At 48.9% G+C, this 53,047-nt stretch carries 37 protein-coding genes and 1 rRNA gene (1 of these 38 only partly in view); 5 read left to right on the plus strand and 33 right to left on the minus strand.

Translation table 11 applies throughout. The annotated features are described in order from the left end of the window. Positions 1–383: the start of a dihydroxyacetone kinase subunit DhaK gene (gene dhaK / locus I8U23_RS02960; protein ID WP_037996514.1), read on the minus strand. It extends 619 nt beyond the left edge of the window; 383 of the gene's 1,002 nt are visible here — the first part of the coding sequence; it begins with the start codon at positions 381–383; the stop codon falls past the left edge of the window. Positions 384–771: 388 nt separating this feature from the next. On the opposite strand from dhaK, the gene I8U23_RS02965 reads away from it, so the two are divergent. Then, positions 772–1,260, plus strand: a complete 489-nt coding sequence (locus tag I8U23_RS02965) for a PCYCGC motif-containing (lipo)protein (protein WP_049720207.1) — start codon at positions 772–774, stop codon at positions 1,258–1,260. A gap of 45 nt (positions 1,261–1,305) precedes the next feature. Here the strand turns inward: I8U23_RS02965 and I8U23_RS02970 are convergent, their stop codons facing one another. Together I8U23_RS02970 and I8U23_RS02975 are read right to left on the minus strand one after the other, a co-directional pair. Beyond that, positions 1,306–11,901, minus strand: a complete 10,596-nt coding sequence (locus tag I8U23_RS02970; RefSeq protein WP_198050714.1) for a non-ribosomal peptide synthetase — start codon at positions 11,899–11,901, stop codon at positions 1,306–1,308. 75 nt (positions 11,902–11,976) lie between these two features. Beyond that, complete coding sequence (locus tag I8U23_RS02975) at positions 11,977–23,574, minus strand: amino acid adenylation domain-containing protein (protein WP_370526889.1); 11,598 nt, start codon at positions 23,572–23,574, stop codon at positions 11,977–11,979. A gap of 372 nt (positions 23,575–23,946) precedes the next feature. On the opposite strand from I8U23_RS02975, the gene sugE reads away from it, so the two are divergent. After that, on the plus strand, positions 23,947–24,270 hold the full coding sequence (gene sugE / locus I8U23_RS02980) for a quaternary ammonium compound efflux SMR transporter SugE (protein WP_037996453.1): 324 nt from the start codon (positions 23,947–23,949) through the stop codon (positions 24,268–24,270). 83 nt (positions 24,271–24,353) lie between these two features. Here the strand turns inward: sugE and I8U23_RS02985 are convergent, their stop codons facing one another. Beyond that, complete coding sequence (locus I8U23_RS02985) at positions 24,354–24,581, minus strand: hypothetical protein (RefSeq protein WP_037996451.1); 228 nt, start codon at positions 24,579–24,581, stop codon at positions 24,354–24,356. 314 nt (positions 24,582–24,895) lie between these two features. On the opposite strand from I8U23_RS02985, the gene I8U23_RS13690 reads away from it, so the two are divergent. Next, on the plus strand, positions 24,896–25,054 hold the full coding sequence (locus tag I8U23_RS13690; protein ID WP_370526880.1) for a GH25 family lysozyme: 159 nt from the start codon (positions 24,896–24,898) through the stop codon (positions 25,052–25,054). Continuing rightward, positions 24,978–26,144, plus strand: a complete 1,167-nt coding sequence (locus I8U23_RS02990; RefSeq protein WP_370526890.1) for a GH25 family lysozyme — start codon at positions 24,978–24,980, stop codon at positions 26,142–26,144. The genes I8U23_RS13690 and I8U23_RS02990 overlap by 77 nt, the downstream gene beginning before the upstream one ends. 109 nt (positions 26,145–26,253) lie before the next feature. Here the strand turns inward: I8U23_RS02990 and I8U23_RS02995 are convergent, their stop codons facing one another. The 27 genes from I8U23_RS02995 to I8U23_RS03125 form a co-directional block, all read right to left on the minus strand. Further along, entirely contained in the window at positions 26,254–26,811 is a 558-nt protein-coding gene (locus I8U23_RS02995; protein ID WP_037996506.1) for an AAA family ATPase, read from the minus strand. Positions 26,812–26,966: 155 nt separating this feature from the next. Then, positions 26,967–28,640, minus strand: coding sequence for a ribonuclease J (locus tag I8U23_RS03000; protein ID WP_037996450.1), 1,674 nt, complete (start codon positions 28,638–28,640; stop codon positions 26,967–26,969). Between the two features lie 166 nt (positions 28,641–28,806). Beyond that, entirely contained in the window at positions 28,807–29,676 is an 870-nt protein-coding gene (gene dapA, locus I8U23_RS03005) for a 4-hydroxy-tetrahydrodipicolinate synthase (protein ID WP_049720212.1), read from the minus strand. 15 nt (positions 29,677–29,691) lie between these two features. After that, the gene (dapG, locus tag I8U23_RS03010) at positions 29,692–30,921 is read right to left on the minus strand and encodes an aspartate kinase (protein ID WP_037996446.1); all 1,230 of its coding nucleotides are present in this window, start codon (positions 30,919–30,921) and stop codon (positions 29,692–29,694) included. Between the two features lie 21 nt (positions 30,922–30,942). Beyond that, complete coding sequence (locus I8U23_RS03015; protein WP_037996505.1) at positions 30,943–31,977, minus strand: aspartate-semialdehyde dehydrogenase; 1,035 nt, start codon at positions 31,975–31,977, stop codon at positions 30,943–30,945. Positions 31,978–32,058: 81 nt separating this feature from the next. Beyond that, entirely contained in the window at positions 32,059–32,661 is a 603-nt protein-coding gene (locus I8U23_RS03020) for a dipicolinate synthase subunit B (RefSeq protein WP_037996444.1), read from the minus strand. Further along, a complete protein-coding gene (dpsA, locus tag I8U23_RS03025; protein WP_121874434.1) occupies positions 32,658–33,557 on the minus strand; it encodes a dipicolinate synthase subunit DpsA in 900 nt (299 codons plus the stop codon). The genes I8U23_RS03020 and dpsA overlap by 4 nt, the downstream gene beginning before the upstream one ends. Positions 33,558–33,645: 88 nt before the next feature. Beyond that, positions 33,646–33,906: a YlmC/YmxH family sporulation protein gene (locus tag I8U23_RS03030; RefSeq protein WP_231564622.1), complete on the minus strand. Its 261-nt coding sequence runs from the start codon at positions 33,904–33,906 to the stop codon at positions 33,646–33,648. 125 nt (positions 33,907–34,031) lie between these two features. Beyond that, positions 34,032–34,211 (minus strand): aspartyl-phosphate phosphatase Spo0E family protein, encoded by a 180-nt coding sequence (locus tag I8U23_RS03035; RefSeq protein WP_037996443.1) that lies wholly within the window; start codon positions 34,209–34,211, stop codon positions 34,032–34,034. A gap of 14 nt (positions 34,212–34,225) precedes the next feature. Then, on the minus strand, positions 34,226–34,669 hold the full coding sequence (gene dut / locus I8U23_RS03040; RefSeq protein WP_037996441.1) for a dUTP diphosphatase: 444 nt from the start codon (positions 34,667–34,669) through the stop codon (positions 34,226–34,228). Beyond that, positions 34,662–35,915, minus strand: coding sequence for a M16 family metallopeptidase (locus I8U23_RS03045; protein ID WP_037996440.1), 1,254 nt, complete (start codon positions 35,913–35,915; stop codon positions 34,662–34,664). The genes dut and I8U23_RS03045 overlap by 8 nt, the downstream gene beginning before the upstream one ends. Before the next feature lie 64 nt (positions 35,916–35,979). Next, positions 35,980–36,960: a polysaccharide deacetylase family protein gene (locus I8U23_RS03050; protein ID WP_231564621.1), complete on the minus strand. Its 981-nt coding sequence runs from the start codon at positions 36,958–36,960 to the stop codon at positions 35,980–35,982. Positions 36,961–37,074: 114 nt separating this feature from the next. Then, positions 37,075–39,195 (minus strand): polyribonucleotide nucleotidyltransferase, encoded by a 2,121-nt coding sequence (pnp, locus tag I8U23_RS03055; protein WP_082813564.1) that lies wholly within the window; start codon positions 39,193–39,195, stop codon positions 37,075–37,077. Between the two features lie 126 nt (positions 39,196–39,321). Beyond that, positions 39,322–39,591: a 30S ribosomal protein S15 gene (rpsO, locus tag I8U23_RS03060; RefSeq protein WP_037996435.1), complete on the minus strand. Its 270-nt coding sequence runs from the start codon at positions 39,589–39,591 to the stop codon at positions 39,322–39,324. Between the two features lie 120 nt (positions 39,592–39,711). Beyond that, positions 39,712–40,656, minus strand: coding sequence for a bifunctional riboflavin kinase/FAD synthetase (locus I8U23_RS03065; RefSeq protein ID WP_198050717.1), 945 nt, complete (start codon positions 40,654–40,656; stop codon positions 39,712–39,714). Beyond that, positions 40,657–41,571: a tRNA pseudouridine(55) synthase TruB gene (gene truB / locus I8U23_RS03070; protein WP_037996431.1), complete on the minus strand. Its 915-nt coding sequence runs from the start codon at positions 41,569–41,571 to the stop codon at positions 40,657–40,659. Next, entirely contained in the window at positions 41,572–42,549 is a 978-nt protein-coding gene (locus I8U23_RS03075) for a DHH family phosphoesterase (protein WP_037996429.1), read from the minus strand. Then, positions 42,546–42,905: a 30S ribosome-binding factor RbfA gene (rbfA, locus tag I8U23_RS03080; RefSeq protein ID WP_037996427.1), complete on the minus strand. Its 360-nt coding sequence runs from the start codon at positions 42,903–42,905 to the stop codon at positions 42,546–42,548. Before rbfA ends, I8U23_RS03075 begins: the two co-directional genes overlap by 4 nt. A gap of 21 nt (positions 42,906–42,926) precedes the next feature. After that, a complete protein-coding gene (locus I8U23_RS03085; RefSeq protein ID WP_049720217.1) occupies positions 42,927–43,205 on the minus strand; it encodes a DUF503 domain-containing protein in 279 nt (92 codons plus the stop codon). Between the two features lies 1 nt (position 43,206). Continuing rightward, complete coding sequence (gene infB, locus I8U23_RS03090) at positions 43,207–45,453, minus strand: translation initiation factor IF-2 (protein WP_121874433.1); 2,247 nt, start codon at positions 45,451–45,453, stop codon at positions 43,207–43,209. 15 nt (positions 45,454–45,468) lie between these two features. Beyond that, complete coding sequence (locus I8U23_RS03095) at positions 45,469–45,768, minus strand: YlxQ family RNA-binding protein (protein WP_037996425.1); 300 nt, start codon at positions 45,766–45,768, stop codon at positions 45,469–45,471. Next, complete coding sequence (rnpM, locus tag I8U23_RS03100) at positions 45,761–46,039, minus strand: RNase P modulator RnpM (RefSeq protein WP_037996423.1); 279 nt, start codon at positions 46,037–46,039, stop codon at positions 45,761–45,763. Before rnpM ends, I8U23_RS03095 begins: the two co-directional genes overlap by 8 nt. A gap of 31 nt (positions 46,040–46,070) precedes the next feature. Then, positions 46,071–47,201, minus strand: a complete 1,131-nt coding sequence (nusA, locus tag I8U23_RS03105; RefSeq protein WP_121874390.1) for a transcription termination factor NusA — start codon at positions 47,199–47,201, stop codon at positions 46,071–46,073. A 21-nt stretch (positions 47,202–47,222) separates the two neighbouring features. Next, positions 47,223–47,684 (minus strand): ribosome maturation factor RimP, encoded by a 462-nt coding sequence (gene rimP, locus I8U23_RS03110; RefSeq protein WP_198050718.1) that lies wholly within the window; start codon positions 47,682–47,684, stop codon positions 47,223–47,225. 245 nt (positions 47,685–47,929) lie between these two features. Beyond that, positions 47,930–49,354 (minus strand): FMN-binding glutamate synthase family protein, encoded by a 1,425-nt coding sequence (locus tag I8U23_RS03115; protein WP_049720219.1) that lies wholly within the window; start codon positions 49,352–49,354, stop codon positions 47,930–47,932. Further along, positions 49,338–49,631, minus strand: coding sequence for a hypothetical protein (locus I8U23_RS03120; protein WP_037996415.1), 294 nt, complete (start codon positions 49,629–49,631; stop codon positions 49,338–49,340). Before I8U23_RS03120 ends, I8U23_RS03115 begins: the two co-directional genes overlap by 17 nt. 177 nt (positions 49,632–49,808) lie before the next feature. After that, on the minus strand, positions 49,809–50,279 hold the full coding sequence (locus I8U23_RS03125) for an Hsp20/alpha crystallin family protein (protein ID WP_049720220.1): 471 nt from the start codon (positions 50,277–50,279) through the stop codon (positions 49,809–49,811). 144 nt (positions 50,280–50,423) lie between these two features. On the opposite strand from I8U23_RS03125, the gene pepF reads away from it, so the two are divergent. Then, complete coding sequence (gene pepF, locus I8U23_RS03130; RefSeq protein WP_198050733.1) at positions 50,424–52,241, plus strand: oligoendopeptidase F; 1,818 nt, start codon at positions 50,424–50,426, stop codon at positions 52,239–52,241. Between the two features lie 51 nt (positions 52,242–52,292). Here pepF and msrB read toward each other — a convergent pair whose 3' ends face one another. Further along, the gene (msrB, locus tag I8U23_RS03135; protein ID WP_138614943.1) at positions 52,293–52,757 is read right to left on the minus strand and encodes a peptide-methionine (R)-S-oxide reductase MsrB; all 465 of its coding nucleotides are present in this window, start codon (positions 52,755–52,757) and stop codon (positions 52,293–52,295) included. Positions 52,758–52,975: 218 nt separating this feature from the next. Further along, positions 52,976–53,047: ribosomal RNA gene (locus I8U23_RS03140) — 16S ribosomal RNA — on the minus strand; the annotation flags it as partial.

Below are 53,047 nucleotides of genomic sequence, written 5' to 3' on the forward strand. Positions count from 1 at the left end.
ACGGGGATTCCTCCCATTATCGCCATATCTGCCGCCATCTCAAAATTCATGACGTCCCCGGCATAATTTTTGATGATCAACAAGACACCCTTGCCTCCGTCGGCTGCCTGGATCGCTCTTAAGATCTGATCGGGCGCGGGGGAGGTAAACACCTCGCCAAGCACGGCGGCATCCAGCATGCCTTTTCCCACATACCCGGCATGAGCCGGTTCATGCCCGGAACCGCCGCCGCTGACCAACCCCACTTTTCCTTGAACAGGCGCTTCATTGCGGACGATGACGGAATAATCCGGAATCCTGGACAATCTCTTTGGATACGCGGCCACCATGCCCTCCAACATTTCATCCACTACCTCATCAGGATGATTGATCAATTTTTTCAACTTTCTCTCATCTCCCTTTTGCAAAAATCGCCACTTTTTCAAGCCGGATCATTCAGATAATCCATCGGGTAAAGAATGGTTTTTCACACTTCATTATATCTAAAAAAATAAAACACTTAAAAAACGGAATAAGTCACCCAAATAAAGTTTTTTCTCCCTTTTATTTCCTTAACAAAAACTCACAAATTGCTTTATAATAATAAATGAGATAGCCACTCTGGCTTACGCAAGCTATCTCAATCAAGTGGTTTTATCATTTTGTTCCCCGGATCTATGAGACCGTTTACACGGTCTCTTTTTTTATCTTTTTGAAACGGATTTCCCCTTCTCCACACCAAATCATTTTTTTCTGCTATGATGAGTGGGGAAAAAGGGGGGGCATATGATCATGCATCAAAAAACGATTCGATTTTTTTCCGTCTTTCTGTTTCTGTTTGGCTTGTCATTTACAGCCGGTTGCCAGCCGGATCCGCATCAGGAGGCCGGTCCCGGTGAATCCTCCCATGTAACGGGAGATGTCCGGGAGACCACCGCGCCCCATGAATTACCCTCTTTTTTGCGGGATCATCCCGCGGAGGTGGCTCAAACTTATCAAGAAGTCTCCAAACACCGTGATTTGCTGGCCCGGATCCCGTGTTTCTGCGGATGCGGACAAAGTGTGGGGCATCGCAATAATCTTGATTGCTTTATCCACCAACAATCCAAAGACCAAATCACATGGGATTCCCATGCCACCACTTGCGGGGTTTGTCTGGAGATTGCCAAAGAATCCATACAAATGAAAAAATCCGGAACGTCTGATCAAAAAATCCGCGAATTTATCGACCAAAAATATGGCAACGATTTTGCCGAACCGACGCCAACTCCGGCTCTGTAAATGACAATACATCCTGCCTGGACACCCAGACAGGATGTATTTTCTTTATTTCACCAAGACTTCTTCCCGGCAAAAGTCCACAATTCTTTTCAGATGATGGAGATAGAGGTTTTTCAGTTGTTCAATCGTCTCCCGATGATACAGCGTTTGGTGGTAGCGAATCAGCGTGACCAGTTCCCCGTTTTCAACAAACAAACTGAAATCCAGTTTATACGGCCACTGAGCCAGGGGATGAACCCCTTCTCCCACCGGCAGGGACACGATTTGGATGTCCTCCTTCTCCACATCCCGGACAAACTCCCCTTGATAGTTGAAGTTGATCTCAGGTTTGAGCCGGAACGAAAGATCTTGTTTGTTTTCGGGACGGGTTAAATATTTGAGAATCCCGTATCCGATTCCTTTATTGGGAACCCGCCGCAAGACTTCTTTCACATACGGAATGACTTCGGCCGGATTTTTGGAATCTTGTTCAAACACGACCGGATACATAGATGTAAACCATCCGACGGTCCTGGTCAAATCCACCCCGTCAATCACTTCCTCCCGGCCGTGCCCTTCCAATTGGACCGCCACCTTGCCATGGGTCCAACTGTTCAAGGTCATCACCAAGCCCGACAACAACAAATCATTCATCTCCGTCTGGTAAGCGCGATGCGCCCCGGACAACAAGTCACCGGTTTCCTCTTTCGGGAGGCGTCCCCAAACGATGCCGATATGCTGATTGGCATAATCCGACGTTTCTTTTTTATCGACCGGAAGTTTTGGAACCTGGAGGCGGTCGGTCGCTTTCCAATACGGAATTTCAGCAAGCAACGCCGGACTGTTCGCAAACTCTTGCAATTGATGGCTCCATGATTGAAACGAAGTCGTTTTTTGCGGCAAAGCCAAGGGTTCCCCGTCCAATTGTTGCTGGTACGCAGTATGGAGATCTTCGGACAGCACCCTCCAGGAAACGGCATCCATCACCAAATGGTGGATAATGATCAGCAAGTAATCCCCTTCGCCGGTATGGAAAATCCCCAGGCGGATCAACGGCCCGCCATGGATGCGAAGCGATTGATGCAAACGGTTGGCTTCTCTTTTCATCACTTCCGAAAGGTCTTCGCTGTTGACATCAAACTCGTGGATGGAGAAAAATTCCCCTTCCACATCCCGGTTCCATGCCTTCACCTGGTGATCTTCCCGCTTAAACGACATCCTCAAGGCGTCGTGATGGGTCACCAATGCATGGAAAACCGGTTTTAACACGTCGGCATCCCATCCTTGTTTCCGGTACAGGACAATGGCCATGTTCCATTGATCCGGATAATCCGTCTGCTCAAACATCCAACGCTGAATCGGGGTCAGCGCAACTTCCCCCGTCACCACTTCATCTTCCCGGTCTTCATCGATGGGGAAAACATGCGGTGCCAATTCTTCAATGGTCGGATGTTGGAACAAATCTTTCAATCTCATTTTCAGCCGGTACGGTTTCAAGCGGGAAGCAATTTGCATCGCTTTGATGGAATCGCCACCAAGCTCAAAAAACTGATCATGGATCCCCACCCGGTCCAGATGCAAAATTTCCTGCCACAGCTCCGCCAGGATGCGTTCCTTTTCATTGCGGGGCGCCGCATATTCCACGCCGGTTTGCATCTGTTTGGGTTTGGGAAGCATGTTTTTGTCCACTTTACCGTTGGCATTCAACGGCAGTTGCTCCATCTGCATGAAGTAAGCCGGAATCATGTAATCAGGCAATTCTTTCCCCAGGTACTGCCGCAATGCAGGAATGGAACAGGACTCCGATGCCGTGAAATATGCACACAAATGCAACTGATTTTGTTCGTCGGTTTGCGCCACCACCACGGCTTCTTTCACGGTCGGGTAACTTAACAACTTGTCGGCCACTTCCCCGGGCTCAATGCGGTAACCGCGGATTTTCACCTGTTCATCCATCCGCCCCAGAAACTCCAAGCGCCCGTCCGGCAGCCACCGCACCAGGTCTCCGGTCCGGTACATCTTTTGCCCCGGCACATAAGGGTTGGGCACAAACTTCTCCGCCGTCAGCTCCGGCCGGTTCAAATATCCCCGGGCCAGACTTTCCCCGCTGACGCACAGCTCGCCCGGCACGCCGATTGGCTGCAATTGCTGATGTTCATTCAACACATACACTTGGTTATTGGCCACCGGTTTTCCAATCGTGACGGGTTCATCCGGACGCACCGGGGTGCTCGTCGTCACCACCGTGTTCTCCGTCGGACCGTAATTGTTGACCACCGTGTAGTTCTGCGGCAACACCCGGCCCAACCGGTCCCCTCCGGTCAGCAACACTCTCAGGCTGCGGTTTTCCAGCTGCATAAATTGCTCCGCCACCGGCGTCGGCAGAAAAGCAACCGTGATCCCTTGTTCCTCCATGTACCGGTTCAGTGCCTCCAGATCATAACGCATGGCCTCTTCAATGATGTGAAGCGACGCTCCCGCCATCCAAGTCGGGAAAATCTCCCATACCGAGGCATCAAATCCGACCCCTGCGTATTTGATGCTCTTATCTTCCGGTGTCACCTGAAATTCACGGATATGCCACTCGCACAAATTGATCAGGGAGGCGTGTTCCACCATCACGCCTTTGGGTTTTCCGGTGGAACCGGACGTATAGATCACGTAGGCCAAATCCCGTTCTTTGTTCACCGGTGCGGGGTTGTCATCGGATTCGCCCCGGAAATCTTTGGTTTTCATATCCCAAACTTCCACGCCGGAACTGCCGGGAACGGCCGGACGATCCGTAAGAAGCAGGGAAGCCCCGCTGTCTTTCAACATATATTGGATCCGGTCCGCCGGATATTGCGGATCAATCGGAACGTACGCCGCCCCTGCTTTCAAGACACCGAGAACCGCCGCCATCATCTCTTTGGACGGGGACATCAGGATGCCGACCAGTTGCTCGCGGCCGATCCCTTTCTTCCTCAGCGCATGGGCCAGGCGGTTGGCCTGCCGGTTCAACTCTTCATAAGTCCATCGTTCTTCGCCGCAAACCACCGCCACCCGGTCCGGTTGCTTTTCCACCCGTTCTTCAAACCAGGACGGAATCGTTCTTCCCCGCGGATACTCCAGACGGGTTTGGTTAAAGGTTTGCAATATCTCCCATTTCTCTTCCAACGTGGGAAGCTCAATCTCGCACAGCCGAATTCCGGGATCATCCACAATCTGTTCGAGAATATGAACAAAGTGGCCAATCATACGCCGGATGGTCCCGGGCTTGAACAGGCAAGTGCTGTATTCGACAACCCCTTTGAATGTTTCCTCATCTTCCGCCATCATCCAGCTCAAATCAAATTTCGATTTTTTCCATTCAATCTCCCCTTGGCGAATTTTCAATCCTTGCAGTTTAAAAACCGGCATGTCGATATTCTGCATGGCAAACATGGTGTCAAAAAGGGGATTGCGGCTCAAATCGCGCTGGGTATCCAACTTTTCCACCAATTCCTCAAACGGATAATCCTGATGCTCATACATTTGCAGGACGCGTTCCTTCACCTGTTCCAAAAAGACTGTGAACGGAAGTTGCAAATCAATCCGGTTGCGAACCACAAGCGTATTGGCAAACATCCCCACCATGGACTCCAAACCGGCATACGATCTTCCGGCAATCGGCGAGCCGACAATGATGTCGTTTTTGCCGGTATATTTCGCCAACAGCAAATTGTACGCGGCCAAGAGTGCCATATACGGAGTCGCTTTTTTCTCATCCACAAGCCGTTTCAATTTCCGGGTTAATCGGTGCTCGATTTCGAAAGTCATATGGTCCCCGTCAAACCGTTGTACGGAAGGTCGCGGGTAATCCGTGGGCAAATCCAGAACCGGAAGTTCGCCGGAAAGTTCATTCATCCAATACTGCTCGTGTTTTTTCCATGTATCCTTTTGTTTTTCCTTTTGTTGCCAGACGGCATAATCCTTGTATTGCAGGGACACCGGCGGCAACGTTTCTCCCTGCAGGCATTTCATCAAATCCTGAAACAGGATGTTCATCGAGACACCGTCGGAAATGATGTGATGCATGTCGATGACCAAGATCTGTTCTTCTTCCTTGGCATGTTCGATCATTCCGACCCGGATCAACGGAGCTTTCTCCAAATCAAACGGACGGATGAACTGTTGAATTTTTTGTTTCACATCCGGACGGTCTTGGGCTTGATAACACTCCACCCGGACCTCCACATCGGTGTGAATTTTTTGCATCAATTCGCCATCAATGAGATGAAACGAAGTACGCAAGGATTCGTGCCGTTCCACCAGTGCCCGGAATGCTTCTTCGAGACGGGAAACCGGCAAATTTCCTCGGATGGAAAAGGCATGGGGCATGTTGTAACCGGTGCCCATTCCTTCCAGTTGCCCGACCACATACAACCGTTTCTGTGCGGATGAAACCGGATAATAAGCTTGTTTGGGTGCCGGAGCGATGGTGACATGTTCAGCCGTTTTTTGATTTTCGATGTATGCGGCCATCTCCTTGACCACGGGACGGGCAAAAATCTCCCGCAAAGGCAGTTCCGTATGCATCCTCTTGTGGACTTGCGCCGACAACATCATACCTTTGAGGGAGTTGCCGCCTTTTTCAAAGAAGCTGTCATGGACTCCGATTTGTTTGGTATGGAGAATCTCCTTCAAGATTTCGATCAACTGCTCCTCGGCGGGAGTGGCCGGTGCGTCATCCTTGCTTCGGATTGTGGCGGCTTCCGGCAACGGCAATGCTTTTTTGTCCACTTTGCCGTTTCGGGTCAAGGGGAGTTTCTCCATTTCGATAAAGTGAACCGGAACCATATAGTCAGGCAATTTCAAACTTAAATGCTCCCGTAATTCTTCTGCGGAACAAGGAGACGACGCTGCGAAATATGCGCATAACTCCGGTTCTTGAGAAGGATTCAGCTGCACGGTGACAAAGGCCTCCCGGACGGAAGCATGCTCCAACAAACGGTTGGCGATTTCCCCGGGCTCAATGCGGTAACCGCGGATTTTCACCTGTTCATCCATCCGCCCCAGAAACTCCAAGCGCCCGTCCGGCAGCCACCGCACCAGGTCTCCGGTCCGGTACATCTTTTGCCCCGGCACATAAGGGTTGGGCACAAACTTCTCCGCCGTCAGCTCCGGCCGGTTCAAATATCCCCGGGCCAGACTTTCCCCGCTGACGCACAGCTCGCCCGGCACGCCGATTGGCTGCAATTGCTGATGTTCATTCAACACATACACTTGGTTATTGGCCACCGGTTTTCCAATCGTGACGGGTTCATCCGGACGCACCGGGGTGCTCGTCGTCACCACCGTGTTCTCCGTCGGACCGTAATTGTTGACCACCGTGTAGTTCTGCGGCAACACCCGGCCCAACCGGTCCCCTCCGGTCAGCAACACTCTCAGGCTGCGGTTTTCCAGCTGCATAAATTGCTCCGCCACCGGCGTCGGCAGAAAAGCAACCGTGATCCCTTGTTCCTCCATGTACCGGTTCAGTGCCTCCAGATCATAACGCATGGCCTCTTCAATGATGTGAAGCGACGCTCCCGCCATCCAAGTCGGGAAAATCTCCCATACCGAGGCATCAAATCCGACCCCTGCGTATTTGATGCTCTTATCTTCCGGTGTCACCTGAAATTCACGGATATGCCACTCGCACAAATTGATCAGGGAGGCGTGTTCCACCATCACGCCTTTGGGTTTTCCGGTGGAACCGGACGTATAGATCACGTAGGCCAAATCCCGTTCTTTGTTCACCGGTGCGGGGTTGTCATCGGATTCGCCCCGGAAATCTTTGGTTTTCATATCCCAAACTTCCACGCCGGAACTGCCGGGAACGGCCGGACGATCCGTAAGAAGCAGGGAAGCCCCGCTGTCTTTCAACATATATTGGATCCGGTCCGCCGGATATTGCGGATCAATCGGAACGTACGCCGCCCCTGCTTTCAAGACACCGAGAACCGCCGCCATCATCTCTTTGGACGGGGACATCAGGATGCCGACCAGTTGCTCGCGGCCGATCCCTTTCTTCCTCAATGCATGGGCCAGGCGGTTGGCCTGCCGGTTTAACTCTTCATAAGTCCACCGTTCTTCGCCGCAAACCACCGCCACCCGGTCCGGTTGCTTTTCCACCCGTTCTTCAAACCAGGACGGAATCGTTCTTCCCCGCGGATACTCCAGACGATACGCATTGAAATTGTTTAACACCTGATGCTCTTCATCCGGCGTGATCAATTTGATGTCAGACAGGCGAAGGTCCGGATTCTCCGTGATTTGCTTCAAAATATGAAGATAATGGCGAACCATTCTTTTTACCGTTTCCGGCTTGAACAGATGCGTGGCAAATTCCACGATCCCTTTGATTTTCTCATCTTCAATCAGGATCCAGCTCATATCAAACTTGGATTTTTTCCAATCCCATTCAACCAGTTCCAGCGAAAAATCCCGGAACTGAAGGGCCGGCAATTCATTCTTTTGCAAAGAAAACATGGTGTCAAAAAGAGGATTCCGGCTTAAATCCCGTTCTGCCCCCAATTTTTCCACCAGTTCTTCAAAGGGATAATCCTGATGCTCTGCCATCTCCAGGATTTGTTCTTTCAATTGCGCGAGAAACCGGGCAAACGATACATCCGGTGTCGGCCGGGTTCGGACCGCCAGCGTGTTGGCAAACATGCCCACCATGGTCTCCAGGTCCGCATGCGGCCTTCCGGCGATGGGGGACCCGACAATCAAATCCTCTTGCCCCGCGTACTTGGAGAGCAGGACATGATAAGCGGCAAACAACACCATATACATCGTTGCATTCTGCTCATCGGCCAGCTGCCTTAATTGATCCGACAATCCCGCATCCATTTCAAAAGGAAGCTGATCCCCGTCAAAACGCTGAACTTTCGGGCGCGGAAAGTCGGTCGGCAATTGCAAAACGGGCAACTCGCCGGAAAGTTCATTCAACCAGTACTCCTCATGTTTTTTCCAACGGTCTTTTTGTTTCTCATGTTGTTGCCAATAAGCATAATCCTTGTATTGCAATGGAAGCGAAGGCAACTCTTCACCTTGCATCCGCCGCGAAAAATCGGAAAACCATTGCCGGATCGAAACACCATCAGCCACGATATGATGAAAATCCAATAACAGATACTTCTCGCGGGTGTCCGTACGTTCCAACACCCCGGCACGCATCAACGGCGCCTTTTGCAAATCAAACGGGCGGATAAATTCTTGAATGACACGTTTTTCTTGCCGTTTCCCGCCGGCTTGGTACTGCTCGACGACCAATCGGGCATCGGGATGAATTTTCTGCCTTAATTCCCCGTTAATCATGTGGAAAGACGTTCTCAACGATTCATGCCGGTCCACCAAAGATTGCAAGACGCTCTTTAAACCGGGAACGGACAAATCGCCGTGAATCCGGAATACATAAGGCATATTGTAACTGGTGCCGCTTCCTTCCAGTTGGCTGACCATATATAAGCGCTTCTGCGCGGAAGTCACCGGATAATCCTTCATCTCCGGTGCCGGGGCAATCCCGGTGTATTCTTTTTTGCCCTTATTCTGCAAAAAGGCCGCTTGTTGCTGCACCGTCGGCCGGGCAAAAATCTCTCTTAGCGGCAAGTCTGCATTCAATTCCTTGCTCACCCGCGAAGAAAGCATCATCGCTTTCAGGGAGTGTCCCCCCAGGTCAAAGAAGTTGTCATGAATCCCGACTTGGTCCGCATCCAAAACTTCCTGCCAGACTTTTACCAGCTTTTCTTCCACGGGGTTCGTGGGGGCAACATAATCCCTTTTGTTCTCCAACGCTTCGGCCGGTTTGGGAAGCGCCCGCAAGTCCACTTTTCCATTGGGCGTAAACGGAAGTTGATCCAATTTTACAAAGTAATCGGGGATCATGTATTCCGGCAACGCTTTGGTCATGTGCTCACGCAATGCAGAAGGTGAAACATCCTTTTTCAACACAACATAAGCACACAAATAGGAATGCCCGTTCTGATCTTTATCGGCCAAAACCACCGCATTCAGCACATCGGGATGGGCAAACAACCTCTTTTCCACTTCACCGGTCTCAATGCGGTGTCCCCGGATTTTCACCTGATTATCCATCCGCTCCAAATATTCCAAATGGCCATCCGGCAACAGGCGAACCAAATCCCCGGTGCGGTACATGCGTTGACCGGGATGGAACGGATCCGGAACAAAGCGGGTTTCATTTAATTCGGGACGGTTTAAATACGCTTTGGCCACTCCGTCGCCACTGACGCAAAGTTCACCGGGAATGCCGGGCGGTTGAAGATTTCCCCATGGGTCCAACACATACAGCTTGGTGTTGTTCAGCGGCTTTCCAATCGGTACACGATGGGTGGCCAACACTGACGGATCAATGGAATAAGTCGCGGCAAAAACCGTGGTTTCCGTCGGTCCGTACCCGTTGATCAGTCGGTTTCCGCCCAGTGCTTGCACTGCCTTTTGAACATGTTTGACCGAAGCCTTTTCCCCGCCAAAGACAATTTTGCGCAAGCTCTTTAAACAATCAAGATCCAAATCCACAACCGTGTTAAACAGGGAAGTGGTCATAAAGGCGACGGTAATCTCTTCCTCTCGGATCAATTTGGTCAGCTCCGCAAAGTCTTTGGAAGCCTCTTTGGGCACCAAAACCAGCGTCGCTCCGTTCAACAAGGCATTGTAGATATCAAACGTGGATCCGTCAAAACAATAGTTTGACAACTGCAACAGCCGGTCCCCGGCATGCACCTGTATGTACCCGTTGTTGATGACCGTCCGCATCACATTGTAATGCATGGTCAAAATGCCTTTGGGCTTGCCGGTCGATCCGGAAGTATACATGACGTAAAGAAGATCATCCGGCTGATTGACATTCTCCGGGTTGCTTTTTTCCTCCCCCGCCCATTCGCCGGGAGCCAGTTCAACCACTCGCCCTTTATAACCGGCAGGCACTTTCAGTCCCGGCTGCACCATGAGAACCGGAGCACCGGCATCTTCCAGCATAAATTCCTTCCGTCCAGCGGGATATTCCGGATCAATCGGCATATAAGCCCCACCGGCTTTGACGGCCGCCAGCATGCCGATCATCATTTCAAAGGAGCGTTCCGTCATCAATCCGACAATGTCCCCGCGCCGGACGCCTTGTTTCCTCAACACTCTCGCCAGCTGATTGGCTTGTTCATTCAACTCTTTGTAAGTCATCGTATTTCCCCGGAATTTCAAGGCGATTTGCTGCGGGGATTTTTCCGCCTGTTCTTCAAAAATCTCCTGAACGGTTTTATCGCGCGGATAATCCGCATCCGTTTGATTCCATGCAAACCACTGCTGCTTTTCCGAAGGGGAAACCAGTTCAATGTCTTTCAAGCGGCAATCCGGATTTCCAATGACTTGGCGGACAATCCGTTCAAAGTGGCGGAAACAGGATTCCACGTCTTCTCTTTGGTAAACATGTCCGTTGTATTGAAACAAAATGGTGAATTTCTCACAGGGCACCACAATCACATTAAAGTCATAGTTGGTTTTTTCAAACGTGCTCTTGGCATCCGTCACGACAAACCCCAATTGATGCCGGTATTTATGGAAAATATTCGAATCAAACACATAGTTTTCAAACACAACAATATGGTCAACCAATGAATCGCCGCATTGCGCCGCTTTCTGAATATCGGTCAACGAAGCATAATCATACGGCTCCGAGGCCAGCGCCGCTTGTTGAACTTGTTTGGCCAGGTCTGTAAAACGGTCATCGCCACTTGCTTTGACCCGCACGGGAATGGTGTTGATGAACAAACCGACGATCTCCTGGATCCGGGGAATGTCTTTGTTCCTTCCGGAGACCACGGAACCGAACACCACATCGTCCGTGTGATTGTACCGTTGCAACATCAATCCCCAGATTGTTTGGAATACATTGTTCAGGGTGAGATGATGTTCACGGGCAAATTGATTGAATTGCCTGGTCAACGTTTCATCCAGTGAACAACGGACTTCCTCCAACTTGTAATCATCGCCGCGGGCGGTCTTCGCTCCCGGAATTTTGGCATGTCCTTCATACCCGGCCAAATACTGTTTCCAATATTGTTCTGTTTCTTTGGGATCCTGCTTTTCCAGCCAACGGATCAATTCACGATATTGCGTCACTTTTTTGTGGGGAACGGGCTCGTGATTTTTCAACTTCCCATAAATTTCGAACAAATCTTCAAACACGATCCCCATGCACCATCCGTCCAAAAGGATGTGGTGGCTGCTGAACACGATTTGATACTGTTGGGACCCTGTTTTCAACACGGAAACACGCAATAACAAATCTTTGGACAAATCAAACGGTTTGGTTTGATCTTTTCGGATCCATGCTTCAACCTTTTGATTCCGCTCATCTTCCGGAAGATGGGAAAAATCCTGATACTGAATCTTTGCTTCGCGCTCTTGCAAAACCACCTGACGTGGTTTTTTCAGCTTTTTATAAATAAACACAGTCCGGAAAATGTCATATCGTTCAATCAAAACATTTAAACTCTTTTCAAACAGTCCGGGATCAAAATCCCCCTCCACCTGGATCAACAATTGTTTGAAATAAGAATTCCCCTGGTCATATAACGAGTGAAACAGCATGGCCTCTTGCATGGGAGACAAAGAATAGATGTCCACCTGTTTTTTATCCATAACCGATCTCCTCCAATAGTCAGACAAGGATGTTAAGCCAAGAGCCCTTCGTGCAAAGGACTCTTGGCATGGCGTTTACAAATCGGAAAGCAAGTCGGAAATATCCTCCAGCTCCTCAAACGTCAAATCTTTGGAACTAAAGTCACTGGGGGTCCATTCTTCTTCTTCTTTGGATACGCAATGCCCGATGAGCCGGCGCAACTGACGAACAAACTCTTCCGCCAAACGGGCCACGGTTTCGAAACGGTAAACATGCTGATGATACTGGAAGTTCATCTCCAATCGTTGATCCATCACTTTACCGTAAATATTCAGCAGATAAGGGCTGGTCGACAACGGACTGAACTCATCGCCCGTCGGCATCGGGGAAATTTGGAACCCTTGGTCTTCATTTTCCTGATCGAACTGCCCCAAATAGTTGAAACTGATCTCCGGTTTCAGGTTCCAGGTCATCCCTTCTTTTTTTACGGGGGAAGTCAGGTATTTCAAAATCCCGTAACCAATTCCTTTATTGGGAATCTTCCGCAATTGCTCTTTCACCTGCTTGATGGCATCCCCTTCATGGTCTGTATCCAGATCAAAAACAACCGGAAACGCCGTCGTAAACCAACCGATGGTGCGGCTTAAATCCACATCTTGCACAATCTCTTCCCGGCCGTGCCCTTCCAGATTGACGGCCACCCGTTCCTGCCCCGTCCACTTGCGGACAGCCAAGACCAGTGCGGTCAACAACAGGTCATTGATTTCGGTATGGTATGCATGGTGCACTTCGGTAAGCAATTGTTTCGTTTCTTCTTCGGTCAGTTCCACTTTGATGGTGGCGTGATCCATGAGGCGCCGCTCTGTCGGCAGGGTGAAATCCCTCGGCAGGGCCGGAACATCCGTATTTTCCACCTGCTTCCAATAATTCAGTTCGGACAAGGCTTGTGGTGAATCGGCATAGTCGGTTAACTTTTTGCTCCATTTTTTAAAAGATGTGGTTTTCTTGGGCAAAACAACCTCCTGGTTTGCGGAAACCTGTTGATAGGCGGTTGCAAAATCCTCCAGCAGAATACGCCACGACACACCGTCCACCAGCAAATGGTGAAGAATGATCAACAAATGATCCCCTTGGCAGGTTTTAAACAATCCCAATTGGATCAATTTGCCCTGGTTGAAATCATGGTTCCGCTGCAATTCATTGGCCATGGACTTAATGTGCGATTCCGGATCGTTGACATGCCGCAAATCAAATTCATAAAGGTTGAAAGACTCCCCTTCTGCCAAACCCCGGTTGATCTGCACCCATTTTTCGCCATCCTGCTCAAAGCGCATTCTCAGCGCGTCATGATGTTCCACCAGCTTGGAGAAAGCTTGATGCACCCGGTCTTTTTGCCAGCCATCCGGATGATAAAGCATCATCGATTGATTCCAATGATGGGCATTCATAAACTCCTGCTCGAAGAACCAATGCTGGATCGGGGTCAGCGGGACTTCCCCCTCGACGATCCCCTCATCATCCGCCGATTCGACCGTTTGTACATACGGTGCCAGTTCATAAATGGTGGGATGGTCGAACAGGTCGTTGATTTTCAGTTTGTAATCCCATTGATGCAACCGGGATACAATCTGAATGGCTTTGATCGAATCCCCGCCCAGTTCAAAGAAGTCATCATGAATCCCGATCCTTTCCAAACCGAGCACTTCTTTCCAGATTTGAACCAGCTTTTTCTCCGCTTCATTGGTGGGTGAAGTGTGTTTCTTACCGGTTTGAACCATCCCGTCCGGTTTGGGCAACGCTTTCTTGTCAATTTTTCCATTGGGGGTCAGCGGGAGTTGTTCCAGTTCCACAAAAAACGCAGGAACCATGTACTCAGGCAACTCTTCCATCATATACCGGCGCAATTCCGGAACCGACCAGGAATCCTTGGCCGTGAAGTAAGCACACAAATACGACGTCCCGTTTTCATTGGTCTGCGCCACCACCGCGGCTTTCTCCACACTCGGGTGTTTCAGCAACCGGTCTGTAATTTCGCCCAGTTCCACCCGGTGTCCGCGAATTTTCACCTGTTCATCAAACCGGCCCAGATACTCGATGTTTCCATCCGCCAGCCACCTTGCCATGTCCCCCGTCTTATACATTTTCGTCCCGGGGACAAACGGATTTTCCACAAACTTTTCCGCAGTTAACTCCGGACGGTTCCAGTAACCTCTGGCCAGCCCTTCCCCGCTGATGCAAAGTTCACCGGGAACCCCGACCGGCTGCAGTTGATGGTCTTTGTTGACAATGTACACCTGCTGATTGAAAAAAGGCTTTCCAATCGGTGTTTTATCCGAAGAATCGTCAAGCTTGGCGTAGGTCGTGCATACCGTCGCTTCCGTCGGCCCGTAGGCATTGATAAATGTGCGGCCGGCTCCCCATTTACCAGCCACCCCCGGGCTGCATGCTTCGCCTGCACTGATGATCGTTTCCAGATCCGGCAATTCTTCATGCGGGACGGACTGCAATACCGACGGCGGCAATGTCACATTGCTGATCCTTTTTTCTTTCAAATATTTCACCAGGTCATTCAAGAGCACCATTTTTTCTTCCAGATACAGGGTCGCCCCGACGGTTAAGGTGGGGAAGATTTCGGCAACCGATGCATCAAAACTGATGGATGCAAACTGTAAAACACGGCTGTGCTCACGGATCTCGTAAGGTTGGGCAATTTGCACCAGATTGCAAAGGTTGCGGTGCTCAATCATCACCCCTTTGGGTTTTCCCGTCGAGCCGGAGGTATAGATCATGTAAGCCAGATCGCCCGGCTGGTTGATGACCGGCAAATCGGAGGCGTCTCCCCTCATCAGTGACGGGCTGATCACCAAAACATTCCCCCGGTAACCGGCCGGCACTTGCAATCCCGGCTGCACCAACAACAATTTGGCCTGGCTGTCCTCCAACATATACTGAATTCGCCCGGCCGGATAATCCGGATCCACGGGGAGATATGCGCCACCGGCTTTTAATACCGCCAAAATGGAGACGATCAACTCCGGCGACCGGTTCATCATGATCCCGACAATCTGTTCGCGGCCGATTCCTTTGTTGCGGAGATTTCTCGCCAGTTGGTTGGCTTGTTCATTCAACTTTTTGTAAGTCCAGACTTCTTCTTTGTAAACCAGCGCCGGGTGATCGGGGGTTTTATTCACCTGTTGTTCGAACAACTGCTGAATCACGGCTTGTTTCGGATAGTCCGTCTTTGTGCGGTTAAAGTCCACAAGCAATTGCTGTTTCTCTTTTTCCGAGACAATTTCCAACCGGTCCAAAGGCGTTTCCGGATTCTCCATGATTTGTTCCATCAAGGTTTGCAGATGCAAAATCACATGCTGCATGTCGGACTCTGTATACACTTCCGTATCATACTTCAGCTTGATCAACCATTCGTCCCCGGGGTAAATGATCAATCCCAACCCATAGCTGTCCTGTTCAAACGCATCCAAACCGGCGATGGAAAATCCGAGATCTTTCTCTTTGCTTTTTAAAGCCTCCATGTCCAGCGGATAGTTTTCAAAGGCCATAATGTGATCGAACAGCTGATTAAACAATGGGGTGTTGGCCTGAATCTCCGCCAACGACGCATAATGGGCTTTTTCCGCCTCCAGAATTTCGCGTTGGGTCCGCACCAACAATTCGGAGAACGGTTCGTTTTCCTGCCGGCGGATCCGCACCGGGACCGTATTGATAAACAGCCCGACCATTTTTTCCACTTGCGGCAGGTCCGACGGCCTTCCGGATACCACGGTTCCGAACACAACATCATCCGTATTGTTGTATTTCTGCAACAACACTCCCCAGATCGCCTGGAAGAACGTACTCGGTGTCACATGATATTTTTGCGCCAACATCGACAACCGGTCGCTCAAATGGCGGGGAAGGCGGAAACTGACCTCTTTCTTTTCCAGTTCAAAATCGGTCTTCCTCCCGATGCCTTTGCTCAAAACGCTGGCTGTCTGTTCATAACCGTGCAAATAATCTCTCCAGAACGCTTTGGCTTCTTCATGGTCTTGTTCTTCCAGCCACCGGATATAATCCCGGTAAGGAGCCATTTTTTCCACTTTGAGCGTGGCATGCTTCATCCGCGCCCGGTACATGTCCAGCCAATCTTCCAACAACAGGCCGATGCACCAGCCGTCAAACAAGATGTGGTGAAAACTCCACACAAAGTGGTAACGTCGATCGCCCAATTTGAACAACGCAAAGCGGATCAACGGCTCATGCAAGGTGGCAAACCCTTTTTTCCGGTCCTCCCGTTTAAACCGGGTTAAGAAAGCTTCTTGTTTCTCTTTGGATTGATGGCTTAAATCCACAAACCGGAACGGAACTTCAACCTCTTTCAACACGGTCTGGAACGGTTGATTCAATTTTTGGTACAAGAAAACCGTTCGCAACACATCATGCTTTTGAACCAAATCATCCAAGCTCTTTTCAAAAGCGGCAAAGTCCACTTCTCCGTCCAAATCGATGTAAAACTGCTCAAAATATTGGATCCGTGTTTGGATCGCATGAAACAAAATCCCTTTTTGCAAAGAAGAGAGCGGATAAATATCATGAATGTTCTTCGGATCCAACACCGAACAAATCTGTTCCAGTTCACGAATCGACAGATCCCTGGCGCTGAAATCACTTGGTGTGCGAACCGGTTCAGCTTGCTTTAAACAGTGACGGACACACCGGGTCAAATGTTCCAAAAAGCGGCGTCCCACCGTCTCAATGGTTTCCCTGCGGAAGAAACGGTGATTGTATCCCACCCGGACTTTGAATTTGCCGTCTGCCACCATACTGTTAAACGTAAGCACATGCGGTTCCGGCGTCAGCGGGCTGAACCAGTCTCCAGTGGATATGGAGCCAAATCCCAATCCTTCTTTTTCAAACTGCCCGAGATAGTTAAAGCTGATCTCCGGTTCGAGCGCAAAGGACAAGTCTTGTTTGTGGTCCAAAGAGGTCAGATAACGCAGGATTCCGTAACCGATTCCCTTTTCCGGAACATGGCGCAACGTTTCCTTGACGCTTGGAATCACACGGGACAACTCCGTCTCATTCAGCTCGAAAACAACGGGATACATGGTGGTAAACCAACCCACTGTCCGGTTTAAATCCACACCGTCAAACAATTCTTCCCGGCCATGTCCTTCCAGATGAAGCGCCACTTTCGATTGTCCCGTCCATTCATGAACAGCCAACGCAAGTCCGGTCAACAACAGGTCGTTCATTTCCGTGTGATAAGCCTGATGTGCTTGGGTCAGCAGTTTCCTGGTGAGCTCTTCATCCAGCTCCAATTCGATCTCCCGCATGTCCCGATGGAGTTTTTCCCCGGTCCATTCCTCATCTTTGGGCAAAGCCGGCACGGTTTGTGAACAAACCCGCTTCCAATAACTTTTTTCTTTCAACATCTTTTTACTGTTTGCAAATTGAAAGAGTTGTTTTGCCCAAGTTTTAAAGGAACTGGTTTTTTGGGGCAACCGGATCTCCTCATGTTTGGATGCCAGATCATAAGCCGTTTGGAAATCTTCCAACAGAATGCGCCAGGAGACGCCGTCCACCACCAAATGATGAATCACCATCAGCAAGTAATCCCCTTCACGGGTGTGAAAAACCCCCAACCGGACCAGCGGGCCGTTTTTTAGATCGATCCCCTTCTGCAGCTTGTTCGCATATGCTTCGATGTTTGCCGGTTCCGATCCGGTCAAATCGAATACATCCAAGGTAAACGCCTGATGTTCCAAGGGTTGATTCGTCTGTTTAATTTCACCGTTTGTGAAATCATACGTCATCCGGAGCGCATCATGATGCCGGACCAACCCCTGGAATGCCTGACCGACCCAAGACGGGTTCCATCCTTCACCGGAGAAGAGCATCATGGCTTGGTTAAAGTGGTGCGGCTCCTCGGATTGAAGGGAGAAGAACCATTTTTGAATCGGAGTCAACCGGACGTCGCCGGAAACCACTTCCTCTTCCTCCATCCGGGAGACACCGCGCCGGATAGAAGGAGCGAGTTCCGCGATCGTGGGATGACGGAACAACTGCTTGGTTTCCAGTTTCATTTGCTGCTGGTTCAACCGGGCCGCAATCCGGATCGCCTTGATTGAATCACCGCCCAGCTCAAAGAAATTGTCATGGATTCCGACCCGTTCGGCCCCCAAAACTTCCTTCCACACTTCGGCCAACAAGGCTTCGGTTTCCGTTGAAGGCTCCACATATCCGGCCGAAACTGCCTTGCGCAAATCCGGTTTTGGCAATGCGCGTTTGTCGACTTTCCCATTGGCATTTAACGGCAGCGAATCCATTTGGACAAAATATCCGGGCACCATGTAATCCGGCAGTTTTTTCTGCAAGTTTTGCCGCAGTTTGGAAACATCGATTTCACCTTCGGCCACGCAATAAGCGCATAAGTAAGATTGCCCTTTTTCATCCCGGTCCATCATCACAAAGGCTTCCCGGACCGCTTCTTCCTCCAGCAACTTCCGTTGGATCTCGCCCAATTCAATGCGATGTCCCCGGATTTTGACCTGATCATCCAAACGGTCCAAATACTCAATCGTGCCATCCGGCAACCAACGCACCAAATCGCCGGTTTTGTACATGCGCCCGTACGGTGCGAAAGGCTCCCGTACAAACCGCTCTTCCGTCAGTTCGGGGCGGTTCAAATATCCTTTGGCCACCCCGTCTCCGCTGATGCACAGTTCGCCGGGCACCCCGACCGGCTGCAATTGGTTCTCGGAATTCAGCACATAAAGCCGGGTGTTATGGAGAGGTTTCCCGATCGGAATAATTCCCCGCTCGATATGCTTGAACCCAACCGGACAATAGGTAGCGAACACGGTGGTTTCTGTCGGCCCGTACACATGAACAACGCGGTCCTCACCCAAAAACTCCACCGCTCTTTTCACATGGGAAAAGGAGACTTTTTCCCCGCCAAACAAAATTTTCCGGACGTTTCGCAAACATTCCAAATCCAAGTCAACCAGGGTGTTAAACAACGCCGTCGTGATAAAAGTGACCGTGATTTGTTCTTCCCGGATCAGCCGGGATAATTGATTCAAATCCAATAAAGCTTCTGTGGAGACCAAGGTGAGTTGCGCTCCGTGCAACAACGAAATGTAAATGTCAAAAGTCGATCCGTCGAAAGCATAATTGGACAATTGCAACACGCGATCCGAAGGATCCATTTCGATATATCCGTTATTAAACATGGTCCGGATCACGTTATAGTGCATGGTTTCGATGCCTTTGGGCGTACCCGTGGAACCGGAAGTGTAGATGATATACAGGACGTCTTCCGGGGCGTTGATATTCGGCAAATTTCCGGGATCCTCATCTTTCCAAACGTCCGGAGACAATCCGGCCACCGTCCCTTGATAAGAAACGGGAGCGGAAATCCCGGGTTCCACCAACAACATGGATGCCTGACTGTCTTCCAGCATAAACCGGATCCGCTCATCCGGATATTCGGGATCAATCGGCAAATAAGTTCCTCCCGCCTTTACAATCGCCAACAGGCTGACCATCATCAAGGGGGAACGGTTCACCATCAAACCGACGACACTTCCCCTGGTGACCCCTTGTTTCCGCAACCAACGGGCCATCCGGTTGGCTTCTGCATTCAACGCTTGATAAGTCAGGACTTGATCGCCCATTTTGACCGCCGGCCGATCCGGCGTTTTCAGCACTTGCTCCTCAAACAACTGCTGAATGGTCTTCGTTCCGGGATAAGGAGCATCCGTCCGATTAAATTCGGTGACAAGCTGATGGCGGTCTTCCGGCGGGAGCAATTCCACGTCTGCTAGGCACTGCCCCGGATCCTTGGCGATTTGTTCCAAAATGTATAAAAAGGATCGGATATATCGTTGAATCGTTTTCCGTTCAAAAAGACGCGTGCAATACTCCACATGAAAGCGGACGGTGTCAGCTTCTTCCTTTGCTTCCCATGTCATGTCAAACATCGATTGTTTCCAGGGCAACGGCACACTTTTCACGTCCGCTCCGGGAATCCGGACGGCGGCTTCCTCCATGTTTTGCAAAACAAACGCGGTGTCAAAGAGCGGATTGCGGCTCCGGTCCCGCTCCAATTGCAACGCCCCGATGATTTCTTCCAACGGATAATCGCCGTTTTCATAAGCTCCCAGCACCCGGGTTCTGACTTGTTGCATGTAACCGGCAAAAGAAAGTTCCTTTTTGGGCTGTGAACGAAGCGGCAAGGTATTGACAAACATTCCGAAAACCGGTTCCATCCAGGATTTTGCACGTCCGGCCACCGGGATTCCGACAATGATGTCTTCTTGTCCTGACAGTTTGGAAATCAACACCTTGTATGCCGAAAACAGCATCATAAACAAGGTGGCATTTTCTCTTTGCCCGATTTGCTTCAGGCGTTCCACCAATGCCGGTTTCACTTCAAAAGAAACTTTATCTCCGGCAAACTCCTGAACCGGGGACCTCGGATAATCGGCCGGCAATTCAAGGACCGGAATCTCTCCTTCCAGCTGCTTGAGCCAATACTCTTTGCGGCGAAGGCACTCTTCCGAACCTAGCCATTGTTGTTGCCACAAGGCATAATCCTTGTATTGTTTGGAAAGCGGCGGAAGCTCCTGTCCTTGATACAGCGCACCCAGTTCACGGTACAAGATTTCTTCCACCGAGATTCCGTCCGAAACGATGTGGTGCATATCCAACAACAGGTAACAGCTCTCTTTGGCATGAATCAGGGCAGCACGAAGCAAAGGAGCTTGTCCCAAGTCGAACGGCCTGATAAAATCTGCGGCAATCCGTTTGACTTCTTCCTCCGAATCCGCGTGGAACATCTCCCACGTTATCTCTGCTTCGGCATGAACTTTCTGCACCAGTTCTTCATCCACCCAGTGAAAAGAAGTCCGCAACGCCTCATGCCGCTGAACCAATTGTTCCACCGCCGATTTTAACCGCTTTGTGTCAACATTTCCCTTCCATTCCAACAGCACCGGTGTGTGGTAAGTGGTGCCGATGTTTTCCATCTGTTCCACTGCATACAAGCGTTTTTGGACGGAAGACACCGGATAATACTCTTTTTCCTCTGCCCCCTCCCATTCATCCGGGATTCTCCCTTCCGCTTTCCGGATTTGAACGGCCATTTCCCGTAAAACCGGATTTTCAAACAAAGCCTGAATCGAAAGCTGAATCTGAAACTCTTCCCGGATTCTTGACACCAGGCGCATTAACTTGAGGGAATCCCCTCCCAAATGGAAGAAATGGTCCCCGGTTCCGGGCTCCACGTGCAAAATCTCTCTCCAAAGCCGGATCAACGTTTGTTCAGTCTCATCGGTGGTTTTCACCATCTCCCGGGTGGCGGCGACCTCCGCTTCCGGCAACGGCAAGGCTGTTTTATCCACTTTTCCGTTGGGAGTCAGCGGAAAAGCTCCCAAATGAATCAGATGGGATGGAATCATGAAGTCGGGCAATTCCTGCGCCAAGTGTTTGCGGATGTCTTCTTCCTCCCATCCTTCCCGCGCCGTGAAATAGCCGACCAGCCGATTTTCGCCGTATTCATCCTTTTGCACCAAGACCAATGCATCTTGAATCAAAGGATATTCCATGAGGCGTTGTGTGATTTCCCCCAGCTCAATCCTGAATCCACGGATCTTCACCTGATCATCCAACCGCCCCAAAAACTCGAGCCTCCCGTCCGGAAGCCAACGGACCAAATCGCCGGTTTTGTACATGATTTCACCAGGTTCATGGGGATTGGGGACAAACTTTTCCCATGTCAGGTCGTCCCGGTTCAAATAACCGCGTGCCAAACCGGCCCCGCTGATGCATAACTCCCCGGGGACGCCAATCGGTTGCAACTCGTGATTTTGATCCAAGACATAAACACGGTGATTGGCAATGGGTTTTCCAATCATGACCGGTTCGCCGTGACGGACGGTCCCGCTGGTGGTGACAACGGTGTTTTCCGTCGGCCCGTAGTTATTCACGATTTGATACGTTTGCGGAACCACTTTTTGCAGCCGGTCTCCACCGACCAGCAGGGTTTTTAAGCAATGGTTTTTGAGCTCCATAAATTGCTCTGCCACCTGCGTCGGCAGAAAACTTACCGTTACGCCTTTTTCCTGCATAAAATCATTGAGCTGCCGGATGTCGTAACGCAATTCCTCTTCAATGACATATAACGTCGCCCCGGCCACCAACGGCGGGAAAATCTCCCACACGGAAGCATCAAATCCAAAACCGGCATATTTGGTGCACCGGTCTTTTTCGGTGATGTGAAATTGTTGATTATGCCAATAAACCAAGTTAACCAAGGAAGAATGTTCGATCATCACACCTTTGGGTTTTCCAGTGGAACCCGATGTATAAATCACATAAGCCAAATCATCGGGCCGGACCGTCGATGGCAAGGGGCGCACTTCCCTGGTTACACTCCAATCCATTCCCGCCAAATCAAATACCGGGACATCCGCCGCCAAATCGCCGGACGCCGTTTTCAAAGACAGTAACATTTTGGCATGGCTGTCGCTTAACATATACGAAACCCGCTCCGGGGGATAATTGGGGTCCACCGGCAAATAAGCGGCTCCGGTTTTCAAAATCCCCAAAACCCCCACGATCATTTCCAAAGAAGGCGGGACCATGATGGCCACAATATCCCCTTTTTCAATCCCGTGATCCCTTAATGCCATCGCCAACAGATCCGCACGCCTGTTCAACTCCTGATAAGTCAGGCTGACCCCTTTGAATTCAACGGCGGTCCGGTTCGGCGACTTCATGACCCTCTGCTCAATCAGCCAGTGTACCGTTTGGCCGTCCGGAAACGCCCGGGTTGTTTCATTAAACTTTTTCAACAATTTCTTTTCTTGTGCCGTTACAATTTGCAGCTTGGAAATTTCCAAACGGGGCTGGCTGGTGACACTTTCAATGATTTGTTTCAGATGATGACCGGTCGCTTGGACCAACCCGCCATCATACCGGTTCGGATCATATGATATCCGGATGGTCAGGTATTTGGCAGGAATAAAGGTGACAATCAATCCAAGCCAGGGCGAATGCTTTTTGATTTCATAAACGTGGCTTTTATATTTTTTGATCCATTTTTGGTATTCAAAATCGTGCTTGGAATAGGAACGGTCAGCGACCACCACCAGATGGTCCAAGGCTTTTTCTTCCATCCCCGTCGCTTCATGAAACTTGGAAAGCGGAAATAAATAAAAATCAGAATGGACATTCGTTTCAGATAAATGTTGAAAGAGCTGGTGAAAGGTTTGAAAATCATCTTTGACACGGAGCAATCGGATTTCCGGATCGCAAGCAGAAACCTTCTTTCCGGAATGGTCGGCAAATGCAAACAAAACTTCTTTCTCTCCGCTGTATCTCAACAACAAACTGCCCCATACCCCTTGAAGCAACGAAGACAAAGCCCCTTGATACCTTCTGGATAACGCATAAAAACTTTCCGTGACGGACCGGCTCAGTCTGATTTCATAATGCTCCGTTGCTTCGGTCTTGTCCCCCATGTTTTCTTTGCCGGCCCATGTTTTCCTGGCGGGAATGAACACGCCCCCGTCATAGCCGCTTAACCATTCATCATAATACTTCCTGTGCTCACTCCATCGTTCCTTAACATTTGCCTTTGTCATGATTAACCTCCAATTTATATAAAACTTATAATCTATTTCAATTATTTTAAAAAGGCAAAACTCATTTTATCCAAACATCCACCTCTTGTCAATGAGACAATCATGAAATTACAAAATATAATATAAAATTATATTAATAAAAAATGTTTTTTTAGGATAAGATGCAGGTATTTCACTTATAATACCGAGGTATGTATCCTTTAAAAAAATGGTATACTTATATTTTTAAATATACAGCATTTGGGAATTATGAAATATCATACTAATTCTTTTCCATCACTTTGAATTCTCCTTCCTGATTCATACAAATTTCTCATTGCACTCCGGATATCGAAAGAGATTGCTTTTGATTTGAAAATTGTTATACTAATTGAGTATGAATCCAGATATTCCGTTTTGACGGGAGGAGGAGATTCCATGGCATGGGCTTATTTGATCATCGCCGGAATCTTTGAAGTGGTATGGGCCATCGGACTTAAATACACTCAAGGATTCACCCGGTGGTTTCCATCCCTTGTCACCATTGCGGGAATGATCTTCAGTTTTTATTTTTTGTCCCTCGCCCTCAAAGCTCTGCCCATCGGCACCGCCTATGCGGTCTGGACAGGGATCGGCGCTTTGGGCACGGCAGTGATGGGGATCTTTTTGTTTGATGAACCCCATGACTGGATGCGTTTATTTTTTTTGTTCCTGATTCTGACCGGAATCGTCGGCTTGAAAGTGACATCCGCCGGTTCATAGCAAAAAGCCGTTTTTTCTTAGCCGCGCAAAATAAAAAAACCGTTATCCTTGAACAGGATACGGTTTTTTATTCACTCCGTTAATCAGCTTTCTTTTTTGTCATACACTTCTTCTTCATTGCTTTCCTTGTCTTCACCGGCCGGAACACGCGGCTCAGCCGGTTTTTGATCCTTTCTTACCAGCGGTGCCAGGTATCGTTTTACAAAGAAACCGGCAAACAGTGTCACCACCAATGCCTTGATAATGAAAATCAACAATTCAACAGCCACTGGTATGACGAGTGAGTTCATCAAATCTGGTTCTTGCAGCAATTTTTACCCTCCCAATCGAACATCAATCACAAGAATTGATGGATATTATATCAAATCTCATCCCTTTTACATAATCCGTTTGAATAAGTTCACCAATTTTTAATGATTAAAGATCGCATCGGCCGGCACTTCCAAACAAAATTCCCCATATTCCGGCGCCGAACGAATATAAAAATATATATAATTTTCTCTATTTTTGGTATAATTAAATGTGGAATATGAAAAAAGGGGGGTTCAACCGCTTGGATCATCCAAAACCGTTTTTCAACCGGAACCCGAGGGACTTTGATCATCATCTTTAAGGGGTGGATGGCATGTCTGATCAATTTGGCAGTGTCACCGGGATTGATGTTTCCCATCATCAATCGGTCATTGATTGGCAGAAAGTCAAAGAAGATCCTCAAAACATTCAATTCGCTTTCATCAAAGCCTCCGAGGGGAGAAACATTCACCGATTCACAATTCTCCAATAATGTAAAAGGGGCGCAGGCCGCAGGAATCCAAGCGGGTGCTTATCATTACGCCAAGTTGTTAAGAGGAAAAGCAGAGAAAGAAGCACAGAACTTTGTTGATAAACTGAAACAACACCAACTGGATCTCATGCCTGTTCTCGACCTGGAAGAAAAAAACACCGATATGACAGCGGACGAAATCGCCGATTGGGTGCTTGCCTTCGCTGAGCATGTCAAAAAAGAAACGGGCGAACAAGTTCTGTTATATACTTTCCCCGATTATATCAACCGGTTTAACGGCTTTAACAACCGTTTGAAGAACATGCCGTTATGGTTGGCGCATTGGAGAGTGGACAATCCAAAGTTGCCCTCAACAGGCGGCTGGGAAGAAATCACCTGCTGGCAGTATACGGACAAAGGGAGTGTTTCGGGAATCATGGGGGACGTGGATATGGATAGAGCCAAATCGCTCAAAGCACTGAAAAGCAAAAAAGGATCGGACAACCCCCCGCCGGAAGAACCGCCCAACCCGCCACAATCCCCGGAAGACGACAAAGACTGGCACGTTGAACTGATCGCCTCCGGTTCAGGATCTGTCAATATCAGCTTCCAATTCAAAAAAGGAAATTCAGACAAAGAACCCGCACCTTCCCCGGAACCGGAACCCGATCCCGACACGGAACCGGAACCCAAGCACGAAATGATCGATGATTACCCTTTTAAGAACAACAATCCCGGCGATGTGGACCCATGGGGTTTTTATTACAGGGAATGCGTCTCCTTTGTCGCTTGGCGCATCAATAACAATCTCGGGATTCCGTTCACCAATGACATGACCGGTCCCAACGGGAAAAAAGGACATTGGGGAGACGGCAGGCATTGGGATGAAAACGCAAGACAGATCGGTTACAAAGTGACCCGTACTCCAAAAGTCGGAGCCGTTGCCCAATGGAACAAAGGAAACCTCAACCATGTGGCCTTTGTCGCCGAAGTGAGCAGCGACCAGAAAACGGTAACGGTCGAAGAGTATAACTGGGACATCCGTCACGGCTACGGAACACGCCAAGTTCCGGTCAACCGGATTGACAATTTTATCCATATCAAAGAATAATCGGCTAATAACCGGCTTCAGCATCCCGGTTTTTGCATAAGAAAACCGGGATGCTTTTTGGGATCATCTCCCGATAAAAATATACTTTGAAAAGAAAGCTGCATCATGCTCATAACCGAAACTTGTCTTTAATCATTTTGGCGACTTTTTCAGCTTCCAAATTTGGATTGTTTATTCTAATGTAGTTTTTCTTTCTGATCTCTCCTTTCAGAGAGTTCAGACGATGTTTTTCAGCAGTCTGTTTTAAATCAAGTTCCGATTGGGTTATATTTTTTTTCGACGGTTTCTGTTCAAGTCTGTGGGGCGTTTTCTTCCGTTCAAGCCTTACTTCAAGATCCGCTTCCAGTTCCACAAAATAAACAATCCCGCCCTTGGATTCGAAAATGGAACAAATGTGATCAACATAATCCCAGTCTCTTTGTTGATCAAACGCCCAGACATACGTGAAAATGATTCCGTATAAATCACTTTCCAACGCCGCTTCAAAGATCTCTTGGCGAAACCGGTCCGATAATCTCCATGTTTCAGGACCAAAGCCAAAAAACGGATAAAGCAACTCCAGTGTCATATGATTATGAAAAAGCTTCAGTTTTGTGATTTTTTCCAGCTCTTGACCGACTGTCATTTTGCCGACGGCCTGCGGCCCGAATATCAAAACAAATTTCATTCGTCCCCTTCTTTCAACCCGTTTATTTTTCAAAAAGGCTTGCCGCCCCATCCACAATAAATGAACTTCGACCAGACGGTTTCTCTTTCACATGATAAAAAAACCGCAGCCTTGAAAATTCAAAAGCTGCGGTTTTCTGTGCGGTTTAGCTCCGGTTAAACTTCCATGATAATTGGCAAAATCATCGGACGACGACGGGTCCGCTCAAACAGAAATTTGCTTAATGCATCCCGGATGCTCGTTTTGAGCGAAGCCCATTCGCTGACATGTTCTCTCATGCATTTTTCCATGGTCAATGCCACAATCCGGTTCGCTTCATCCAATAACTGTTCGGATTCCCGAACATAAACAAAGCCTCGCGAAATGATATCCGGCCCTGATACGATGGTGCCGTTTTCTTTGCTTAAGGTCAGCACCACGACCAAAATTCCGTCCTGAGATAGTAATTTGCGGTCTCTTAATACAATATTGCCAACATCACCAACGCCCAAACCGTCAACCAATACTTTCCCGGTCTGAACCTTGGGCCCGTATCGGGCACGACCACCTGAAATTTCAACCATATCTCCGTTGTCACAGATAAAAATGTTTTCCGGGCTTACTCCTACAGATTCGGCAAGTTGGGCGTGAGCACGCAACATACGATACTCACCATGAATCGGAATAAAGTATTTGGGTTTCATCAAATTCAGCATGAGCTTCAGGTCTTCCTGAGACCCATGCCCCGAGACGTGTACATGCGAAGTCGTGCTATACACAACATCCGCCCCAATCCGGAATAATTGATCGACGGTGCGGCCGATCAATTTTTCGTTGCCCGGAATGGGTGTGGCGGCAATGATCACGGTATCACCGGGTAAAATTTCCACTTTGCGATGAGATGCGTTCGCCATGCGTGTCAGCGCTGACATCGATTCCCCCTGACTTCCTGTGGAAATCACCGCCACCCGATTGGCAGGCAAACGATTGATCTCATCCGGGTCAATGATCAAATCAGAGGGCACATGCAAATACCCCAACTCCGATGCAATATTGACCACATTGACCATGCTGCGTCCCACCACAGCCAGCTTTCGACCGTACATATGGCATGCGTTCACCACTTGCTGGATGCGGTGAATATTGGACGCAAAAGTAGCTACAATCACCCGTTGCTTTGCTTTACGGAAAACTTCGTTAATCCCTTCACCGACCGAACTTTCCGATCCGGTAAATCCGCTGCGCTCCGCATTGGTGCTGTCAGATAATAAACACAATACCCCTTTTCTTCCAATCTCAGCCATTTTATGGATATCCGCAGCGTGTCCATTCACCGGGGTCATGTCAAATTTAAAATCTCCCGTGTGAACAACGGCTCCTTCCGGTGTATGAATGCAAATACCGACGGAATCAGGAATACTGTGATTTGTATAAAAAAAGGTCGCTTTCAGTGTAGAACCCAGTTTGATTTCCGATTTACCGTTGATGATGTACCGTCTCGTGTCATTTAACAGATGAGCCTCGCGCAATTTATGCTCAACCAGTCCCATCGTCAATTTCGTGGCGTAGACGGGAACATTGAGCTGACGCAAAATATACGGCAACCCGCCGATATGGTCCTCATGACCATGCGTCAAAAGAATCCCGCGTACTTTATCCTTATTCTCAACCAAGTATGTGATGTCAGGTATCACGATATCGATTCCCAGCATTTCCTCTTCCGGGAACATCAAGCCCGCATCAATCACAACAATGTCGTTCTCATACTGCACCACATACATGTTTTTTCCGATTTCATCCAACCCACCGAGTGCAAAAATGGATAATTTGCCTCGCTGGTTTTTTGTCAAACTGTTTACCTCCTATATTCTGTTGTCTTTAACTGAAACCGCACAATTACCACTTGTCCCTTATTATATACGATGAAAAAATGGATATGCAACCGGATCTTTTGTTGAAAAAAGTCAATGACAAACAAAAAACCTGCCTGTTTTTTCACAGGCAGGTCCGTTCCCGTCACAGTTCTTTCAACCATTCATCCGTTTTCCTTTTTTCTTCTTCCGACAATTCCACAATCGGAAGGCGCACGTAAGGTTTCGACCAGCCTTTTTGCGACATCGCATATTTCAATGGTGCCGGGCTCGTCGTCAAAAACACGCCGTGGAAGACAGGAAGCAGACGAATGTGCAAGCTTTGCGCTTTCTTCACATCCCCCGAGAAGAAAGCTTCCATCATTTCTTTCATTTCCCGGCTGACCAGGTGGCTGGCCACACTGACAACCCCGGCTCCGCCAATTGACAAAATCGGCAAAGTGAGCCCGTCATCTCCGCTGTATACCGCCACATCGCCGGGAACCGCCGAAATCAGCCGCCCGATTTGATTGAGATCCCCGCTTGCCTCTTTGATAGCGACCACATTATCCAATTGAGCGAGCCGGGCCATGGTTTCAGCCGTCATATTGACACTGGTGCGTCCGGGGACATTGTACAGCATCACCGGCAGTGAAGTCGATTCGGCAATCGTTTTGAAATGCTGATACAACCCTTCCTGCGACGGTTTGTTGTAATAGGGGGCGACCAGCATCACCCCGTCGACGCCGATTTCCTCCGCTTTCTTGGTCAATTCCAGGCTTTGCAGGGTGTTATTGCTTCCGGTCCCTGCGATCACTTTGATCCGGCCGTTTGCTTTTTCTTTGGCAAAACGATATAATTCCAGCTTTTCGGAGAGGGTCAGGGTGGGAGACTCTCCGGTCGTTCCGGAAACAACAATTGAATCATTCCCGTCCTCGATCAAACGCTCGATATTGGCTTCCAAACAGGGCCAATCAATCTCGTTTTTTTCGGTAAACGGCGTAAACAGCGCCGTGATTAATCGGCCAAACAACATCCTCACTTCCCTCCTTTATGAACAGTAGAGTTTATTCAGATGAAATTTTTTATGCAAAGCACGCACAGCTTTCTCCATGTCTTTTCCATGGACCAGCACCCAAATGGTCGTATGGGAATCCGCTGATTGCAACACTTGAATATCCTCTTCCGTCAGTGCTTCCGAAATTTTGGCCATCACGCCCGGAACGCCGGCGATGCCTGCACCGACAACGGATACCTTGCTGCAACCTCTGGATAATTCCGGTTCCAGTCCCAGATCATATAATATTTGTTCCGCCTGATCCGCCAGATCATCATAAACCGTATAGGCAATTTCGCTCGGGTTGACGCTGATAAAATCGACACTGATCCCATGATCCGCCATCGCTTTGAAAACTTTCAACTGTGTATGGTATTGCCCTTGTCTCAGCCGGATTTTCACCTGAGTCACATTGGGCATCTGGGTCACCCCGATGATGGTGTTTTCCCGCACTTCCCGAACCAACCGGTCAATTTCGCTCCGGTGTGTCACCAACGTTCCCGGATGATCTGACATGGTCGAACGGATCCGAATCGGGGTGCTGTTTTGCATGGCAATCTCCACGGCCCGGGGATGAATCACCTTGGCTCCTTGAAAAGCGAGATTGCACATTTCAACATAGGTGACCTGCTCCAATTGGGCGGCATCCTCGACAATTCTTGGATCAGCCGTCATAATCCCTTCTACATCTGTAAAAATATCTACATATTCGGCATCAAGAGCCGCTCCCAACGCCGTTGCGGTGGTATCGCTGCCGCCGCGTCCCAATGTGGTGATTTCCCCATCGGTTGTTTGCCCTTGGAAACCGGCCACGACAACGACCCGGTTGTTTTCCAGTTCATGCAAAATGCGTTTGGGATTGACGGTGATAATCTGGGCATTGGTATGCTGATCGTTCGTAATGATCCCCGCTTGTCCACCGGTCAATACACAGCTCCGGATCCCTGCCTGGGTCAGCATGCTGGACAGGGTAGCTGCAGAGATGATCTCTCCACAGCTTAACAACAAATCTTTTTCACGGGGAAGGATCTGCTGATCATATTGATCAATCAAACCGAGCAATGTATCGGTTGCGTATGGTTCCCCTTTTCTTCCCATCGCTGAAACAACGACAACCAGTTTGTTTCCTTTCTCCAGCTCGTTGGAAATATGACGAAGGACACGTTGACGCCGTTCAGCGGTTGCCACGGAGGTTCCTCCGAACTTCTGTACAATAATGCTCATGCCTATCCCTTCTCTTTATGATCATTCTCTTTCAATCAAAGTTTCTGCAATTTGAACCGTGTTGGTTGCGGCTCCTTTCAAAAGATTATCCGAAACCACCCACATATTGAGCGCGCGCGGATGGGTCAAATCGCGACGGAGACGTCCGACAAACACTTCCGTCCGGCCGGATGCATCCAACGGCATGGGATAAATCTGCTCCTCAATCGCATCCTGCACCACCACACCCGGTGCATCATTTAAGAGGGTTCGGACTTCATCAAGATCATAATCCGATTTTAATTCCACATAAACCGATTCACTGTGCCCCCGTACAACCGGGACCCGTACACAAGTGGCGGTCACGCCGATGGAATCATCCGCGAAGATTTTTTTCGTTTCGCGCACCATTTTCATTTCTTCAAGTGTAAATCCGTTTTCTTCCGCCACATCCACTTGCGGAATCACATTGAACGCTTGCTGATAATGTTTGTCAAGTTTGCCCACGGGAAGAACATTTTTTTGGACTTCTTCACCGGCCATCGCGGCTTTCGTCTGTTCTTCCAATTCGTTGATCGCTTTCCATCCCGCACCGGAGACGGCTTGGTATGTCGAGACAATGATTCTTTCAATTCCGTACCGATCCGCCAACGGTTTTAATGCAACAACCATTTGAATGGTGGAACAGTTGGGATTAGCAATAATTCCTTTATGCTGATCCAACGCTTCCGGATTCACTTCCGGAACCACCAACGGGACTTCCGGATCCATTCGAAAGGCGTTGGTATTATCCACAACAACCGCCCCGCGTTTCACCGCTTCTTTTGCCAATGCCTTGCTCACACTGCCGCCGGCGCTGAATAAAGCGAAATCGACGCCTTCAAATGCTTCCGGCACTGCTTCCTGAACCGTGATTTCCCGACCGCGGAATGTGATTTTTTTGCCTGCGGAACGTTTGGAAGAAAGCAAGCGCAATTCTTCGACAGGAAAATTTCTTGCATCGAGGGTGTTCAATATTTCTTGCCCGACAGCTCCGGTTGCTCCTACCACTGCGACATGATATTTCTTTGCACTCATGAAGTCCCCTCCCATATGAAGTGAGCCCCCTGTATCTCATCAACGGGGGACGAATGAATCATCTATCCGAGCTCTTTTCTATTATGAAGTCAAGTCGCGGTATTTTTCAACTATTAATGGTTGCAACTGTTTCCCTTCGATGGCGGCAAGACAGGTTTCCGGGATCAATTCCATTCGTGCGACCATGGACTTGGGTTTTTTTTCGGGAGCATCTTGGCCAAACGGAACAAAATAAATGTCTTTGGCTGCCAGCAATTTTGCCAGGTTGACGGCATTTAAGCCGAGTGCGTCGTTCGTGGAAATGGCCACCACCACCGGCCGGTGATTGCGCATTTGCGCTTTTGCCGCCATCAAAACCGGGCTGTCTGTCAATGCATTGGCAAGTTTCGCCAGGGAATTGCCGGTGCAGGGAGCAATCACATAACAATCCAAACTTTTTTCAGGACCGAACGGTTCCACTTCCGGTATGGTCATCAACGGGGTCCGACCGGTGATTTCTTTAATTTTTTTCTTCCAATCTTCCGCGGTGCCGAACCGGCTGTCCACCGTCGCCACCGTATGGGAAATCACCGGAATCACGTTTGCCCCCAGTTCCACCAATCTTTTCATTTGCGGGAGCACTTCATCATGCGTACAGTGGGATGCCGTCATGCCGAAGCCGATCGTCAAGTTTTGAAAATTCACTGAACGGTTCCCTCCCTGAATAACTCATTTTTCATGATCCGGGTGATGGTCTCCGCCAAAATTTGTCCGGCTGTTTTCGGAGCCACGATTCCCGGCAGACTGGGTGCCAAGATGGCTTTGATTCCTCTTTTTTCAGCGAACGGATAATCCACGCCTCCCGGTTTGGATGCCAGATCAATGATGACCACATCATGAGGCACGTTGGCTAAAACGGTTGAATCAATGATCAAGGACGGAACGGTGTTAAAAATCAAATCCGCATTTTTCACATGGTCTTTTAATTCGGATGTATCAAACGCCTGAATCCCCATTTCAAATGCGCGGGCTTTATGCTCGGAACTTCTCACCCCGACTTTCACCCGGGCTCCAATCGCATGAAGCACACGGGCCAGCGACAATCCGCATCTTCCCATGCCCAGCACAATGCTTTCGGAACCGTGAATGGTGATGTCGGTGTGTTGGATGGCCATCATCAGCGCACCTTCCACTGTCGGGATGGAGTTGTAAATCGCCACATCGTCCCGGTTTAAGAGTTCAATAAGTTGAAGCCCGAAATCCCGGCACAACTTTCGCAAATACTCCTTGGCCATCCCGGCAAAAACGAGGCAATGTTTTGGAAGAGATTGAAACAACTCCGGGGTCAGAAACAATTTTTTGGACGTAAAAACACTGCTGATTTGCCCTTTTTCATCGGTCCCAATGATCGGGAGCACCAAAACATCCGCCGTCTCTAACAAATCAGACGAAAGCTCCTTTAACGAAGCCCCGCTGACCGGACTTTGCAAATTGTCAAATCCGACCAATGAAACCCGGGCTCCCATCTCTGTACAGCTTTTAATCACCTCTAATTGCCGTGCATCTCCACCGAGGAAGACAACATGTTTGCCTGTCAGCATTTTCTTCACTCCTTTCCCCGGAAGAATCCTTACCATGATCAACATCTGTTTGCATCATATGAAAAAAATGAAATTCGGTTCCCTTCTGTCAAAATTGTTTTTTGGAAGATTTCCGGTCCAACGAATCCACGATCAACATTTCCGGCCCGACTTTCCGGATCATGCTCCACGTCAATTCCATAAACCTGTGCTTCTTTTTAAACCAGGAAGATTCCGTCGGTAACAAGATGGCATGGATTTTTCCGGTTTGCGGATCAAACGACATGTCTGCATGCAACAAATCCCCCAACCGTTCTCCTCCCACCAAATCGATGCATTCCTTTTCTGCCAGTTCACTCCAGCGCAACATCCTTCCCCCCCGACGTTCCATTTTTTCTCTCCCTTTATCCATATGATTCAGTCAACACTTTTATAAAAAACAAAAAGCCCGGCAGGCTTTGCCGGACTTTCGGATTTGGCGTTCATCCTCTTTATTTAACGATGTTCCAATCGGATCCTTTGCATTTCCAAAATCAGTACATCCAATTGCTCGGATAAAGGCAAAACACGGGCATCCATCAATCGTTCGGGTTCACCGTTCACCAATTGGTACAATTCCTTGCGGAGATGTTCCATTTCCTCCTGTAACCTTCTGATCCGATGCCGCTCGGACATGAAGATCACCTCTCCTATTTACCCGTATGACCAAAGCCTCCAGACCCACGTTCCGTTTCATCCAACGAATCCGTAACTTTGAGGGAAACCGCAGGGACTTGCATAAACACCAACTGTGCAATACGGTCTCCCCGCTCAACCCGAAAAGGCCGTTCCCCCAGGTTCAGCAAAATCACCCCGATTTCTCCACGGTAATCTGCATCGATTGTCCCTGGTGTGTTGAGCACGGTGATTCCGTGTTTTAAAGCAAGACCGCTTCTCGGACGCACTTGGGCCTCCAGCCCTGCCGGCATCGACAAGGCAATTCCGGAAGGAATCAACTTCCACCGGCCCGGTTTGATTTCCACTGGATCCATCACTGCGGCATGGAGGTCAAAACCACTGGAACCCGTCGACATTTTCACTGGAAGAGGCAGATCTTCGTTTCCTGGCATGTGAAAAACTTTGACATTATGCAATGGAGTTCCTCCTAAAACTGGAAGGGATTTTTCCGTCTGGCGAAATCAGCGCCAACGACATGGGTGATGAAAAAATTTTCCGCGCCAGACGATTCACGCCATCCAAAGTGATTCTATCCACCTTTTCGATGATTTCATCCAAAGTGAACTGACGATTTAACAACAATTCATTGCGCCCCAACCGGCTCATGCGGTTGTTGGTGCTTTCCAGTCCAAGCATTAAGCTCCCTTTCAATTGTTCTTTGGCTTTGTGCAATTCGTCCGTCGTCAATCCTTTGGTTTTGAGATCATCCAAAATTTGATAAATGTATTCAACCACTTCATTCTCCTGCCCGTGTTTCGTTCCGGCATAGATGGCAAAAAGGCCGGTGTCACGATGGGCGGAATGATAAGAAAACACCGAATAGGCAAGCCCGCGCTCTTCGCGGATTTCCTGGAACAAACGGGAGCTCATGTTGCCGCCAAGCACATTATTCAACAAAACCAATGTGTAAAAATCTTCATCACCGACGGCCAGTCCCGGCAATCCGAAACATAAATGGGTTTGTTCGGTTTCTTTTTGTTTCACTTTGACATCCGGCGTAAAAACCGGAACCTCCCTGCTTCGTACCGGCATCTCGCCCTGATGGCCGGAAAAAGCTTCCTCGACCCTTTCCTTGTAATCATCCGGCAAATTGCCGGCAATGGCAATCACGACATTGGAAGGGACATAAAATTGATTTTTATAGCGGAACAAATCCTCACGGCGGAAACCGGTCACGGTTTCGGCATTGCCCAATACAGGGTATCCCAAGGGGTGGCCGCCTGACGACACTTCGGAAAGCATGTCATGAACCAGGTCATCCGGCGTGTCTTCCACCATGTAAATTTCCTCCAAGACCACTTTTTTCTCTTTTTCGATCTCGCCTTCATCAAACACCGATTCAAAAAACATATCCGATAATACATCCAGTGCCGTTAAAAAATGTTCGTCCAGCACTTTGGCATAATAACAAGTGATTTCTTTGGAGGTGAAGGCATTCACGTGTCCGCCGATTGCGTCAAAGGATTCCGCAACCTGTTTCGCGGTGCGCGTTTTGGTTCCTTTAAACATCATGTGTTCAATAAAATGGGAAATCCCGTTATTGGCAAGCGATTCATTTTCAGAACCGGTTCCCACCCAAATCCCCAAAGCGACTGAACGGACGTGGGGGATTTTTTCAGCAACCAACCGAACACCATTCTCCAGCGTATGTTTAACGATCAAATAAGATCCTCCTTAATTCTCTGATAAACTACAAAAAAGCAACACTACTATATCAAATCATAAATCATTGCTCAATGGAATCCACTCGTTTTGAAGAGAGCATTTCGCTGACCGTCATCCACTTCAAGCCCTTGTTTTTCCCTGCACGGATCATCCCCGGCAACGCTTTGACCGTCCGGTCCGTCGGATGAGTCAACAACAAGGTGCCGGGTGCAATCCCTTTTTCCACCTTGTTCACCATCATCTCCGGCGAAACGGACTTTTTCCAATCGACGGTATCCAATGTCCATAATATGGTTTTCATTTGAAATTGTTCGGCTATTTTTAATACGCGGTTGTCAAAATCGCCGGCCGGCGGGGCAAACCACCTGCTTTTGACCTGTAAGGTTTCTTGGATTAAAGACTCCGTCTTTCCGATCTCGGCTTCGATTTGCCCGGTGCCGATCCGGCTCATCAAAGGATGGGAATAAGCATGATTTCCCACTTCATGCCCTTCTTTCACCAACTGCCTGGCCATTTCGGGATTCTTTTTCAGCCAGGAACCATCCAAAAAAAAGGTCGCTTTCACCTTTTCCTGTTTGAAAATCTTGAGCATTTCCGGTATGTATTCCGTTCCCCAAGCCACATTCACCATCAGCGCGGCCGCCGGTTTTTTTTCGTTCCCCCGGTAAACCGGTGCCTGTCCCAGATCTTCCAGTTGTATTTTCGGGGGAATTTCCTGATACACCCAATGAATCCGGTGCTTGTCTTTTTGCTTGAGTGTGCTTTCGATCGTTGCTTCCAGGTCGACTTTTCGCCCGTTCAGCCCCGGAATGGCTTTCCAAACCGGATCCAGCCGTGCATCGATGGGGGCAATCTGATGTTTGGGCGCCTCTTTTTTGATCTTTTCGACAATCGGGGAGTCTGTCTTGAAGCCGGAAGAGATCACCGACACCTCCGCTCCGCTCTTCACGGCCGTCACATAAGCTTCAATGGTGGGAAGTTGGACCAGCAAAACAATAAAACAAACCGATAAGAACAGTGTCGCCATACGAACGGGAAACAAAGTTTGCCGCCTCCTTTCCTTCCTACCATATGCTCCCGGACAACTCCCTATGACCGTCGTATAAATATAAAAAAGAGGCAGATTCGCTCTGACTCTTTTCCTTTGCCTCTTCCTTTAAATTTTTTCTTTTTTCTTCGCTGCTTCATCTTTTAACACAGCTTTGCGGGACAAATTAATCCGTCCTTGGTCATCAATCTCCGTCACTTTTACCATGATCGAGTCTCCGACTTTCACCACGTCGCTGACTTTTCCGACCCGGTTTAAATCCAGTTGAGAGATATGAACAAGTCCTTCTTTGCCCGGAATGATTTCCACAAATGCTCCGTATTTTTCAATCCGTTTGACCGTTCCGAGATACGTTTCGCCAACCACCACTTCACGAACCAAATCTTCGATGATTTTTTTCGCCCGTTCGTTTTGTTCCGTTTCCGGAGAAGCGATGAAAATGCGGCCATCTTGTTCGATATCGATTTTGACTCCGGTTTCTTCGATGATTTTATTGATGACTCGTCCGCTCGGTCCGATCACATCACGGATTTTATCCGGATGAATCCGTAAGGTGGTAATCTTCGGAGCATATGGGGACAATTGTTTTCGCGGTTCCTTGATGGTGGCTTCCATGTTGTCCAGGATCACCATTCTGGCTTTCCGCGCTTGTTCCAATGCTCTTTGGAGAATGTTCCGGTCAATGTCTTCGATTTTGATATCCATTTGAAGGGCGGTAACTCCTTTTCGTGTACCGGCCACTTTAAAATCCATATCTCCAAGATGGTCTTCCATGCCTTGGATATCGGTTAACACGACAACATTATCCTCTTCTTTGACCAGTCCCATCGCGATGCCTGCAACGGGTGCTTTGATCGGAACCCCCGCATTCATCAAGGCAAGCGTCGACGCGCAAATACTTGCTTGCGAAGTGGAACCGTTGGACTCAAGCACTTCGGAGACCAACCGGATGGTGTACGGGAAAACATCTTCGGAAGGAATCACCGGTTCGAGTGCTCTTTCCCCCAAAGCCCCGTGTCCGATTTCCCGGCGTCCCGGTGACCGGATCGGTCTTGCTTCACCGACGCTGAACGGAGGGAAATTATAGTGGTGCATAAAGCGTTTGGATTCCTCCAAATCCAAACCATCCAGGATTTGCACATCGCCGAGTGCCCCCAACGTACAAACGCTTAACACCTGGGTTTGTCCGCGTCGGAACAATCCGGAACCGTGTGTCCGCGGCAGGACATCAATTTCGCTGGAAAGCGGGCGGATTTCATCGACAGCCCGTCCATCCGGACGTTTGCCCTCTTCCAATATCAACCGGCGCACTTCTTCTTTCACGATTTGATCCAAGACGGTATTCATGTCTTTTTCTTGCTCGGCCCATTCTTCTTCCGTCAGTTCCCCGGCCATCTGTGCCAAGACTTCTTCCTTCACCTGATCGATCGCATCCTGGCGCTCTTGTTTGTCAATGACCTGAACGGCTTGGATCAAAGAATCGGTAGCAAGTTCCCGCACGCGTTTTTCCAGTCCGGGATCGACCTGATGCAATTCGGGCTCCATTTTGGGCAGTCCCACTTTTTCCACGATCTGTTCCTGAAAAGCCACCAGCTCCTTGATCACTTCGTGGCCAAACAAAATCGCTTCCAGCATCGTTTCTTCCGGCACTTCATCCGAACCCGCTTCCACCATGTTCACCCCGTGTTTCGTACCAGCCACCACCAGATGCAGATCGGATTTTTCCATTTGTTCCACCGTCGGATTAATGACCAATTGACCATCAACCCGGCCAACCACCACGCCTCCGATGGGTCCTTTGAAAGGAATGTCCGAAATGGAAAGTGCCACGGATGCGCCGATCATGGCGGCAATTTCCGAAGAGCAATCCTGATCCACCGACATGACAGTGGTCACCACTTGCACTTCATTGCGAAACCCTTCATCAAACAGCGGGCGAATGGGGCGGTCAATGAGCCTGGAAGCCAAAATGGCTTTGTCGCTCGGGCGGCCTTCACGCTTGATAAAGCCTCCCGGGATTTTCCCAACCGCATACAAACGTTCTTCATAATTTACCGTCAACGGAAAAAAGTCCGTGTCTTTCGGCTCCTTGGATGCAACCGCGGTAGCCAGCACCGAAGTGTCTCCATATCTCACCATCACCGCACCATTGGCTTGATTGGCATATTTTCCGATTTCCAGCTTTAATTTTCGTCCAGCCAGATCTGTCTCAAATGTTTGAGGTTCCATCTTCAATCATTTCCTCCTCTCAAAAACACAAATATAGCATACTTCTCCACATTTACAGTATGTTCCTTCCACTTCTCTTTTAAAAGATGAGATGATAAAAAAGCGGGGCATGCCGCCCCGCTTTTCTTATCGACGCAATCCGAGTTTTTTGATCAGTTCACGATAACGAACAATGTCTTTCTTCTTCAAGTAGTTCAACAAGTTCCGGCGTTGACCAACCATTTTCAAAAGACCACGGCGAGAATGATGATCTTTTTTATGATCTTTTAAGTGCTCGTTTAACTCATTGATCCGATGAGTCAAAATCGCGATTTGCACTTCGGGGGAACCCGTGTCATTATCGTGTGTTTTAAATTCATTGATGATTTCTCTTTTGCGTTCATTGGTTAATGCCATCGAAAAATCCTCCTTTTGCTCAATCGCCCATAACCCAGAACACCGTCGAGGCATCGGTGATCCGAGCCAGGGTTGTTACCGAATCAGTATACCATAAGAAAAAGATGAGTACAACAAGCCTTATTGTGCAAATAACTTCAACCAACGCTCTGCTTCTTGCCGGTCTTTTTCAATCTGCTGAATTAACGCCTCCACGCTCGGAAACTTTTTCTCTTCGCGCAAGAAATGATAAAACTCCACTTTGCATTTCTTGCCGTAATAGTTGCCGGATTGCCCGAGCAGGTGCACTTCCAACCTTTCACTCGGTTGATCGCTTTTAAAAGTGGGACGCACTCCGATATTCATGATGCCATAGGAAGAAACCTCATCAATGGTTGCTTTGACCACATAGACGCCTCGGGCGGGAACAAAATACGGAGCCTTCAGGTCCAGATTGGCTGTGGGAAACCCCATCAACCGCCCCCGCTGATCTCCCCGGACCACCTCTCCTTGCAGCGAATACGGGCGCCCCAGGATGTCCCGGGCGGTTTTGACATCCCCTTCGGCCAACGCCCGCCGCAACCTGGTGCTGCTGATCACTCCCTGATCCTGTTGGATCAAAGAGACGATTTCGGTGACGAAATGCCCTTTTCCCAATTCGGTCAGGTCTTCTGCTTTCCCCTCCGCTTTGTGTCCAAACGTAAAATTGTACCCTGTCACCACGCCTTTGACACCAAGCGGCAATAATATGTCGGTGACAAATTCTTCTTTTGACAAAGAAGCGAAATTCCGGTCAAACCGGACAACATAAACTTTCCTGACCCCCAAACGGGCAAACTGCTCCAACTTGTCGGGATACGGGGTCAGATAACGGTGAATCGCCTCTTGCCCCAACACTTCCCGTGGATGCGGATCAAAAGTCATGACCGCCGGAACCGCCTTCAGTTCCCAGGCCAAATCCATCGCCTTTCGGATCACGGCTTGATGCCCCAAATGGACACCGTCAAAAAAACCAATCGCCAGTGCAATCGGTTCCTGATCGGTTGGTTGATCGATTATCGGATAGGTTAAATGTATCGTTTCCATCTACTCCACATCCCGAAATACTTTTTCTGGTTTCGCCAAGCCCTTTTCAATCACCCGGTATACAGCGCAAAAAACACCGGTGTCCGTATACACACGAACCAGTTGATTCTCATTGAACAATTGATCATCAACAGGAATCTCTATTTTCCAACCATCATAAACTTTTTGAAGATCTTCATGATTCACCATCATGCCGGGCATGAACGAAATCCCCTCATCCAACCGGGTGACATGATTTTCCCAAGCATCTTGCTCCCCGATTTGCTTCAACTCATCCAACGTGTAACAATCTTCCAGGTGAAACGGGCCACTTTGCACCCGCACCAGAGAAGCCATATGCGCCGGATACCCCAAAGCTTTTCCGATGTCCACACACAAGGTGCGGATATAAGTCCCTTTGGAACAAAGAACTTCAAAATGAATTTCCGGATATTCCCCCGGCGTCATCCCCGTCCATTTTAATTCATAAATGTGGACCTTCCTTTTCGGCCGGTCGATCTCCTTTCCTTCGCGGGCCCACTCATATAAACGGCGTCCGTTCACTTTCACGGCCGAATACATGGGTGGAACCTGCGTAATCTCCCCGACAAACCGGGAGAAAACCTCCTCCACTTGTGCCGGCTCCACCGGTTCCACCCGTTCGGCCTCTGCAATGACGGCGCCGGTCTGATCTTCCGTTTCGGTGGCAATCCCCAATTTCAAGGTTCCTTGATAACGCTTGGGGCGGTCCTGCAAATATTCCACCAACCGGGTGGCTTGTCCCAGACAAACAGGCAGCACGCCTTCCACTTCCGGATCCAGCGTGCCTGTATGACCAGCCTTTTTTTGCTTTGTCAAGCGGCGGACGATGGCGACAATATCATGGGATGTATAGTTTTTTGGTTTAAAAACGGGCAAAATCCCATGGCACCCCATTTAAACTTCACACCCCTGCTTCAACCTGGACTGAACTGCTTTGAAAACGCGCTCGTGAACTTCGCGGAGTGTCCCGGGCATGCTGCATCCCGCCGCACGGGCATGGCCGCCTCCGCCAAATTCCTTGGCCACCCGGCCCACATCAACCTGTTCTCTGGAACGGAAACTGACTTTGATGGTTCCGTCATCCTCTTCCCGGTACAAAATGCCGACATCCACCCCGTAAATATTTCGCGCATAATTGACGATGCCATCCAAAGCTTCGTACGAATTCGCCGCTTTTTCCATTTCCTCTTTGCTTAAAAACATCCATGCAATGAGTCCGTCGTCTGATTTCTGCAAGGTGGACAAAGCCCCTTGCAGCAATTTTAACTGCTCCATGGTTACGGTTTCCAAAGCCCGGTCGGCAATCTTATGCGCTTCGATGCCGGTCTCCACCAACTTGGCGGCTTGTCTCAACACTTTCGGGGAAGTATTGGAATAGCGGAATCCCCCCGTGTCGGTCAACAAACCGGTGTAAAGGCATGCCGCCAGTGGTTCGCAAATGGGGAAGTTGTTTTCTTCCGCCCAATCAAAAATAATTTCCACGGTTGCCGCCGCTTCCGGAACCACAATGTTGATATCCCCAAACCGGTCATTGGTCGCATGATGGTCCAGGTTGACGATCACCGCATCATCCCGGATCAGGAAACGGCAGGCGCCCATCCGCTCTTTGTCGGCGCAATCCAAAGCAATCACATATTGGAAGGAGCCGGAAACCTGTTCCGCCGGCTGAATCTCTTCCACTCCGGGCAGAAAAGAAAATTTCCGGGGAACCGGGTCTTCGTTGACCATCGTCACTTGCTTGCCGGATTGTTTTAACATATATCCCATCGCCAAAGTGGAACTGATCGCATCCCCATCCGGGTGAAGATGAGATACCACCAAAATCCGGTCGGCCTTTTCCAAAAAAGCAAGCAGCTCATCAAAACGGCTCATTGTTTCTCATTCTCCCGTGCATGAACATCCCGCAGCAGACGTTCAATGTTTTCACTGTAATCAAGGGATTGATCAATCGAAAAAATGAGTTCGGGAACATGACGCAACGAAACACGATGCCCGATTTCAGAACGAAGGTAACCTTTGGCTTTTTCCAGTCCGGTCAATGTTTCTTGTTTTTGCTCCTTGCTTCCCATCACGCTGATGTAAACTTTGGCAATTTGCAGATCTCCGCTCATTTCGACACCAGTCACCGTCACAAATCCGATACGGGGATCTTTTAACTCTTGCTGGATAAGTTGGCTTAATTCCTTTTTGATCTGTTCACCCACACGACTGTTACGTATCCGTGCCACGGATCAAACCTCCTCGTCAACCTAAAATGTGATATCTGCCGCAATGATCTCCAAACCATCCGTTTGTTCAAGCAGCCGAAGGGCTTGTTCCAGTTCTTTTTCCACCACCATCCGGTTGCTTCCGACCCCCACGACTGCAAGCGAAACAAACTGACGATCGTCTTGATCCGCCACTTCTGCAATGGAAAGGTTAAACCGGTTCCTGATTTTTGCCTGGACGCTTTGAATCACCCTGCGTTTGTCTTTGAGGGAGAAAGAGGCGATCACCCGCCCCTTAAACTCCAGTACACCGATGTGCACGTTACTTCCGCTCCACTTCCTGGATGGTGTAAACTTCGATTTGGTCTCCTTCTTTGATGTCATTATAGTTTTGCAAGGTAATCCCGCATTCATACCCTTGTGCCACTTCTTTGGCATCATCTTTGTAACGTTTCAGCGTGTCAATTTCACCTTCATGGATCACGACACCGTCACGAATCACCCGGGCTTTTCCGTCACGAACCACTTTCCCTTCGATGACATAACAACCGGCAATGGTTCCGATCCGGGAGACTTTAAAGATTTGGCGAACTTCTGCAATGCCTGCCATGACCTCTTCATATTCGGGATCCAAAAGACCTTTCATGGCCGCTTCGATTTCCTCAATCGCTTTATAAATGACCCGGTGTAAGCGGATGTCCACTTTCTCCTGTTTGGCCATCTCCCGGGCATTGGGTTCGGGACGGACATTAAACCCGATCACAATGGCATTTGAGGCAGAAGCCAAAATGATGTCCGATTCCGTGATGGCTCCGACAGCCGCATGGATGATTTTTACGCGTGCGCCTTCGACATCAATTTTTTCAAGCGAGTGTTTCATGGCTTCTGCAGAACCATGGACGTCTGCTTTAATAATAACATTTAATTCTTTGACTTCGCCTTCTTTAATTTGTTTGAACAAATCATCCAGCGATACACGGGAATGGGCTCCGCGTTCTTGTTCTTTTTGTTTCGTCTGGCGTTTCTCGGCGATGGAACGCGCTTTTTTCTCATCCTCAAACACCATGAACGCATCGCCGGCATTCGGCACATCAGAAAGCCCCAGAATTTCGACCGGTGTCGATGGCGGTGCCGTTTTGACACGACGCCCTTGATCGTTGATCATGGCACGAATTTTACCAAAGTAATTTCCGGCCACCACCGGATCTCCGACATGCAGCGTACCGTTTTGCACCAGCACGGTGGCAACAGCTCCGCGGCCTTTGTCCAGTTCCGCCTCAATGACCACCCCGCGGGCGCGTTTATCCGGATTGGCTTTCAGTTCCTGAACTTCGGCCACCAACAGAATCATTTCCAGCAATTCGTCAATGCCGTCTCCTGTCAAGGCCGATACCGGGACAAAAATGGTGTCCCCGCCCCATTCTTCCGGAACCAATCCGTATTCGGTCAATTGTTGTTTCACCCGGTCCGGATTTGCCTCGGGTTTATCCATCTTGTTGACGGCAACAATAATCGGGACATCGGCTGCTTTGGCATGGTTGATGGCTTCGACCGTTTGCGGCATGACGCCGTCATCGGCGGCGACCACCAAAATCGTGATATCCGTCACTTGGGCTCCCCGCGCACGCATGGTGGTGAATGCAGCATGCCCCGGCGTATCCAAAAAGGTGATTTTTTTGTCATTGGCTTCGATCTGATAAGCACCGATGTGTTGTGTGATTCCTCCGGCTTCTTCTTCCGTGATTTTACTTTGGCGGATTTTGTCAAGCAGCGTGGTTTTTCCATGGTCCACGTGTCCCATGATCGTAACCACCGGCGGGCGTTCAACCAAATCCTCCGGTGCGTCCGTTTCTTCGATCTCTTCAAAGTTGCTTTCATCCACTTCTTCTTTGACATGGATGGTAACGTCAAATTCTTCTGCCAAGATGGTCATCGTTTCCACATCAATTTCCTGATTGATGGTGGCCATGATTCCAAGCGTGATCAGCTTTTTAATGACAGCGGAAGATTCCCTGCGCAACAGCTTGGCAAAATCCCCAACGGTCATGGGACCGGAAACGGTGATTTCCTTTGGCAGTACCGGAGCTTGTTTTTCTTTGGCCTCTTTCTTTTTCTCGCCTTTTTGACGGCCTTTTCCTTTCCGGTTCACATTGTCCCGGCGGGCGCCGTCTTTTCCTTTCTGGAAGGCCTTTCCTTTCTTTCCTTTGCGTTGGCGCTTATCCTGCTGGCTTGTCTCATGGTTTGCTTTCCGCTCTTCCTGCCCGCGGGCGCCCCTGTTGCGGTTTGATCCGGAAGAGGCACGCTTTTTGTTGTGAGCGGAAGATTCTTGTTTATTCCGATGATTTCCGTTGGACGTCGCTTTCTTGTTTTCTTCGCTTTTCGGACGATCTTGTATTTTTGCAGATTTTTCTTGTTGATTTAAACGTTGATCCAATTTTTGTATCATTCCTTCATCCAACACACTCATATGGTTATTCACTTGAATGCCTAAGTCTTTCAGACTGTGCAATATTTCTTTACTACTCTTATTCACTTTTTTCGCGTATTCATATACACGCATTTTCGCCAAATCCATTCACCCCCGTTACTTACTGCCGAGCTTCATGAATGACCGGGCAAACCCCCGGTCCGTGATTGCAATGACCACGCGTGTCTCTTTTCCAATCGCATTTCCCAACTCTTTTCGGGCACCGTATCGCAACAAAGGAACGTTGTAAGAATCACATTTGTCACTGACCTTTTTTTCCGTGTTTTTTTTTGCATCTTCGGCCAGAATCACCAACTGCGCTTTTCCCGAGCGAATTTCCCGGATCACCAATTCTTCTCCGGAAACGACTTTTCCGGCCCTCATCGCAAGCCCCAGCAGTTGCAAAAACTTATTCATTCCCCTGATGCTCTCTTACATAATCACGAAGTTGATCATACAATTCGGTTGGAACTTGCACTTTGAGGGCGCGATCCAATGCTTTCTTTTTTTGTGCCAAATCAATGTATTCCATCTTTGCGCACAAATACGCTCCGCGCCCGGATTTCTTTCCGGTCGGGTCGATGACCAGTTCGTTTTCCGGCGTTCTCACGATCCGGATCAGTTCCTTTTTCGGAAACATTTCTTGTGATGCCACACATTTTCGCATCGGTACCTTTCGCCGTTTCATCTTATGCCAAAAACCCTCCCCTTGGAAGAAATTATTCGGTCCCTTCACTGCCATCGGTATTGAATAAAGCATCTTCATCCGGAATTTCGACTTCATCCAAAATTTCATCTTCAGCTTCTTCTTCCAATTCTTCGGCTTCCGATTCGCTTTTGATGTCAATCTTCCAATTGGTGAGCTTTGCAGCCAGCCGTGCGTTTTGTCCTTCTTTTCCGATCGCCAGAGACAATTGGTGATCGGGAACAATCACCCGGGCCATTTTTTCTTCTTCATAAATGGTGACGGAAATCACTTTGGACGGGCTGAGCGCATTGGCAATCAATTCATCCATGCGGTCAGACCAACGGACGATATCGATTTTTTCACCGCGCAGTTCATTGACCACCGTTTGCACGCGGGATCCGCGGTGACCCACACAGGCTCCGACCGGATCCACATCCGGATTGTGCGAAGCCACGGCAATTTTGGAACGTTGACCCGCTTCACGGGCAATCGATTTAATTTCCACAACGCCATCATAAATTTCGGGAACTTCCAACTCAAACAACCTTTTCAACAGTCCGGGATGGGTGCGGGACAAGAAAATCTGCGGACCTTTCGTCGATTTTTCCACCCGGGTAATGTAAACCTTCACGCGATCCCCGTGGCTGAACCGCTCTCCGGCGATGACTTCATTGTGGGGCAGCAAGGCTTCCACCCGGCCAAGGTCCACGTAATAGTAACGGTTGTCGGCTCTTTGCACAATTCCGGTGACAATGTCTTCTTCCCGGTCAACAAAATCTTCGTAAATGGCTGACCGTTCCGCTTCCCGGATCCGTTGCGTCACCACCTGCTTCGCTGTTTGAGCCGCAATCCGGCCAAAGTCTGCCGGCGTGACTTCGATCTCCACAATATCGTCCAATTGATAATTGGGGTCGATTTCCCGGGCCGCATCCAATGAAATTTCCAAGCGGGAGTCGACGACTTCATCCACGACGGTTTTGCGGGCAAACACACGCACCTGTCCGGTCTGTCTGTTCACATCTACCCGTACGTTTTGTGCAGAATGAAAGTTGCGCTTATATCCAGATATCAATGCAGCTTCAATCGCTTCAATCAAAATATCTTTACTGATCCCTTTTTCTTTTTCTAATTGATCAAGGGCCTCGATGAACTCGGCATTCATCGGCCTAATCCTCCCTTCGCGTTAAAAAACGACGCTTAATCGTGCTTTGGCCACCTTCTCGAGTGGAATCTCAAATGTCTTCTTCTTCTCATGGACCGTAAGGGTGGTACCGTCAAATTGGTGCAAAACCCCTTCAAACACTTTTTGGCCTTCAATGGGTTCGTACGTGGTAATATATACATTTTTACCGACAGCTTTTTGGAAATCCTTCTCCTTGGTCAGCGGCCTTTCCGCACCCGGTGATGACACTTCCAGAATATACGTCCCTGGCACCGGGTCTTCTTCGTCCAGCTTTTCCCCCACTATCTCACTGATCCGGGTGCAATCATCCAAATCAACTCCCCCGTCTTCCCGGTCGATGAAAATGCGCAAAAACCAATTTGGCCCTTCTTTTTTATACTCGATATCGACCAGTTCCAAACCTTCTTTTTCCACAATCGGCCGGGCAAGTTGTTGTACGGCTTCTGTAATTTGTCGGCTCAAAGTCAACCCTCCTTATTTGGCTAATTCAAACACCTGCAACAAAACGCAAAGAGTGGGCTTCCACCCACTCTTTGCACTCGCAAGATGTATCTACAATAAGTATAGCCAAAGTGATTATAACACAATCACCAAAAAAGAAGCAATTGCCTTTGCCGGCTCCTTTTTCCTTAACGAACCGCTTTTGTCCCTCTTCCCGGGGACCGGGGCAGAAAAAGCCGGTATCCCCGGGATGCATTTTTTATCTCTCAATGGCTGACAAACGGCCCGGTTTCAAACTCCCGGTCCCGTGGAACGGAAAACAAGGGGTTGGTTTCTTCAAAAAAGCGGGATTGGTCTTCGGGGGCAACATAGCCCAACTCAATGCCCGTTGCTTTGGCAATAAAAGGATCCATGGTACATAAATCCGATTTGGTCAAATCGGCAACAGCCGTTTTTCCAAGCGATATCAAAACGAGCTCCATTTCCCGCACGCAAGCATTCAAATAACGGACCAGACTCATGGCCGCCTGGTCCACATCCAATTGGTCGGTCATTTTCCCCGAATAAACCAACAAGCTGGTGGGAGGTTCAAAGGGTACGGATTTGACCATTTGTTCGCTGGCCAAGGCCATCAAGGCCGCCGTTCCGATATACACACAATCGGCTCCCAAGGCGATGGCTTTCAGCATTCGTCCGGGAGTGACCAATCCTCCTGTGGCAATCAGTTGAATATCCTGTTTCACCTTTTTTCGGGCAAGAAATTCGGATGCTCTTGTAATGGCAAAGAGGGTGGGCAATCCGACATCATCCTGCAAAGTGGGTGCACCCCCGTGCGTTCCGCCTTCGGCTCCGTCAACGGTGACAAAATCCACTCCGGCTTCCACGGCGATTTGCAACTCTTTTTCAAGATGATGCGTCGCAGCAATTTTCAGTCCCACCGGCACCCCGGTTTCCTCTTTCAGTCTGCGGACCAGTTGGACAAACTCTTCCTTGCCATTGACCCCGGGCAGCCGAGAATGGATCACCGCATCTTCCCCGGGTTGCAACTCATAAACTTCCCTGAAGTCCTCGCCGATGTTATGGGCGGCCGTCCGCTGCGAAGCGGATCCTTGGGCCCCCTGCCCCAGTTGAATCTCGATCGCATCCAAGGCTTTGTACTTTTTCGGATCGTTCATCCATCCGCCCCGGTTATACTGTCCGATAAACAAACCGGCCGCTTCCCTTTCCTCTTTCATGAGCCCCGCTTCCCCCGAATTGGTCGCGGTCCCCACCTTGGTGGCAGCTTTGGCGAGGGCAATTTTGGTTTTTTTGCTTAACGCACCGCCGAAGGACATGCCTGCAATCATGATCGGAATGGAAATCGTCAATGGTTTTTTGGCCCGCTGTCCAATCGTGACCGAAGTGTTGATTCCGACGTTTTCCGGAGTGGGAAAGCGGAACAGGTGAACCGGATTGAACAAGATTTTTTCCCACGGGGACATAGGAACAGGGGTTCCCAAGGGTCGGGAGATGGGTGTGCCCTGATTGGCCCTCATGGTGATTTCCATGAGGTTGGTCACCCCCACCTTTTTCGAGGCCGGCACCATTTCAAACAAATTCTCGGTATATTGGTCCCGGATCATCCTGGTCAACGCTTGATCGACAGACCGGTCAATGGCGGACCGGATCATCCTTTCAATGAACTTCAGCACGATGGACACGCTCCTTGGCTTCACCCTGCCCCAACGAATTTTGAAGTTCTTCAATTTTTTGCGCCATCGACAAGCACATTTGCTTGACCGTTCCCAACTGACGGGCGGCATTCTGTTCTTCGACCGCAATATCCACCAATTTGCGATGATCGAAATTCGTCAGCTTCCGGTAATGGTCCTGTTCAATTGTGGCCAATGTACCCGCCATCGTTTCAATGCGGTTCAGCTCGGAATGAATGTAGGAAAGAACGTTTTCCATGTTTTCAACATTTTGCATAATCCTTACACCTTCCTGAAATTGAAATGGATTTGGTGATAGTATGCGATCATCCTTCTCTGATTACTCACATCTCCATCCGGGAAAAATTAGGAGGAACCCGGTGCCGGCTTCTTTCCAAAAAAAAGGGCCGTGTCCCATACGGCCCCGTTGGTTTTTTTCATTTTTCCCGCACGATCATGAAGAAGGTTTCCGGTTGATTTTAATTCTCTTCGGTTCTTTTTCCGGATCCTTCGGAATCGTGATTATGAGAAGCCCGTTTTCATAATCGGCTGTGATATGATCCAAGTTGGCATCCTGCGGAAGGGTGACGGTCCGGTAAAACGAACCATAACTCCTCTCTTCAATATACATGTGCTCTCCTTCTTTTTTCGATTCTTGTTTCCGTTCCCCTTTGATCGTTAATTGTCCGCCGTGCACCTCTATTTCAACATCTTCATCCCTGAGGCCGGGCATTTCCGCCTCGATGACATACTGGTTCCCTTCCTCTTTCATGTTGATGGCGGGCATTTTTGGCATCGACTCATTCCAGATCGGATTTTCAAAAAAACGTTCAAATGTGCGGTTGATTTCCGAATGGATTTGTGACAAAGGATGTACCGGGTTATGAAGATTTCTCCGGCTTCTGAAACGCTCCAGATTGCTCACTTCTTGTACCTCCCTTTCATGATGATCACCCCAATATTATGCAAATTAATAAAAAAATTATACACAACCCAATAAAAGGAATGGTTTCTGAATTCCCCGGCCGAGTAGTATAATGGAGAATACAGAACTGATTAAGGAGGTATAATCATGACCCAATCCTCATCCAAACTTCCTCTTCGCTCAGAAATTCCGGATGAATATAAATGGCGTCTTGAAGATATTTTTGAAAACGATGAGAAATGGGAAGAAGAATATCAAAACATCAAACAAATGATCCCTGAGATCAGCCGGTTCAAAGGGAAGCTCGGACGGTCTGCTGAGGATTTGTTAAAAGCGCTGAAATTCCAGGATCAATTGCTCTACAAACTTGACAAACTTTATACATATGCGCATATGCGGTTTGATCAGGACACCACCCAATCCTTTTATCAAGCCCTCAATGACCGCGCAAAAAGTTTGTATACGGAAGTTTCCGGAGCCTTGTCCTTCATCACTCCGGAGATCCTTTCCATCCCCGAAGAGAAAATCACGCGTTTTTTGGAAGAAAACGAAGAATTGCAGGTATACAAACACGCTCTGGAAGAGTTAAACAAAAAGCGTCCCTATGTTTTATCGGAAAAAGAAGAAAAACTCCTAGCCCAAGCCGGTGAAGTCCTGGGGGCCTCCGCCAACACCTTCGGCATGCTGAACAATGCAGACTTGGAGTTTCCCTCGATCCGGGATGAAAACGGGGAAGAAGTCAAAGTGACACACGGCCGGTACACGAAATTGATGGAAAGCCCGGACCGCCGCGTCAGAAAAGACGCGTTTCATGCCGTATACTACACATACGACAAATATAAAAACACTTTTGCCAGCACCTTAAGCGGGGCCATCAAGAAAAATAATTTTTATGCAGAAGTCCGCGGCTATGATTCGGCACGGCATGCCGCTTTAAGCCGGAACAGCATACCTGAAACCGTCTATGATCAATTGGTGGATACCGTCAACCAAAATTTGCCCTTGCTGCACCGGTATATGCGCATCCGCAAAAAAGCACTGGGCTTGGAAGAAATGCACATGTACGACATTTACACCCCGTTGGTGGAAGAATCTTCTTTTAAAATTTCCTACCCGGATGCACAAAAAATTGTGCTCGATGCGTTAAGTGTCATGGGCAAGGAATATGTATCCATCCTGAAAGAGGCTTTTGACAATCGGTGGATCGATGTTTATGAGAACAAAGGAAAACGAAGCGGCGCCTATTCTTCAGGAGCTTACGGAACGGCCCCCTACATCCTGATGAACTGGCAGGACAGCATTGACAGCTTGTTCACACTGGTACATGAACTGGGGCACTCCCTCCACAGTTATTACACCAACAGAAACCAACCGTTTGTCTATGGCAACTATTCCATTTTTGTTGCGGAAGTGGCATCGACTTGCAATGAAGCCTTGCTCAATGATTATTTGCTCAAACAAACCGACGACAAACAAAAGCGTCTGTATCTCTTGAACCATTATCTCGACGGCTTCCGGGCAACAGTTTTCCGCCAAACCATGTTTGCCGAATTTGAACATCTCATTCATCAAAAAGCACAGGCAAAAGAAGCGCTGACACCGGAACTGCTCACCTCGTTGTACTATGATTTGAACAAAAAGTATCACGGCAACGACATGATAAGCGATCCGGAAATCGGTTTGGAATGGGCACGCATCCCCCACTTCTATTACAACTATTATGTTTACCAATATGCGACAGGATTCAGTGCCGCGGCGGCATTGTCCGGACAAATTCTGCGCGAAGGAAAACCGGCCGTCTCCCGTTATCTTTCCTTCTTGAAAGCCGGAAGTTCCGACTATCCCATTGAAGTATTGAAAAAAGCCGGCGTCGACATGACTTCACCGGAACCGATTCAGCAAGCCCTGAACGTTTTTGAGGAGAAACTGGATGAATTGGAAAAACTTCTGGCCCAATCTTAATGCCTGCCATAAAAAAAGCGTTTGCCGACCCGGCAAACGCTTTTCTCTTTGTCATGAATCCTTTTTATCAAACAGGGACAGATATTCCCCATAACCTTCTTTTTCCAAATCTTTTTTCGGGATAAACCTTAAAGCCGCCGAGTTGATGCAATAGCGGAGCCCTGTCGGCAGCGGCCCGTCATTAAACACATGCCCCAAATGAGAGTCTCCTTCCCGGCTCCTCACTTCGGTACGGATCATGTTGTGGCTGTAATCTTCCTTTTCCACAATCTGATCTTCGTGAATCGGCTTGGTAAAACTGGGCCAACCGCATCCGGCATCAAATTTGTCCAATGAACTGAAAAGCGGTTCACCCGAAACCACATCCACATAGATTCCTTCTTCTTCATGATCCCAGTATTCATTTTGAAAAGGAGGTTCGGTTCCATTTTCCTGAGTGACGTGATATTGACGCGGGGATAACTTTTTTTTCTGTTCTTCTTGTTCTTTTCTTTCTCTTCTTGCCCTCCTGACCATTTGAAACACCTCATCTTCCAATCATTTTCCCGGCATCTTTTCATTTTAGCATACCCCGTTTCAGGGGGTATCTTCCCTTTTTTGTTTCAAAATGCAACCGTCGCAAACAAAAATCCCCGCAGACCGTGGTCTGCGGGGATTTTTCCAGTATTCCCTGAAAACTAAAGAGTGTGAGACATGACTCTTTGAAACATTTTTGCTCGAAATGAGCTCCTTAGAAAGGAGGTGATCCATCCCCACCTTCCGGTAGGGATACCTTGTTACGACTTCACCCCAATCATCTGCCCCAC

The organism is Thermoactinomyces sp. CICC 10735 (genome assembly GCF_016055175.1).
Lineage (GTDB): Bacteria > Bacillota > Bacilli > Thermoactinomycetales > Thermoactinomycetaceae > Thermoactinomyces > Thermoactinomyces vulgaris.

Coding starts and splice junctions, on each gene's coding strand:
- I8U23_RS03075 (WP_037996429.1), bottom strand. CDS start 42,549: ATGAGCCGTTTTGATGAGCTGCTTGCTTTTTTGGAAAAGGCCGACCGG.
- msrB (WP_138614943.1), bottom strand. CDS start 52,757: ATGGTCAGGAGGGCAAGAAGAGAAAGAAAAGAACAAGAAGAACAGAAA.
- I8U23_RS03065 (WP_198050717.1), bottom strand. CDS start 40,656: ATGGAAACGATACATTTAACCTATCCGATAATCGATCAACCAACCGAT.
- truB (WP_037996431.1), bottom strand. CDS start 41,571: ATGGGGTGCCATGGGATTTTGCCCGTTTTTAAACCAAAAAACTATACA.
- I8U23_RS03015 (WP_037996505.1), bottom strand. CDS start 31,977: ATGAGTGCAAAGAAATATCATGTCGCAGTGGTAGGAGCAACCGGAGCT.
- nusA (WP_121874390.1), bottom strand. CDS start 47,201: ATGAATGCCGAGTTCATCGAGGCCCTTGATCAATTAGAAAAAGAAAAA.
- I8U23_RS03035 (WP_037996443.1), bottom strand. CDS start 34,211: ATGTCCGAGCGGCATCGGATCAGAAGGTTACAGGAGGAAATGGAACAT.
- rpsO (WP_037996435.1), bottom strand. CDS start 39,591: ATGGCATTAACCAATGAACGCAAAAGAGAAATCATCAATGAATTTAAA.
- rnpM (WP_037996423.1), bottom strand. CDS start 46,039: ATGAAACGGCGAAAGGTACCGATGCGAAAATGTGTGGCATCACAAGAA.
- I8U23_RS02965 (WP_049720207.1), top strand. CDS start 772: ATGCATCAAAAAACGATTCGATTTTTTTCCGTCTTTCTGTTTCTGTTT.
- I8U23_RS13690 (WP_370526880.1), top strand. CDS start 24,896: ATGTCTGATCAATTTGGCAGTGTCACCGGGATTGATGTTTCCCATCAT.
- I8U23_RS03095 (WP_037996425.1), bottom strand. CDS start 45,768: ATGAATAAGTTTTTGCAACTGCTGGGGCTTGCGATGAGGGCCGGAAAA.
- dapA (WP_049720212.1), bottom strand. CDS start 29,676: ATGTTGTTTGGCCGATTAATCACGGCGCTGTTTACGCCGTTTACCGAA.
- I8U23_RS03030 (WP_231564622.1), bottom strand. CDS start 33,906: ATGTTGCGCTGGAGTGAACTGGCAGAAAAGGAATGCATCGATTTGGTG.
- I8U23_RS03120 (WP_037996415.1), bottom strand. CDS start 49,631: ATGCAAAATGTTGAAAACATGGAAAACGTTCTTTCCTACATTCATTCC.
- dpsA (WP_121874434.1), bottom strand. CDS start 33,557: ATGCTGACAGGCAAACATGTTGTCTTCCTCGGTGGAGATGCACGGCAA.
- pnp (WP_082813564.1), bottom strand. CDS start 39,195: ATGGAACCTCAAACATTTGAGACAGATCTGGCTGGACGAAAATTAAAG.
- dapG (WP_037996446.1), bottom strand. CDS start 30,921: ATGAGCATTATTGTACAGAAGTTCGGAGGAACCTCCGTGGCAACCGCT.
- I8U23_RS02970 (WP_198050714.1), bottom strand. CDS start 11,901: ATGGATAAAAAACAGGTGGACATCTATTCTTTGTCTCCCATGCAAGAG.
- sugE (WP_037996453.1), top strand. CDS start 23,947: ATGGCATGGGCTTATTTGATCATCGCCGGAATCTTTGAAGTGGTATGG.
- I8U23_RS02995 (WP_037996506.1), bottom strand. CDS start 26,811: ATGAAATTTGTTTTGATATTCGGGCCGCAGGCCGTCGGCAAAATGACA.